Genomic DNA, 57671 nt, shown 5'->3' with positions numbered 1-57671 from the left:
CATGACGTGATAAATGGCCTACGATAGGGTCGCCATATATCGGATGACAGCAATTGGCAAAATCAAGCTCGACGCCAGCAGCATTAGCGATCAACTGTTGCGGTTGGGTCATGTCATCGCTATGTACTTTTGCCTGTAGATCGCTCAGCTCATCGCTAAACAAACGTGTCACGACTAGCTGAGGAAGTAGTGTACCTGAGCTTATTTGTTCAAATAACGCATCTTTTTCTGTCAGACCGCGCCATTCAGTCAGGTCTTTCCAGTCTGCGTCTGTCAAATCATCAAAACTTTTCTGATGCGTTCGGAGCGCACGATCCAATGCTTGCCTGCCATGGTGTTGTTTGTCAGTGACAGACAGATCTTTGAACCAACGTAAAATCTCTTCACGGGCTTTGTTAGTCACTACAAATCCCAGCCACTCTGCTTTCGGTTCTGAGTGGCTATTCACTTCTATCTCAACGGACTGTCCATTTTTTACCACGGTGCCAAGCTTTGCAGCTTTGCCATCGATATTTGCACCAACGGCAACGTTACCAATCATAGGCCCGACCGCGTAGGCAAAATCTAGCGCTGTTGCACCCTGTGGAAGCTCGTAAGCACGCCCTTGGGGACTGTAGCAAATGATTTTACTAGAGTGCAGATAATCCATCAGCTCATTAATAGTAGAGACCGCTGCTGAGAAATCAGGACTGTTTTCATTCAGATTATCTTCATCGACCAAATCTTTCATGTTGCGCAATGACGCTTGGATAACCGACTGACTCACATCAGATGCGTGCTCTGCACCGATGACACCAAGTCTTGCAGCGCTCTGCATTTGCTTGGTCAATATAGTGACTTTTACCACATCATTGTCACGCTCATAGATGAGGGTGAGGGACTGGTTACCACCTGGCAGCGGACGACGAATATTATCCGCAATATGGGTATCATCAATCTGATATTTTTTGATCAAATAATAGGCCAGCTTATCGCACGCTTCGATATTGTCGAGGACGATTTCAAACGCGTAGTGACGCAGTAGCGCATTAATCTCACCGCGATTGCGGAAAAATTGACGATATATGACCACGCGATTGTCTAAGACTTTGACCAGACCATTGAGGTCCAAGTTATTTAGCACGATACTCAAATAACGATGAATGGACTCTCTTTGAAAGTTTCGTCCAAGCCCATGCTGTAGCAGTTTATCGGACAGCTTATTGTACATATCAGAGTCTAAATTGCGATAACACAATACTTCGATATAGTCAGCAATATCATTCAGACCCATTAATCGTGCAAATGGCACATAAAAATCCAGGGTTTCTTGAGCTGTGGTGCGCTGCTTCTCAGGACGTACTGCGTCAAGCGTAGACATATTATGTAGACGGTCAGCAAGCTTGATAATGAGTACACGCGGGTCAGCGAGGGTAGCGGTCAGAATTTTATGAAAGGTGGCCGCTTTATTTTGCTGCTTGTTATGCGAAGAAGATTTTAGCTTGGTCACACCATCGACCAGTCTTGATACAATTTCACCATAACGCTGCTTGATTTGCTCATCACTAACTTCGGTGTCTTCGACCGTATCATGCAGGATTGCTGCAATGATGGTATCTCGATCTAAGCGAAAGCCCGCTAGTATCTCAGCGACAGCGATTGGATGCGTGATATAAGGTTCCCCTGATTTGCGCTTGTCTTTAATGTGCGCAATATCTCCGAACTCACAAGCATCAACAATATCACGGCGCTCAGCAGCAGTGAGATAACCTACCGAACGTAGTAAATTATATTGAGCATCATCGACGAGGTGATGACTGAGTTTGGGTAGGGTTTGACTCATAAAATGATGATCCTATTTTCCATGACCTACTTGTTGGGCCACTTACCGAAGCAAATGGAGGCTAAATAATGACCTACCATACAAAACTTAAGGATGAGTACGCCATTCTCTAATTAATCGCAAATCGCTTTCAATGTCAACTGATAAGCGTGTGGGCGATGAAAAAATTTCACTCAGTGGTCTATTTTGGGGATAAATGGTGACCAAAATAGCCAATACATTATTATTACAACCAAAAAACCACAGCCTATGCTGTGGTCTCTATAGTTGATCAAGATGTGTATTATTTTATAAAAACACGATTGGCTCTATAAAATACATCTTATCAAAACAGCTTATTAGAAGCTGTGGTCGCCTGACAATGCTAAATCTAATGAGCTAGTAGCAAAATTATGCTCTGGCTGATTTAGGATGTCGCGTGTGATTTTGCCAGCGGCAATTTCACGTAGTGCCAATACTGTAGGCTTGTCGTTATCAACGTCAACCAACGGCTCGGCAATACCTTTGGCCAATTGACGGGCGCGTTTGCTTGCGACCAAAATTAGCTCAAAGCGATTATCAACATTATCCAAACAATCTTCAATCGTCACTCGTGCCATAAATAGCTACCTCGGTTGTTTTTATTAGTAACGGACCTTGCCCGCCACTCAATAAAAATAATATCAAAAATATAAAGGGGGATAGCTAAATATTATAGCATTTTTTGCCAAGTCGCGTAGTTGCTTTTTATATCTACTTACGAGATTAGCTGCTTGTGCGTAGTTTACTCTTCTGCCTGAGTGTTTAGCAAGTTGCTAATCGTACGATGATAGCGCTGCTGCTGACGACCAAGCGTCTGTCTGTCGGCCACGATAATGGCTTTTAGCTCAGCTAAGGCTACATCAAAATTATCATTGATCACTACATAGTCAGCATTCACATATTGTGCCATTTCGGTGACCGCCCCAGCTAGACGGCGCTCTATAACTTCTACAGAATCCTGCGCGCGGGTTGAGAGACGTTGACGTAATGTCGCAATGCTAGGTGGTAGAATAAAAACCATAATGGCATCGGGAAAGATATTTCTGATTTGCGTCGCGCCTTGCCAGTCAATCTCCAAAATCACGTCAATACCCGCCGCTAGCTGGGTACGTACACTTTCTTCTGATGTGCCATAATAGTTACCAAATACTTCAGCATGCTCTAGAAATAGACCTGCATTGATACCATTGGTAAAACTATCGGTATCTGTGAAATGATAGTGCTGACCGTCAATCTCGCCTGGGCGTGGTGCGCGAGTGGTGTGAGAGACGCTGACAGTCAAGTCATTGGTGGTAGCAAGCAATTGCTTAACCAGTGAGGTCTTGCCAGTACCTGAAGCGGCAGTAACGATGAATAATGAACCTGTCATACAATTTATCCTAATAGAGGGTATCTTAGTAACTCGTAAAATGTATTGTAATAAATGCGTGTTGATAAAAAGTTAAGCAGTGCCTCAGCCAAAAACAAAGACTGGAAAAAATAAAAAACGCCATCATGTATGGCGATAGAAATTATAATAGATGCATTATTATAAACTGCTTTTATACAAGTTAAAGCTGGTTTTTCAATATGTCGTAAGCATGCTGAGATTTGCCCACAAAATATTGCTATGAGTAGACAGCTATTTTAGAGAGCGACAAAAGCAAATTATGCTAAAGTAGAGCATTGATTTCGCCCCAACTTTTGAATAAAAAATTCAAAAATACGTTTTAACTATAAATTATCCAATGATAGGCCTTTTTATGCAAATTTATCTTGCCAATCCCCGTGGATTTTGTGCTGGTGTGGACCGTGCAATTGCGATTGTTAATGAAGCATTGACACGTTTCGAGCCGCCTATTTATGTCCGTCATGAAGTTGTGCATAATAAGTTTGTGGTGTCAGACTTGGCCAATCGTGGTGCGGTATTTGTTGAAGAGCTTCATGAAGTACCAGACGGATCCATTGTTATTTTCTCCGCTCATGGGGTCTCCAAAGCAGTTGAAGATGAGGCTGAGCGTCGTGATTTGACGGTGTTTGATGCAACATGCCCGTTAGTGACTAAAGTACATATCGAAGTGGCAAAGTTTGCGCAAGATGGGATGGATGCCGTGTTGATAGGACATGCAGGACATCCGGAAGTCGAAGGTACTATGGGGCGCTTTAATCGTCGCCATGGTGGACAAATTCATCTGGTCGAAGATGAGAGTGATGTGGCCGCGTTGACCGTACAAGATGCCGAACGCTTGGCATTTGTGACTCAGACAACCTTGTCGATGGATGATACTGCGCGCGTTATCGATGCGCTGCGTGAAAAATTCCCTAGTATCCAAGGCCCTCGCAAAGACGACATTTGCTATGCTACTCAAAACCGCCAAGATGCGGTAAAAGATTTGGCCAGTCGCTGTGAAGTGGTCTTGGTAGTTGGTTCGCCAAACTCATCAAACTCCAATCGCTTGCGAGAGCTAGCTGAGCGTATGAATTGCCGAGCGTATTTAATCGATAATGCCAGTGAGATGGACAAGCGTTGGTTAGATGGTGTGCAGAGTATAGGCGTGACCGCTGGTGCATCTGCGCCCGAAGTGTTGATCCAAGAAGTATTGCAACAGCTTCAAGACTGGGGTGGTGATCTGCCTAGTGAGCTATCTGGTATTGAAGAAAATGTAACGTTTAGTCTGCCGAAAGCGCTGCGGATTCCTGTTACTCAGGTTGGTAAGTAACTAATATTCGTGTTTGTATTTATATTTGTATGAACCATCATTTATATGGATAAGGTCGCATGAAAGAACCAAAAGCCAGATTTGTATTGGCAGAGGCCACGCTCGCTGAAGTCAACAAGCAACTAAAACTCAATATGCTAGTGATGGCAGCAGTGGTTTTCGTATTGTTTATGAATATCATGAAGTTTATGGCAGAAAAAAGCTTTTTCTACGCGATGCTCGCAGTAGTTATGATCTGTTTATTATTCTTCTTACAAAAAGCTCGCCGTATTCTCACGCTAAGAAAACAAGAGCTTATCCATAAATAGAAAGTACAAGCATAAATAAAAAATACAAGTGAAAGTGCCAAATATAGGATAGCTATGACTGCTTATTACAAATTTATCAAACGAGAATTACAAGAAGACGGTGTCAGTGTTGCGTATTATCAGCCAACCAAGCATGCTCAAGGTGCTTGGAATGAGCATGAGCAGCACATGGCGCCAGCAACAGGCCTATTAACAGCCGAGATTAACAGCTTTGCGCCACAACCTAATATTCGTATCGCACGTGTGAGTCTTGATATCTTGGGGCTAATACCGCTTGACGATTTTACTATTACTACTCGCTGTATTCGACCAGGTAAGACTATTGAGCTGATTGAAGCGGTCATGAGCAGCCGTGGCCGTGACGCCATTATAGCAAGAGCATGGCGACTGATTACTCAAGATACCAGTGAGATTGCCGGACTTGAAGATCAACCAGCAGAATACAAACCTGAAGAATTGCCAGTTTGGGAAGGTATGAAAGGCTGGCCGGGCGGTTTTATTGAAAGCGTGCGTTTAGTAGCGACAGAAGACCGTCGCTCTGGTCGCGGTATGGTATGGATTACTAATGATCTCGACATGATTGAAGGCAAGCCGACTGATGACTTGGTGCATCTGTTAGGTATGGTCGATACTGCCAATGGTGTTGTACCAAGATTGGGTCTTGGTTTATCTAAGTTAGAGTGGATGTTCCCCAATACTGATTTGCAAATCCATATGCATCGCTCGCCAAAAGGTCGCTGGCTCGGTATCGAGGCTGTACAACAATATGGCGATGATGGTATCGGATTGACCAGTGCGGTACTGCACGATGTACATGGGCCTTTTGGTCGTAGTGAGCAAATCCTTACTATTCGTCCGATGCCACGTTAAACGGCTAAGAGTCAGCCAGTTTATAATTTTGAAAAATGAAACAATACGTTATAATCAATTAATTATACAAATAATAGGGAAATGGTTTTAATAGTAGCTAACAAGTCAATATTACTAAAAAGATAATATTACTAACAAGCCGATGTTAATCGACATAGAGGTTACTATGAAAAACCATACTCAATTTTCAAAAAAGCTGACGACTCTTTGGGATATATTGATAGAAGCATATTCAGAATAGTTGCTGTTGTTTGCGCTTTGATTGCTATATCAGAAAATAACTGAGCAATTAAATAACCAAGCAAACAACTGATACCAGAACACCGCCTTGGTAAACCAGCGCGGTGTTTTTTATTGAATAGGGCTTTTGAGCTTGAATTTTTTCTCAATGCCCCTATTAGTATAGACAGTTTAACGGTATTGCATACGGCAGGTTCTCTAACATTATGAGAACGGCTTTAGTAAGTGTATCGTTATCTGATCATAGGTCTTTCATAGAATTTAAAGGAGTTTTTATGAGTGAAGCAACTCAAGCTGAAGGTCTGAATCCAGAATTAAAAAAACATACGTTTGAAGCGGAAGTGGCGCAGTTACTGCATTTGGTAACGCATTCACTATATTCTAACGCTGATATTTTTGTCCGCGAATTGGTATCTAATGCGTCGGATGCTTGTGATAAGTTGCGCTTTGAAGGCACAAATGATGATAGCCTCTATGAAGATGATGGCGAATTAAAAATCCGCATCGCCGTCGATGAAGCAGCCAAAACTATTACCTTTACCGACAATGGTATTGGTATGAACGAAGCCGATGCAATCGAAAACTTAGGTACGATTGCTAAATCAGGCACCAAGGCGTTTTTAGACAAATTGTCTGAATCACAGAAACAAGACGGACAATTGATTGGTCAGTTCGGTGTTGGTTTTTACTCAGGTTTTATTGTGGCTGATACCATCAGTGTCGAATCACGTAAAGCGGGCGAGCCTGCGGATAAAGGCGTGCGCTGGGTATCAGATGGTACTGGTAGTTTTACTGTTGAACCTATTACCAAAGACACGCGCGGTACGGCGATTACTTTGCATCTAAAAGAAGAATATAGCGAGGGTGAAGATAACTACTTGGACCGCAGTAAAATCAAGCGCTTGGTTAATAAGTACTCTGACCATATCAGTTTGCCGATTCAAATGCGTAAAGAGATCTGGCAAGAAGATGTAAAAGAAGACGAAAACGACGACACACCTGCTGGTGGCCAGATGGTACTCACTGATGAGTGGGAAACAATCAATAAAGCCAGTGCACTATGGACTCGCTCAAGCTCTGAAATTGAAGATGATGAGTATGTCGATTTTTACAAGAATATCTCTTATGACATGGATGCGCCGCTTACTTGGACACATAACCGTGTAGAGGGTCGCGTACAGTATACGCAACTACTATATATTCCTAAAAAAGCGCCAGTTGATCTATACACTCGTGAGCAGCAGCATGGTCTAAAGCTGTATGTAAAGCGCGTCTTTATCATGGACGAAGCTGAGCAATTGCTACCGATGTATTTGCGTTTCGTGAAAGGTGTGATCGATTCAGCAGACTTGCCATTGAACGTGAGCCGTGAGCTACTACAAGAGTCACGTGATGTAAAATCTATTCGTGATGGTAACGCTCGCCGTATCTTGACCTTACTCGCAAGCCTTGCTAATAGCGAAGACAGTGACAAGCAAGAGAAATTTGCCCAGTTCTATGCAGAGTTTGGTGATGTCATCAAAGAAGGTCTAGGCGAAGACGCAGGCAATCAAGAACGTATTGCTAAGCTATTGCGTTATGCCACCAGCACGCAAGACGGTCTGGTAACAAGCTTTGAAGACTATAAAGGTCGTATGAAAGATGGTCAAAAAGCCATCTACTACCTCACCGCTGATAATCTAGCCGCTGCGAAAAACAGCCCGCAACTTGAGCTATTCAAGAAAAAAGGCATCGAAGTTATTTTGATGACCAGCCGTGTTGATGAATGGGCAATGAACTTCTTGACCTCATTCGATAAGACACCGCTGCAAAACATCGCGAAAGGCGCAGTAGACCTAGGCGACTTGCAAGATGAAGCAGAAAAAGCGGAAGCAGAGAAAGCTCAAGAAACACTTAAGCCTGTTGTTGATAAATTAAAGGCTGCATTGGGCGAGCGTGCTAAAGACGTCAAAGTGTCTACTCGTTTGGTCGATAGTCCAGCTTGCTTGGTTGTAGGTGAAGGTGAGCTATCACCACAAATGATTCAGATGCTACAGCAAATGGGTCAGGACGTACCAGCAAGTAAGCCAACGCTAGAAGTAAACCCTGACCATCCACTCATTAAGAAGCTTGAGAGCAGTGAGCAATTTGACGACTTGGCGCAAGTCATTTTTGATCAAGCATTATTGGCAGATGGCGGTCAGCTAGATGATCCAGCCGCTTATCTAAAACGCGTCAATGAGCTATTGATGAGATAATGTCTGGTAATTGATGTAAAAGGAGGTCTTGTCTGCAAGGCCTCCTTTTTTATTGAGGTTTATGGTCATATTTGAATGAATTTTACAAATCATCCTTATCCTCTTGACCGACAATCCGTTACAATCGCGATAGATTAGCGAGCTAAACTATTAGTCAATGCTAGTCATCTTCGATAAACATTCCATCGTGAATTCAATATAAATAGATGTCTGCAGCCGTGAAAAAATCGTAAGTCGATTACATCAAGCGGCGACGACATCATGATAGTTATCATTGGGTCATTTTATTTTTCTCGACTGGCTAGAGGTCTAAGTCTTTGTCACTTACGTCGTTAAAAACCGTATCGCTCCAGCGTTTTTCGCTTAATTTCGCTGCCAATATTATCGCAACTTTGTGGATGCTAGTGGGCTCAACACGGGCTTTTTCTTGGGTTAAACCTACTTTTGTACAGTTTGCCGTATTTGCACTATTGGCGCTTGGTAGTAATGTCTTATTTTCATGGTTAGCTGCTGAAAGTGGCAGTATATTCAATGAGCAAGGATTGGTCAGTTATTTGATCTGGCCGATGATTATTTTGCTTGGTGGTATCATTTTGGCTCGGCGAGCCAGCAACCAAGCATTGGTATTTGTACCAGTAGTATTGTGGTTGGTCGCTGATACATTATCAGCCCTATTACAGAGCTTGGTGCAGTTTTTTGGTAGCTATGGTTGGTTGCCAAATTGGAGTTATTCGTTCTTACCAGTACTGTTTTTAGTATTGTTCTTATGGCAAACGCTAGCTCTATTGTGGATTTTCTCCCGTCGTTTGCGCATACCATGGTGGGAGCGAATCATTGTATTGGTTGGTGCAGTAGCGTTGCTGACCATCTGGCAGCGTAATGTCGCAGACCAGCCAATTTTTAAGCAAATACCTGTAGAGCCTGTATTAGAAGAGGCGGCACTATATCAGCAGCCACGCCTATTACAGCAAGCATTGGATAGTATAGACCCAAGTATCGATGGCAAAACTGACTGGTACTTTATGGGAGTTGCAGGATTCTCTGATCAAAACGTCTTTCGTTCTGAGATTAATAAAGTGCGCGAGCTGTTTGACGTGCGCTTTGGTACTAGCGGCCATTCACTATCGCTGATCAATAATACTTACAGCTGGCTAGATGAACCAATCGCTACTAAGACCAGCATTTTGCGCGGTCTAAAGAAAATCGGTCAGCAGATGAATGCGGATGAAGACGTGTTGTTCCTGACGTTGTCTTCACATGGTAATCAGGATATCGTTCAATTGGCAAATCCGCCGCTTGCGATGGATAATTTAGATGCTGCATGGTTGCGTGACGCGCTAGACGCATCTGGTATCCGCTGGCGTGTGATTGTGGTGTCTGCCTGCTACTCAGGTTCGTTTATTGACGAATTGGCATCGCCAACCACGGTAGTGATTACTGCGTCAGCCGCTGACAAAGCATCGTTTGGCTGCACCAACACAGCTGAGATGACCTATTTTGGTCAAGCGTTTTTTGCTGAAAGTCTACGAGGGAATACCAGTTTTGAGTCGGCTTTTAAGGATGCCAGTATACGGGTCAATGAGCGTGAGAGCGCCATGGGCTTTGAGCCATCAGAGCCGCAAATGGTCATTGGTAGCTTAATGGAGACGGCATTGCCTGCGTTTGAGCAAGTATTGTTTGATAAGGCGCGGCCATCCGTTGCTAGTATTACAAATAATGCTACTTCTACAACGGTTAGTATTCTACCTGACAGTGCTGCTAATCAGTCGGTAGACGAAGTAGAGATAGCCGCTGAATAAATACAAAGTATAATTTGGCATTTAATAAATTCTAATATTAGATTTACTATTAGATGATGAGCATTTATTAAACATCACCATTGGTTCTATTTTGAATAAAAGGATATCACTCATGCAAAATTCCTATAGTCATAGTTTATCTAACAATAAACAGCTTACCCAAAAAAGCGTGAATCGCTGTTTCAACGGTGAGCAGCATTATTATAGTCACGAGTCGACGTCTACCAAAACCTCTATGACGTTTAGTATTTATCTACCTGACGAAGCTCTGGCTGGACGACGTTGTCCTGCGATATTGTACCTATCAGGTTTGACATGTAATGCCGATAATGTCACTCATAAAGCGCATTTTCAGCAAAAATGCAGCGAGCTTGGTATGATACTTATCGCACCTGATACTTCGCCCAGAAGTAGTGAAGACAGCGATGTACCAAATGATGAGCGCTATTTTGTCGGTCAAGGTGCAAGCTATTATGTTGACGCGACCCAAGCGCCTTGGTCAGACAACTTCAATATGCAAAGCTACATCGTTGATGAGCTATATGACTTACTACGTTCAGAGTTTCCCATCCACAGTATCGGTGTCACAGGACATTCAATGGGTGGTCATGGCGCACTGTTGCTAGGGTTTAAGTTCCCAAGTAAGTTTGTCAGCGTATCGGCTTTATCGCCAGTATGTGCGGCTAGTGAGTCTGCATGGGGGCAAGCCGCTTATACAGAGTACTTCGGCGATGATAAGGCTCTATGGACGCAAGCGGACGCCTCACAAATGATTGAAAAGGTCGGTCAGCAGTATTCGAGCATTTTGGTTGATCAAGGCGCGGCTGACAATTTCTTAGCAGAAGGTCAGCTACAGACTTCTAAACTACAAGACGCTTGTGCAAGAGCCAAACAGCCCTTAACATTACGCTACCAAGCGGGACATGACCACAGTTATTATTTTATCCAAACGGTGATTAATGATCATATCGAACATCATTGGCACATGGCTCAAATGAGCTAAGTTGTCATTCAGATGATCGTGATACATTTTTCGCTATCCCATTCATGCTTAACAGGTGGTTTTTATGGCAAGTTATCAAGATTTGACCGCTTCTAATCCAAAGAATAAGTCAGCAGATACGAGCTCTACAAAAGCGACTATGCAGGCTGATATGGATGCTGCTCTACAACACAAACAACGTAGCAATGATTGTAATGATGAAGTGTCTCAAGCTAAGTCAGACGAGCTGATTGCAAAAACTGTCAACGATGCTGGCGATAGAGTACTTGATGATGTGCAAATATCTCGCGTGATAGAGATGGCATGGGAAGATAGAACGCCATTTGGTGCTATAGAGCATAGCTATGGTCTCGATGAGACTGGGGTTATCAAACTCATGCGCCAAGAGCTAAAGCCGTCATCTTTTAGCTTATGGCGTCAGAGAGTGAGCAATCGCGCCACCAAACATGAGGCAAAGCGCTCTTTCGAAGTTGGCCGTGCTTATTGCAAAACTCAATACAAGCAGCGCTAAACCATTAAGTATTTAACATCAGTACATAAAGGGCTTGCAATATATGTGAGCCAATTAGGATTTTCTTTTTAATTTATCAATATCTTATATAAACATGAATTAGGTAGCTCAATTATGAACAGTCCTGCTAAACCTTATCTTATTGCACCATCGATACTCTCAGCTGATTTCGCGCGGTTGGGCGAAGAAGTGGAGAAGGTACTAGAGTCGGGTGCCGATGTGATTCATTTTGATGTAATGGACAACCACTACGTACCCAATTTGACGTTTGGTAGTATGATTTGTAAGGCATTGCGTGACTATGGTGTTGAAGCGCCAATTGATGTACATCTGATGGTTTCACCTGTCGATAGTATGATTGAGCAGTTCTTGGAAGCAGGGGCGAGCATCATTACCTTTCATCCAGAGGCCAGCTCGCATATTGATCGCTCACTTCAACTGATTAAAGATGGCGGCGCGGAGTGTGGCTTGGTATTAAACCCAGCGACCCCGCTGCATTATCTTGATTATGTTATGGATAAAGTAGATCAAATTTTATTAATGAGTGTGAACCCGGGTTACGGTGGACAGTCGTTTATCGATAGTACTTTAGATAAAGTCCGTCAGGTACGTCAGCGTATCATTACTAGTGGTCGAGACATTCGATTGGAAGTTGATGGTGGTGTTAAAGCCAGTAATATCCGTGCGATTGCTGAAGCAGGGGCTGACATGTTTGTCGCGGGTTCTGCGATATTTAACCAAGAAGACTATAAAGCCGCTATTGATGAGATGCGCGCAGAGTTGGCATTAGCAAACAACAGCTAGCAAGTGTTGAATGGTTAATAAACGCTATTAGCCATACAATAATAATATTAGAATGTGCTGTATAACTTATGACTATATAGTTAATCCCGTATAAAAGAGCGACAGCGTTAACCTCGCTTGAAGTATTGCATTACATCTGCACTCAGTTGCCTTGTATCTCTTTTAAATTGAATCAGCTATATATAACGGTCAGTCATGTAAAGGTGAAATATGGACACAAATAATTCTAGCCGTTCAACAGTGCCCTCTGAGCAAATAAGCTCTCATGAAGCGCTGAACCAGCAGGCTAGGCAAGCACTTGATAGTGAAACACCGCAGCGCAGTTTGGTACCTAGAGGCATTACCATTGGCTTAGCGATGTTTGCACTTGTACTTAGTTTGGCAGGTTATGGCTTTCGCCTGATGGTGGGTGATGATGTCGAAACCGTGCTGCGTCATGCAGCGGTCATTGTGCCTGCATTTATGTTAGGTATTCCGCTGTTCTTTTGGGTAGGTTCTCGCATACTTAATAAAGTTAAAGGCCTGCATATCGAGAGTTGGAATGCGATTAGTTTGGGTTATTTGACCTCTTGTATATCAATGCTATGGCTGATGGGCACTTACAGTTAAGTTGTTTCGCTGTAAATATAATGCTTTTTCGCGCCTGTATCGTTTATTCATGCTTATATTGTTTATTCGCGCTTACATAACGTCGTAATATTTTATATTTTTTAATCATTAAGCCATGTTCTACAAGCATGACTGGAATTTTATATGAGAATCGTACCAGCCAGTATTGCTAAAATTATCTATCCTAAAGACTTACCAAATGGCTTATTTACCAGCTTAATTATCGCTTGTTTATTAATGGGATTGGCGTCATTACGTCACGGAACCGATTTACAAGGTTGGCTAAATGTCATTGAAAACTGGCTGCTTATGCTGCTGATATTGCCTACTGCGACGGCCACCGTTGCACTGCCATTTAAGTATCGTGATCCTAGCCTTGAGCTAAAGCTGGTTTATTACCTTGGAATGTTTGTGGCCTTCTTATTTACATTAGGAAAGTTGCGTTATTGGCACTAATATATACAAATGACATGGCATTCAAGTTTGCTTTTATAGCGAAGACTTATGTGACAGCCCTTGAATTTCAATGTTAAAGCGTCCATTGTATGAGTAAGACAGATTTACCCGCGTTACTGTAAGACGATAGATTTGCCGAATGAGTTTATTTTTAAGAAATGACTGCTTTGCAATGACTAGTTTCTCTACCAGTACTAAACGGGATAATAAGGAACACATTAATGCCATACGATATCGATAATGATATAGAAGTAGATAACGAGAGTAGCGATCAATTTGCAGGATTTGCCAAAGAAACCACGTTAGAGTTGGTGGAAGCAGATGATGGTAGATTGTTGTTGCGTGATGCTGAACAAGACGAAGCACCGCTAATGACTATTGATTTTTCTGACAAGCTAAAAGAGCTACTTGGTAGTGACACTCAAGCCATTGGTCAACACATGATTCATGCTGCGATTCAGGTCATTATGCAAAAGCAAATGAGTAAGTGGCATGCGCATGTATATGATAAAGAACCAACACACTACAGCTAATCTTTGGTTATTTTTGAGCACCAGTTAAAGTAAATACTGGTCAAGGCGAATGACTGAAGATATAGCTTAGTAATATTAAACTAAAACCATAAAAAAAGGGTTTATCAATTGATAAACCCTTTTTTTGTTCAAATAACCTCTTTATAGAAAGTATTTATAAAAATGCCTTCTACAAATGATGGCAGTTATTTGATTTTAGCTTCTTTAAAGATCACATGCTGGCGTACTTTTGGATCAAACTTTTTGATTTCCATTTTACCAGGCATAGTGCGCTTGTTTTTAGTAGTGGTGTAGTAATACCCAGTACCAGCTGTTGATACTAATTTAATTTTATCTCTCATGATAGCTTTCCTGTAAATGAGGGGTCTTCAAACGATAGGTACGTGTCTCAAAGAATGAGTTGCCACAATTAATGTAGCAAAACAGCAGCCTAAATGATGAGAGTCATCACCCAGCTGCTATTTTTAACTTAAACTTTTTGACCTTGTGCGCGTAGATCCGCTAACACTTTATCGATACCAAGTTTGTCAATGATGCGCATACCTTTGGTAGACACACGTAGACGTACAAAGCGGTTTTCAGACTCTACCCAAAAACGATGGTTGTGAAGGTTTGGTAGAAAGCGACGACGGGTTTTGTTGTTTGCATGCGAAACATTATTACCCACCATAGGGCGCTTTCCAGTCACTTGGCAAACTCGAGACATGGCGAACTCCTAATCTATGAGGTATGAGTTTTTCTCATACCAGTCTGGGCAAGTTGCACGTTTTTGCGGCATGGACACAGCAAGCGGCAGCTTTGCACCAAACAAAACTATATGAAGGTTGAGCTGGTTTTGCTGTTATCTAAAGGCAAATAACAGGCTGACCAATTCAGAAAATTTTAAAGCCGACATTTATACCATAAAACAGATGAATACTCAAATATTTTTACAATAACTGTCGAATTAAAGGAGGGCTATTATACCCTGAAATGAGTGCTCTATGTTGTTGATTGTTTAATAGTAAAGATTAATTTTTAGTTGTAAGTTATAACAAAAGTCAGTAAAGTTGCTGTTATATATTTAATACAATCTGTTAATACGCCAGTATTACTGTAAATCTATGTATCATTACCAATCTCTTTTGATTCTGGGTAATGATTTTTTGCTTATTTGCTCAGATAAATTACTGCTCATGCGGAGTCAAAACATGTCATACAGCTCTCTACCCCTTACTTCTAAGTTGTTTCAGCTCACTTCTTTGACTTGCGCATTAGCATTAGCAGGTTGTGGTGGAGGCGGTGATGGTGACACCGTAGACTCTGTTGCACCAGCACCTGATTTGGGAGTTACGCAGCCTGGAACAGATGGTAGTGGGAGTGACGGCGGTGAACAAGTACCAGATGTTGAGGCTGATTTCTTTTTACAAAAACTTAGTACAGCGCCTACCATTATCGAGCTATCTGACGAGCAAGCAATTTTTACGGTTACTGTAAAGGCAGCTGAAGTAAGCTCAGGTGGTGCGATGGTTGGCAAAGCAGTGACATTAAAAGTAGTGAGCTCCGAAACCAACGGTATCACTATCGAAGGTCAAAGTACTCAAGTGACTGATAGTGATGGTAATGCAGTATACACGCTAAAGCTTAACCCACAGGCAGTTGTAGATAAAGATGCGTTAATCGCAAACGGCTTTACCTTAATGGCCACTGCTAACAAAGCAGATGGTACAGCTGTTGCACCGCAGGAGCTAAAAGTCTCCGTTAGTAGAGAAGGTAGTGGAGATGGGACTCAAATTGTTGAAAGTGAGCTTGATATAAGTACATCATTGACTACCAGTTCGGTCTCCAATAACGTCTTAAATGTATATGGTGATACAGCAACTCTCAGTGTGATTGCCAAAAATAGCAAGGGTGCTCGCGTCAAAGACGTAGCGGTTGGTTTGGGCATTGATAGTATCAAAGGCATTTCTATCATAGGCGGTAATAGCAAATCCACAAATATAGATGGTATTGCGGTTTTCAACGTAAAGGTAGATGAAAATCTTCCAAAAGCTGAGCGCGATGCTTTATTAATAGGAGAAGGTATTGCATATGCTATTAGCATCCAAGAGCAAAGTGGGGCGACTAAGCAAGAAACTGGTAATTTATCTATAGGACTGCCTACCTCTGATTATGTGTTGAATGTGGAAGGTAGAGATGAATTGCTCAATGCTTATGGAGATGAGCAACCTCTAACTGTTACAGCTACTGCCAAAAACTCTAAAGTACCGACGAATATCGATGGCGCGAAAGCCACTATCAAACTTAATAATTCGATAGCTGGAGTCAGGCTTAGTACAGAGGCTCTTACCTTTGATGTTACTGGTAAAGCAATGGTCAGTCTAATCATAGCTTCTACATTGACTACAGAGCAGCGTAAAGAAATTGTAGAGAAAGGTGTGAATTACACTGTGGTTTTATCAGAGCCTAATCGTGCAGTAACCGCAGACACTTATGGTAATGAAGCATATATCCCTGATTCTCAGTATCAAATAAAGTTTGCGACAAAAAATAAAAGTAGAATCTCTAGTTTTGGTAGCGAAGCTGTTATTAGCTTTCGTGTCAATGACAAAAATGGTGGAGCAATTGCCAATCAAAAAGTAAATGCCAGCCTACCTCAAGAGCTTGTAAATACTGGCCTTTTAACTTTAGACAGTGCCGCTGCCCAAGTAACTGATAGTAAGGGTATGGTTAGTTACAATGTTAGTGTGCCAGCCAATTTGAGTGCTGCACAAAGAACCAAGCTAGAAGGTATTGGTGGCTTTATCTTGACAGCTAAAGTTACTGAGACATCAGGAGCCAGTAGCAGCATCAACAGTGAGCGTATCCAAGTAACGGCTGAAAGTGAAACGATCCTAACTGTGAAAAATATTCCTAGTGCGGTCAATATATTGAAGGATCAATTCCAAATACAAGTTGCAGGTAAGCGTCCGGATGGTAGTGCTGCATCTGAGAAAGAAGTGAAATTGACGATCACCAATGTAGCAGGTGTGAGTATTCAAGGTAACCAGCAGACTACGGATGTATCAGGCAATGCAGTATTCACCATCAATGTAAGCCAAGATTTAACCACAGCCCAGCGTGAAGCGTTAGTGAAGTCTGGTATTCCTTATACGATCACATTAACAGATGAAGATGGCGTAGCCACCGAGCAATACAAAGCACCAGTTATTATTCCAGTAGCTGAATATAAGTTAAACTTTGGAAGCAGTACTAGTGAAAAACTGTTAAGCACTGGTGGTGTTACGACTTTAAGCTTCCGCGTTAATGATAAAAATGGTGGCGTCATTGCCAACCAAACTGTAACAGCGAGTCTACCTAGCAGCTTGACGCAGAAAGGTTTAATAACGCTTGAGAGTGCTGCAAGTCAAGTAACTGATGCTCAGGGTAACGTAAGTTACATGGTACGCATTCCTGCAGGGCTGTCTGCCACACAAAGAGCAGAGCTCGAAAAAGCAGGTGAGTTTGTATTAACTGCTCGTCTGGTTGAGTCCTCAGGTGCCAGTATTAATACTAGCAGTAATCGCGTCTTAGTGACTGCTGACCCTAGTAAGAGCAAGACTATTCTGACAGCAAAAACCACACCTAGCGTCGTAAACGTTTTAAAAGACCAGTTTACGATTCAGGTAACTGCCAAGCGTCCAGACGGTAGTGCGGTCGCCAGTAAAACCGTGAAGCTTGCCATTAATAATATAAAAGGCATTAGTATTGAAGGTGGTGAACAAACCACAAACAGTGCTGGTAATGCAGTCTTTACCGTGAATATAGACCAAGCATTGACCTTAGAACAGCGCAAAGCACTTGCAAAAACAGGTATTGCTTATACAGCTACATTGACTGATGACGATGGTATTGCCACTGAAAACTACAGTGTAAAAGCCTCTGTCCCGAGTTCCGAGTACCAAATCAACTTTGGCAGTAATAGTAATGCACAACTATCAAGCTCAGGTGGTAGTACTATTGTGAGCTTCCGAGTGAATGATAAGGACGGCGGTGTTATAAATAATCAAAAAGTCAGAGTCAGTCTACCAAAATCTTTAGTTGACTCTGGGTTATTGACTTTAGATAGTGCGGCTGCGCAGACAACAGATGACAAAGGTATCGTAAGTTATACTATTCGTATCCCTACTGGATTAGAGGCTACACAAAAAGCAGCTTTAGAAAAAGCCAGTGGATTTTTCCTGACAGCCAACTTAGTCGAGACTTCAGGCGCTAGTACCAGCGCTCTTAGTACGCCTATCAGCATAAGCAATAAAGTTCAGTCAAGTTTGACAGTATTAACTTCAGAGACTAACCCTAAGGTAGTGAATGTTCTAAAAGACCAGTTCACGATCAACGTATCAGGTAAGCGTAAAGATGGCAGCGCTGCAGCTGATAAAGTCGTTAAGCTAGCGCTTAATAATGTATCAGGCATGACTATTAAAGATAACGAGCAAAAAACAGATGCGTCGGGCAATGTGACATTCACTGTAGAGATAAGTCAAGATTTGACTCAAGCTCAACGTGAAGCACTAGTGAAGTCAGGTATCAATTATGCAGTAAGCTTGACGGATACTGATGGTGTAGTGACCAGTGGATACAATGCTTCTGTCATTATTCCGGCAGCACAGTATCAGATCAACTTTGGCACTAGTGATAAAGTTCAGTTGTCAAGCTCAGGTGGCAGCGCTATCATTAGCTTCCGTGTCAATGATAAAAACGGTGGTGCTATTACAGGTCAAAAAGTAATAGCAAGCTTACCTAGTGCTTTAACCGAACAAGGTCTACTAAGTATCGAAGGAAGCTCTGAGCAAGTGACTGATAGTAAAGGTATGGTGAGCTATACGGTTCGGGTTCCAGCAGGCTTGACGCAGAAACAGAAAGACGCGCTAGAAGTGATCAAAGATTTTGTACTAACTGCTAAGGCAGTCGAAGATTCAGGTGCGAGCAGCAGCATTAGCAGCTCACTTGTAAAAATTAGCTCGGTTGCAGAAAAGAGCGATATTAAATTGACTTCTATCAGCTCACCTAAGGTGGTCACTGTCACAGACAAGCAGTTTACGATTCAAGTATCTGCGAAACTGACTAACGGTAGTGTTGCAGCTGGTAAAAACGTCAAGCTTGTGATTAAGGATGTGGCAGGCGTTAGTATCCAAGGTAATGAACAAACAACCAATGAAGCTGGCAATGCTGTATTCACCGTAAATCTAAGCCAAGATCTCAATGAGGACGAGCGTGCGTCGTTGGTGGCGTCGGATATTGCTTATACCGCTACCTTGACGGATAGCGATGGTACAGAAGCAAAAATTGAAAACAAAATTGATGTCGTACAGCCGGTTACTAGCTTAGAATTTAGCGAGATCATCACGCCTTCTATTAGTGAGCTTGGTGGTCAAGGCACTATTAGCATTAAGCTATCAAATAAAGCCAATCAAACAGCAGTTAAAGGGCAAGCAGTTGCTATTCAATTGGGTAAAGCCGCACTCGATTATGGCGTTACAGTCAATCAAACGACAGCGACTACTGATTTTAGTGGTGAGACGACATTTATTGTTACTATTCCAAAAGGGCTAACCGCAGCAGAGCGTACCGAACTGAAGCGTGTAGGTATTAACTACCAGCTGTCGTATGTCGAAAAAGAGGAAACTTATACATCTACTATCACAAAAGTAGATGTACTAACGCCAGCAGTTGATCTGACAGTACTAAATTCACCAAACCTTATTAATAATCGTCCTTTTTATACATTGAATGGGGAAGGTGATACGGCTGTGGTGAACGCTGGATTAAGTACTCGGAATACCAATATAAGCATCAGTGGTCAGCCTATCCAATTAGAATTTGCGAATAAAGAGTTAGCAGCATTATTAACTGTAAACGGTAAGCCGGGTGTAAATAATAATATTGTCGAAACCAGCGCTACGGGTGCAGCGAGTTTTACGGTTATTGTGCCAAGCAACTTAACTGCAGAGCAAAAAGCGACACTCAAAAACCAAAAGTTAACGGCTACCTTAACTGAGACATTGACGGGTAAAAAACAAGATATTCAGTTCAATATACAGTCAACCAAAGCGGCTATTGATTTAATAGCTATCACACCAAATTCACTAAATCTAAATGGTGGTGAGACTCAGGTTGAGGTAATAGCCCAAGACAGCAAGGACAATGTCATTGCGGATAAGCAGGTTTATTTAGCGCTTCCTGCTGCTGTTGCAGCTCAAGGGGTTAGATTGGTAACCAGTGGTACGCAAACCACGAATGACTCAGGTAAAGCGAGCTTCACACTTGCTGTACCAGCTGGACTAACGAATGCGCAAAAATCAGCCATTGGTAGTAGCTTCAAAGTCGTATTTTCAGCTACTGATGAGAATGATAATATTGCTACAAAAATCAGTACTGTTAAGACACTAACTCCTGATCCAAGCGGTACGACTGAAAGTCTTACTATTGGTGCAAATAAAGTCGTCAATACCAAAGGTGATACGTTCAAAGTGTTTGTTCGTTTAGAAAATACAGACGGTGCTATTGCCAATCGTCAAGTTACTTTAAACGTTGATGACCCTATAAAAACGGGTGTCAGTATCTCGAACGGTACTGCTACTACCAATAGTGATGGCGTAGCTACCTTTAACTTAACTCTTGAAGATGGGGCTAACGTTAACCAAGCAACGTTAGAAGCTGGTATTCGATTAACAGCGACCACAACAACTGCCGAAAACACTTCATTAGTACAAAACTATATCGTTGCAGTAGATACCGCTACGATCGATAGCTATCAGCTAATAGCGTCTTCTGATAAGTCTACTTTGAATACTGGTGGCGATCAGACTAATGCGACCTTCCGAGTGACAGATAGTAATGGTGGTGTTTTATCAGGAGTGCCAATACAGCTGAGTATTGAAAACTTAGAAGCAAGCGGTGCTGCGTTGACTACATCTAGTACAGTTGTGAGTGATAGTAGTGGTCGGGTTGACGTAGGTGTATTGTTAGCAGCTAATAGTATCAATGCTCGCCTCAATCATAGTGTCGTGATTAATGCTAAAATCGTCACGCCGCAATATGATGCTAACGGTACTGTCAATATGGAAGTGCGGGAACAAAAGTCTCTGAGCTTATCTGCAATTGGCACAACACTTACCCTTACAGCATCTGAAAAAAATCTCAAAGATAACAGTACAACCACCCTGTCTTCTACTTTAACTGATGGAACGGGACTTGCGATTGCAAATGCCAACGTAGAGCTCATTGATACTGACGGCAACCTTATTGCTAGTGATGCAACCGCGACCACCGATTCAGAAGGTAAAGCTAGCTTTACAATCAACGAAAATGATTTGAGCTTTGATAGCAATGGTAACTTACGTGTCTTCGTGAGAGCAGCGGGTGAGCGAGAGCTGACCACTCAGCGTAGTACCAGTAGCATTGATTTGGTTAAGGTATCGCAAGCGGGTATTAGTTTCATCGATATTGAAGACGTTTACGATGTTAATGAGCAGCAAACTATCAATGTCCAAATTCGTGCTGATAGTCCAGAATTAGCACAAAGTCTGGTTGGTGAGACTATTGAAGTGCAAACGACTATTGGGCAGTTTAATAATGGCAGTGGCAACAATGATGTCATTTTTACAAGAAGAATCAGAGCTACTGATATAGCTGCAAATGGCTATACGATTACAGTTCCTGTGAAGCTAACGTCTGAGTTGGCAGGTACAGCAGTACTAGAGGCTAAAGTACTAGGTATATTCGCTACAGGTACTGCGGGTAGTCTTAAGTATCAAACAACCGTAGACACACGTTTTAGAGCTACTACGCCAGCTAAGGTACTGTTCCAAGCTGTAAGATCAGTTATCACACCAGGTAGCAGTACGGAGCTTGTCGCAACCGTCAAAGATAAAAATGATGTACCAGTCGAAGGGCAAACAGTCGTCTTTAGCCGTGCTTCCGATTCTTCAGCAGGAAGGCTATCTGCTGCAACTGCTATCACTGATAGCAAAGGTCAAGCACGTGTAGTGTATTTGGCAAACGCCAGCTCACCGATTAATGGTGTGACACTCAACGCTCGACTATTGAATGACCCTAATAATATTGGTAGCAAGTCCACTAATATTACCGTATCAAAAGATGCTGTTTATACAACATTGACGTTTGCTAATAAAATATCTTCTGACGACATCTACTATACAGTTAATGGCTCGATATCGGTTATGGATGGCTCAGGACAAGCCGTGGCCAACAAAGAGGTATCTATCAAGTCTTACGCAGTAGAGTATGCACAAGGTCGCGTGTGTCTGCTAGATAGTAGCACTTCGTATCAAGGGGCTAATACAGTAGATGGAGAAGGTAACATCAGTACGCCAGAACCTAAAACATTCTCTGAAAAATCTGCCATTTTGTTACGGTCTAACTGGATTACGAGTGAAGACAGTCCAGAGTATAATTACATCTTGGATAATGACGATGATGTAAATAACAATGGTGTACTGGATACAATTAACCCAGTTGCTATCATTGGTGGGACATTTGCTGAAGATGGTTATTCGTTTGTCACTGATGCAGAGGGACGTGCTGATTTCCAAGTTCGCTATCCCATCCGTTATTCAAACTGGGTAAAAGTAAGGTTCGACGCATCAACTTTCCTGAATGGTAGTGAAAATACCCAAAGCCTGAATTATTCGCTACCATACTTGGATGGTGACTTGGATATCTCTGGTGATACCTTATTCAGCCCTTGGATCGCAGACGCTAGCCCATTTGGTCCAGGTAACGCAACTTGTGTGAATAGCTTGAGTGTTAATATCGATGCTGAAAAAGATACTACGAAAGTGATACTTTCACCATATCAGCCAAGCTATGCAGTATCGATCAATGGTGTCAGTCCAAATGCACAATCGCAAGGTTACAACAGCTTTATTGTAGACTTTAATCAAGCGTTTGAATTGGGAGCTACGTTAGGCGTCGTGAGTAATGGAGCAGGTTTTACCAGAACTATAAAAGTCGAATAACATTGCCAAATACTGAAAAGTGATATTTTAAAACCCCTGACCACATGTCGGGGGTTTTTGCTTTATCTTTCTAAACAACCAAATCACCTTAAATAACCAAAAACAACCAACTCGCTCAGCAAAATATTGCAAAAAAGATTAAAATAACCGGTTTACTATGCTGTCAGCAATTTTTCAGCGATAAGTCATCATTTTTTATATTGGGCGAATTATGTCAGACAACACTAAAACGGTTTCATTATCGACCATAGCTTCTCAGAGCAAACAGATTCCTAGCGCTATTGATACAGCCACGCTGCTCATCAAATGCAAAGATCAAGCGGGTATCGTACAGGCAGTCTCTGAATTTATTCATCGTTATGGTGCTAATATCATTACGCTTGACCAGTATTCAACAGCGCATGAAGGTGGTCAATATTTTATGCGTTTAGAGTTTGCCTTGGCAGGATTAAGCGATATTATCGAGAATTTTGAAGCCAGCTTTGCGCATACGGTTGCCAAGCGTCACGATATGGATTGGCGTCTACATAATAATGCAACGAAGACTAAAGTTGGTATTTTGGTATCTAAATTTGATCATGCGTTGTTAGATTTATTATGGCGACATCAGCGTGGATTGCTCGATTGCGAGATTACTTGCGTGGTCAGCAACCATCCTGATTTAAAGCAAGCAGTACAAAACTTTGGCATTACTTTTCATCATGTGCCAGTGACCAAAGACAATAAGGCAGAGGCAGAAGAGCAGATTCATAAGTTGATGGCAGGTAACGACTTGTTAGTATTGGCGCGCTATATGCAGATATTGTCATCAGATTTCGTCAAACGTTGGCCGATGCAGATTATCAATATTCATCATTCATTCTTACCTGCGTTTGTGGGTGCAGATCCTTATCGTCAAGCTTACGATAAAGGCGTTAAGCTTATTGGAGCAACTGCGCATTATGTCACAGCTGAGCTTGATCAAGGGCCTATCATTGAGCAAGATGTACACCGTGTGACGCATCGCCAAGGGGTGACAGAGTTGCGTGCTATCGGCCGTGATATCGAACGCAACGTATTAGCACGTGCTGTAAACTGGCATGTGCAAAACCGTGTGATTGTGGCGGGTAATAAGACAGTCGTATTTAACTAAGAAGAATTAGTAGTGAGTCGGCTAAAAATGTAAAAAAGGCGGTCAGTAGCAACAGTTACTGACCGCCTTTTTTTGAACATATATTTTATAGGAGCATTTCTAAGACGAACTTGCTACCAACAAAGCCAATGGCTAATAGGATAAAAGCATAAATAGTGATATTAGCCGCACGTTTGCCTCGCCAGCCTGCACGCCAGTTACCGAATAGTAGCACACCAAATAATAACCACGACAGTAGACTAAAAACAGTCTTATGCACAATATGCTGCGCCATCAAGTCTTGTACATAGATAAACCCAATCCCCAGTGCGATACTTAGCAATACAAAGCCAACCAATAGCATATCGAATAATAAACTCTCCATACTTTGCAAGGAGGGTAGTTTATTGACCCAAAAGCGATGAATGGTATGATGCTTGAGCTCACGTATTTGTAGCCGTAAAAATAGCGCTTGTACCGCAGCCATCAACAGCACACAATAGGCAGCTAATGATAATATGATATGGATTTCAAGTCCGATACTGACATCCGTTAGTGGTTGATAAGGGGCGCGGCCGACATAACCGACCGTCATACCTATTAGCGCAGTGGGTGCAGCCAAAATACCAAGGCTAAGAATAGGGCGATATAAACAGAACAATAGATAAAAGAATAAGAAAAATAAACTGGTCAGACTGATGATATTAAATAAGTTGAAATTTAAACCATACAGCGTCACAACGTATGGATATAGCAGTGCCGCATGTGCCGCCATGCCGACCAGCAATAAGCCCAAACTGAGGCTTTTGTGGATAGGTTTGTCCTGAACCAGCGCCCAACCAATATGGATGCTGACTAAGATATAAGCCATGCTAGCAAGTAAGAATGCAAAGTGCACAGATAAAAAGCCTCATCTTATACTGAGCATAAACTGCCGCTCAATGTGTCGCTAAAGTGGTATTATCAGAATGATTAGAATAATCGTCCAATTTATCATAAAATGGGTGCCAATTGAGCACCATCTTGCTTATAACTTATAAATGATCAGAAGTGCTGCATAGCGCAAAACATAAAATATGTCATCTATAAAAAGTTGACTACAATTATAATCGCTGTGTCCTTTGCGAAACGACTATAAGTTTTGAGCCATGTTAATGCTATAGTATTGATAATATAATTCTTTTATCATGTCCCTTGTCATGCAATATCCTAATATCTTATAGCGTATCCTAATATTATTTACGAACCATTTTAATGGTTTGATTTAGAGTTATTTTCATTGCGTATTATTTAATTGAAAACCATTTTAATTGAGAGTTATTTATGTTTGATACCTTAACAGAACGCTTATCGTCGAGCCTACGTAACATCGTCGGTACCGGACAGTTGACCGAAGACAATATCAAAGACACGCTACGTGAAGTGCGTATGGCGTTGTTAGAAGCTGATGTGGCGTTGCCTGTCACTCGTGATTTTGTAAAACGCGTAAAAGAACAAGCGCTTGGTGCTGAGGTGCTAAAAGAGTTAGCGCCAGGTCAAGCATTTGTCAAAATCGTACACGACGAGCTGACCGAAATGATGGGCAGCGCCAATCAGCAGTTAGAGATGACAGGTAAGCCGCCTGTTGTTTATTTGCTAGCGGGTTTGCAAGGTGCGGGTAAAACGACTACAGCTGGTAAGTTGGCCAAATATTTACAAGAGCGCCAAAAGAAAAAAGTCATGCTAGTCTCTGCCGACGTTTATCGTCCAGCGGCCATCAAACAGCTTGAGCAAGTAGCCGGTCAGGTGAATGCTAAGTTTGTGAACTCAAGCACAGATGAGAATCCAATTGATATCGCAAAGCGTGCGATAGAAGAAGCCAAAATCCAATATCAAGATATCCTGATCATTGATACCGCTGGTCGTCTACATATCGACGATACCATGATGGATGAGATTAAGGCGCTAACGGCTGCGGTTAACCCATCTGAGACGCTATTCGTCGTCGATGCCATGACGGGTCAAGATGCCGCCAATACCGCAAAAGCTTTTAATGATGCGTTGCCGTTGACGGGTGTTATCTTAACCAAAACTGACGGTGATGCTCGCGGCGGTGCGGCGCTCTCTGTACGTGCTATCACCGGCAAGCCAATTAAGTTCTTGGGCCGCGGTGAAAAATTAGATGAGCTAGAGCTGTTCCACCCTGAGCGTATCGCGCAGCGTATCCTAGGTATGGGTGATGTACTGAGTCTGGTCGAAGAAGTTGAGCAGAAAATTGACCGTGATAAAGCCGAAAAAATGGCGAAAAAGATGCAAAAGGGCGGTGACTTCGACCTTGAGGATCTATTGACTCAGTTCCAGCAGATGAAGAGCATGGGCGGTATGGCAGGTTTCTTAGATAAGATGCCTGGTATGGGCGGCTCAGACATGCAAAAAGCCGTCGAAGATGCCAAACCAGAAGAAAAAGTACGTGAGATGGAAGCGTTGATCAACTCAATGACGCCATTTGAGCGCAAAAACCCCGATAAGATTAACCCAAGTCGTAAGCGCCGTATCGCTGCAGGTTCAGGCCGTGAGATTCAAGATGTTAACCGTTTGCTCAAGCAGCACAAGCAAATGGCAAAAATGATGAAAATGATCTCAAAGCCTGAAGGCATCAGTAAAATGATGAAGTCTATGCAAGGGCTCATGGGTGGCGGTAGTGCTGGCGGTGGCGGCGGTCCATTGTTTGGTGGCGGTCAGCAAGGTGGCGCTAAAGATGTGAGCCCAGAGCAAATGGCAAAACAGATGGGACTTGATCCAAATAACATGCCAAGCACTGAAGAGATGCAAAAGCAAATGCAAGACATGCAAAACCAAGCGCCAAAAAAATTCAAAACACGTTTCTAAATTAGTATTTTTTATTTTTAAGTCACTTGTTCAAAAATCCAAAGCCTCAAAGCCAATTAAGCTTTGGGGCTTTTTCATTGCTAGCCTTAAATTACGACCAACGAATAATAACCGATGAATAAAATGTGGAAAACGTAGAAAGTAATAAAATTTTTGTGACCTAAATGCTATGATAGGCGCTGTTTTACCCTGTCAGGATTTTTGCAGTACATTGATTAATAATGACCATTAATAATGATTGTAAATACTCATCAAAATCTGACATGCCCTAGACTGCCAAAAGTATAAGCCGAGGTTGTGATGTTTTTAGCAATGGATACCGTGTTCGATCAGTGTTCGATCGCGATTTTAGATTCGAGTGGGCAGGTGCTGTCGAGCCATACCGAAACAGGTAAACGCCAGCAGACTCAGCAGATTTTACCGATGATTGATGTTGCACTATCTGAGGCGCAGCTAGGTCTTGCTGATATACAGGCTTTGATATTCAATCGCGGGCCGGGTGCATTTAGCGGTATCCGTATCAATACGGCAGTTGTGCAGGCACTATCGGTCGCACATGACTTGCCTTGTGTGGGCGTCTCTAGTCTACAAGCGATTGCACAATGTGCGTATCAGAAATACGGTCTAACACATATATACAGCGCCCTTGATGCGCGTATGCAGCAGGTCTATTTTGGACAGTATGAAGTAGCTGTAGATGATCAGTCAGATCACGGTATCATGCAGCCAGTATTGGATGATAGTAGCGACAGTACAGAACAGCTATTAGATTATGATAGCCAAACAGAGCTCAACCTACCTATTGCGGGTAATGGTGCGACGCTATTAGCGCTACATGACCAGCAAGCTTGCCATGAAGATGTTTGGCCAGATGCGGTCATTATCGGACAGCTTGGTATAGCCCAGTTTGCAAAGTCTGGTGGTACTGAGGCTGCACAGGCTCTACCAAAATATCTACGTAATCAAGCTTGGAAAACACTTAAAGAGCAAGGCAAAGCATAGCTTTATAAATATGTTTTTTGCAGCCAGCTTTTTAGTGTTTAGCAAGCACATACCAATACAAAATCAACGTTAATATAGGACAGCCAATCGGTCTGTTCTTAGCTCAGCCTGTTTTTGGGCTCCTCTATTTTTAGGAAAGTCACCGTGGATATCATTTTATTAATTCAAGCTGTCATCATGGGTATCGTTGAGGGTATCACTGAGTTTTTACCCATCTCTAGCACGGGCTACTTGATTTTATCAGCAGATGTCATGGGGTTTTGGACCAAAGAAAAAGTTGATTTATTTGTCGTGGTGGTACAGCTTGGCGCTATTTTAGCAGTGATTTATGACTATTGGGGTAGGTTATGGCAAGCGCTGATGGGCTTGCTGACTGGTAAAGCAGAGGGCATGACCAATCCTAGGCAGCTGGGACTCAGTCTGATTGTCTCTACTATCCCTGTGATGATTGTTGGTTTTACTTTTGCCGATGAAATCAAAGCGTATTTATTCAATCCTATTGTCGTTGCTATTATGCTCATCATCGGCGGTCTACTGATATTTTACGTGGAAAAGCGTCCTAAAACGGTCATTGCAGAAGAAGCGGAAGATGTCAGCATAAAAACTGCGTTGATGATTGGTTTGTTCCAATGTTTAGCTCTTATACCAGGGACGTCACGCTCAGGTGCCACTATTATTGGCGCGCTGTGGTTAGGTGTATCACGTAAGGCTTCTGCTGAGTTTTCTTTCTTTTTGGGTATTCCTGTCATTGTAGGCGCGGCACTGTTGGACTTAGTCAAACATGGTGACGTACTGACCAACAGTGAAGACTGGCTGGTGCTAGGTATCGGAACCATCGTATCATTTGTAGTGGCGTTACTCTGTATCCGCTTGCTCGTGGCATGGGTAAGTCGCCGTGACTTTACTATTTTTGCTTGGTTGCGCATTATCACGGGTGTTATCGTGTTGGTCGCCGCTTGGGGCTTTGGTTATCAAATGGCTAGCTAGATTTGCATTATGATTTAACACGCCAGTAATTTATAGTGAAAAAAGCAGCAAATAGGATGATGGTTATGACCGATGTGCCCCAAACGTATGACGAGACAGGTGCTGTTGTACATTGTCAGTTATTCTACGTCAATGACAGCCAGCAAGCACAGGTCGAGAACCTACAGTCATTGATAGCTGAGCATACATTACCAATTATCTTAGATATAGAGGTCGCTACAGAGAAATTAACTCAAAAGCGCCGTCAGCAGTTGAGCCAAGCATCTACTCAGCTTATTTTATTATTAGATGATAAAGACAAGCTATCATGGTTAAGTGATGGGCTTAGTGTGGCACCTGAGTGGGACAAGTTGCAGCGCCGTGTAGTGAGTGCTGGTCGTAAGTCTGAGCTGCTATTACAAGCGGCCAAAATCACATCGGATAGTCATGTTATTGATGCAACCGCTGGCTTTGGGCATGATAGTTTAATATTGGCCAGTACTGGTGCCCAAGTCACTATGCTTGAGCAGCAGCCTTTGATGGCATTGCTGTTACTTGTAGAGCAGCAGCGTATGAGTGCGCTACCCAATTGGCAAAAGCTCATGAGCCGTCTACAGATTATTAATGCTGATGCACTCAGTTATTTTGCGAATCTAGAGGCTGGTACAGTAGCCGATAACGCTACGGCAATCGATGTCGTCTATTTGGATCCGATGTTCCCAGAGGATAGCTATCAAGATAGCAAAACAGGTAAAGGGGCAAAAGTCGGTAAGCATATGCAAGCACTGCATCAATTAGCTCGTCCACCAACGTTAGATGAAGAGCGACAGCTACTAAGTAGTGCACAGGCCGTTGTCAAACAAAGTACGCAAGGCCAAGGTCGCGTGGTCGTAAAGCGTCCACAGTTTGCACCGCTGCTCGCTGATGAGCCAGCTAGCGAAAGCTGGCATAATGAAGCCGTACGCTTTGATGGATATTTTGTCTGATAGCTGCTGTTGATAATGAATGTACGAGTGTAAATGTACGCAATTAATCAGCGTATATGTTCAAAGTTAATGGATTTAGGAGCAAGGAATGTCAACGTTAATCATTTGGGTCATGGGTGCAGTTTTACTGTTGATTAATATAATGCTGCGTACTCGCATTCTTCGGCTTGAGGCACGGTTAAAAGAGCTGAGCAATCCACAAGAGCAGCTGGTATTTTTACGTCAACAAGCAGCACAAAAAGACAAAGTCCCAGCGTTAAAAGCTTTGCGCAAGCAATATCCTGAGCTATCACTGATCGAAGCGAATAAATTATGGCAACAAATTCAGTAGCCAGACCATTAAACTTAGTAGTTAGTCCATTAAAACTTAGTAACCAACCCTCTCAAAAATTAATTTAGTGGTTCTGAGCGAAATATATAAGCGCACATAAAAAGTATTCAATTAACGATAATAAAAAGCCATGACATTTAAAGACAAGCTACAAGCCTACATCCAGCTAACCCGTTTTGACAAGCCAGTCGGCATTGAGCTGCTCTTATGGCCAACGTTATGGGGCGTACTACTTGCTGCAATGGGTCAAGCGCAGCAGCAAGGAATGACGGCAGCGTTGCCAAGTATCAAGGTATTTGCGATATTTGCCCTTGGTGCAATATTTATGCGAGCGGCTGGTTGTGCGATTAATGACTTTGCGGATCGCAAAGTAGATGGTCATGTGACTCGCACTAAAGGTCGCCCATTAGCAGATGGACGTCTATCTGGTAAAGAAGCTGTTGCTGCATTTTTAGTACTGGTACTGTTAAGTGCCAGTCTGCTATTTTTCCTACCTATAGCCGTATTCTACTGGTCGCTTGGTGCCGTTGTATTGGCGTTTATTTATCCATTTATGAAACGCTATACGCATCTGCCGCAAATATTTTTAGCAGCTGCTTTTGGATGGGCGATACCGATGTCCTATGTGGCGGTGCAAGGCGCTCCCGATATTTGGTGTTGGCTGCTATTCTTAGCCTATATGTGTTGGACAGTGGCCTATGATACCCAGTACGCCATGGCTGACCGTGAGGACGATTTAAAGATTGGCGTGAAATCAACAGCGATACTATTCGGTCGTTATGACGTGATTATCATCTCGATATTACAGATGCTCTTTTTGCTAATGATGGGCGTGGTTATGTGGCATTACTTTGCTCCGACCACATTAGGCGTAACCCCAGTATTTGGATTGGCACTAGTTGCAATGATGTTTGCCAAACAGAACAGCGCTTGTGCCAGTCGCAACCCTTTGGCTTGCTTTCAGGCGTTCTTGGCCAATATCTGGATAGGGCGCTATGTCTTTGCGCTCATCGCAGTCACTTGCGTATGGACAACGCTAAATGGATAAGTTCGATAAATTGCTGAAGTTCAAGTCAAAGAAACTGTCTGATACGAATGCGTCAGTCGTAGACTATCAAGCTAAACTTGCGGAGCATGGTCTGACGCGCGAACAAGTTATCGCAACTGAGCGTAAACTGGCAAAGTTTGCCAATACTATGGATTCGCTAGTACGAGTGCCTTTTACCAAGCAAGGAATGGGTGCGGATGCCGCGCTTTCGACCATTCCACTAGCAGGAGACTTGGCAGGATTGGCATTGACCAGTTATGCATTTATATTAGGGCGTCAGTTAGGTGTGCCCGCTCATAAAATGACGCCAGCGGTGAGATTGGCACTTATTGATATGGTCGTTGGTATCGTACCTGGCATTGGTACGCTATTAGATATTTTCATTCGTCCTAGCCGTAAGACACTGGGTATAGTGCATGAGCATTTACACCATGAGTATGGTATTACCGAAACCATGCATATGGATCGACCGTTTTTGCACCAATCATTAGAAGACAAGCAACAGCAAAGCCGCTTTGGGTTTTTTTGGCGCAATCCAATCGTTGCTTGGTTATATCTGCACATCCCTGACTTTCTTGGACTGCTGGTCATTGTATTTGTCGGCTGGGGGCTGTGGACAGTGATAAGCTGGTTGGTTGGGATGTTTGGGCAATCGACTGGGTTTGGGTAAATATAATTACTTATCAGACAGCTCAGTAGAGACAATTCAGTACATAGTAATACACAGAAACGAAAAAAGCGGCAACGATAATAACGTTTGCCGCCTTTTTTATGATTTTAAATAGGGCATTGAAACAAAGGCCGCCTCAGACTTTATTCAGTGATGACTTCTGCTTCAGCACTGACGGCATCAAAGCTAGTGACTTTATTGTTTCGGATAAGGTCGATAGTGCCGCCACCAGCATGACTGACGAGTTGGATACTACCGTCAGCTGATTGATAGGTAGGATTATTGCCTTGGCCTTCTGGTGCACTTAAGGTCATTTTTGGTTGATTGGGGCGGGTAATGATAGCGTTGAGCATACCAGCTGCCGACGTCTCAAAGACTACGGACAAATTCTCACCTGCTGCACTCTTATAACGGACATCAGTGATTTGTGCGCCTTTAATAGCTTGTTCTGGATTAGGTTTTTCAGCGCTATCATTTGCAGTGAGCGTAGTATCACTAAGATCTTTATTTAACTCTGTTAAGCTCATATCACGTTCTGAATCAGTCTGCGCTACATTTTGAGCATCATCTGCATTGCTACCTTCGGCTGCATCAACGTTAATATTAGTCGTTACGGGCGTGGTTTGCGTTGAGGTCTCAGCTGGAGTTATATCAGTTGCTTCAGGTTCTGGATCTTTTTGACAAGCAGTAAGTAGCAACAGACTGAAGAAAATAGCAGGAGCCGTACGATAAAGCAGTTTAGATTTTCGTAAGTTTAGTACTTTTGAGAGAGAAGTATTCATAATCAGCTTTATCCCTTAATAGCGCTCTACGTAAATGGGGCAATTGGCAAGGGTCAACCTGCTATTTATTGACAGTATATTATTACGTATTTACCGTAATCACCAGCTTACGCTGTCCGCCATATTCTTGCAGGTCTCTATGCTCACATAAATAAATCCCTTGCCACATGCCTAGACCTAATCCACCATCGACAAGCGGTATAGTCAAGCTTACTCCAAGCATCATGCTTTTGAGATGCGCTGGCAGGTCGTCTGAGCCTTCTAAGGTATGGCGATACTCTGGCTGATCTTCTGGTGCGATTTTATTGAGCCAATCTTCTGTATCTAGTCTGACCTCTGGATCAGCATTTTCATTGATTGCAAGACTGGCTGACGTATGCAGCAAAAACAGATGAACCAACCCTACCTTGTCAGAGTGAGGTAGCAACTGAGAAATCGCTTCTTCAACCTTTGGAGTAATGATATGAATGCCGCGCGCATAGGCGGGTAGGGTAAGGGTTGTTTGGTAATAGCTCATGGGGCATATCTCATTATTAGAGTCGACACTAAATTAAGATATCATAAGACAGAATAAACCGTAGAGAGCATTGCTGTTATTTACACAAGAGCCATTTATTCTTAAACAAGCGGCGTCTGTAGCCGTGTACGATTGGGTGATAGGCGTGCGAGCATTGCCTCTGACAGTGGTGCAAACGACCCTAGCATCATATCTGCTAATGCTTCAGCGCAAATAGGTGCCAATGCATAACCCTTTGCGCCCATCGCACTCATTGTCCATATCCGCTGACTGTTTGCCAGTTGTCCAACGATAGGGTGGTAATCAGGTGTTTGGGTGCGAACGCCAGCTCGTCCCTGCCACAGACTCGTATCCGCCGGAATAATAGATGCCATTTCAGGAATAGCATTGATGAGCTTATCACGGCTAATTTGATGCTCTTCCTCACGGATATCCGTGTCCGTATCATTACGTATAAAGCTTGCCCCTAGTAGAAACTGAGGGCTGTACTCTGTAACATCGTTTAATTGTCCGTCATCTGTTTGGGCAGTGAATGGCGTACAGTAACCACTATATTTGAGTGGTATTTTAGGCAGCTTAGCGTACTGCTCAGGGGTTGGCGTAAACCATGAAAGTTGACCACGAATTTTACGACAATCAAAAATACGCTGATCCAATTGATGACTTTCAAAAGCCGCGCAAATGACGATATTATCAGCAGTCATAGTGACAGGATTACGGTTTTCATCGATACCTTCGATACGAACTTGCTGCTCAGTCTCGTTGATTTTAGTCACTTCTAACTGCTGGAAGTGAATGAGCGGATGAGTCAGCATGATGTCTTTTAGTGCTTGTGGATTGACCAGGCCAGACTGAGGTAAGTATAAGTTCTCTGATAAGTTCTGCTCTTTTAAGCCACTAGTAATTTGTGCTTGCTCATGCGATATGGTGGTCGCCATCTCGTCAGGATAGTCGGCAATTTGTTCCGTACCGATATTGGCTTTTATGAGTAAATCAAGGGCGCCAGTCAGTTCAAGTACTGATGCTGTATTAAGCTGTGTGGCTGTTCGATTAAGGTCTCGATATAGCCTGCTGCTATGGAGGTAACCGATGGTATGCAGATGCTCATCGACATGGTGAATCGGCGTCATTTTGGGCGCAAGTAATGCTCTAGGATTGCCTGACGCACCTGCCAAGGGCGCTGATTTATCTAATAAAGTAACGGTAATACCACGATTGGCAAGCGACCAAGCTGTCAGTAAACCCGAGACACCTGCACCAATGATGGCAGTGTGATTAAAGATGCTATCTGTTGTTATATGCTTCGCATCGTGGCTTTCGTTATCACAATTTTTATTATCACTAGTAACGTCAATATGGTCTGTATCGGTCATGGTGGCGGTGAGCATTTCTCGCTTTCGACCAAAACCCCTGACTTTCTTAATGTGAAAGCCATGCTCTCTTAGTCCACGCTTGACGATACCTGCACAGCTGTAAGTAGCGGCAGTCGTATGAGGGCGTGATAGACGCTGCATTTGTCCAAAGATACTGTCAGCCCACAACGTACTGTTGCAAGAAGGCGCAAAACCATCTAAAAACCAAGCATCAATACAAGGCGTATGCTGGTTAGAATGGTCTAATACCAGTTTGCTTAGACTTTCTGCTGCATCACCAAGCCACATATCGACGGTTAAGTTATCATAAGAAAAACTTAAACGATGACAGCCTGCAATCAGGTGCGGATATGCAGCCAAAAGTGGCTTAATAAATGCCATTAGCTCAGGCGCGCGCTCACCCCATAAAGCAAGTATCTGCGTCAAATCCGCTAGCGGTATAGGGAACTTTTCAGTAGTAATAAAGTGCAGGCGAGCCGTTGCTAATTGCGGATTGGTTTCACGTAATTGTCGCCACAATTGCCACGTCGCTAGTAGATTAAGCCCAGTTCCGAAGCCTAGCTCAGCAATCGTAAAGCATTGCTTTGGTGCAAGGTGTGCTAAACGCTCTGGTAACTGATTGTGCTCTAGAAACACGTGACGGGTCTCTGCCAAACCATCCGCATGAGAAAAATACACATCCCCAAACTCACCTGATACTGGCACCATATTGCCAGTATCATCCGTTTGCCAGTCAATCTTGGCAGGTGTGATAACGTTTAAGTGTTCAGTGTTTTGATGGTTAGCGGTAGACATGAGGCACTTCTTAGAAATATCAGTAACAGTAGCTAAACGATCAGCTGTGACGGATCAATGATATCGACATTTGGTCAGACGCAGCCAAGTAGAGTAATGCAAGTCAGTGCGAGCACAGTATATGCTACCAGCGCTCACGACGGACAAATACTAACCACGAGACAAAAATACCGACTAATAGACTGATCAGAACGGTAAACGCACCGTATAGAAATAACTGTCCTTTACTCTCGTAAACCAAGACATTTACTTGGGTCTGCAAGTCGTTCACTTGCCGCTGTAATTGTGCATTACGGCTAAGCAATTCTTGATTGGCAGCTGACAATGCTTTAGTAGATGGTTGCAACTGTGCCGCCAAGGTATCATTGATATCTAGCGCTGAGTTTTTCGTTGGTAAAGCGCGCGCCGCTATTGGGCCAGTCAACGGCATCATTGCTGTCGGATCGGTTGCCTCGACAGCAGGTGTTATGGGCGCAGTGGGTGCAGCCTGCGCCGAAACGGCTGTCACTAACATGAGACCAATCAGGGCACTTTTGTAGAAGCAGGTAGGTGAAAAAGAGACTCTCTGGATCACGATGCAGCTACTTGATTGTTGCTATCAGTTGGCGCTGGCAATGCTTGAACAAATGGTTTGATATCGACATGACTATACACGCCATCACGTAAATAAGGCTCATCGTTTGCCCATGCTTGAGCCGCTTCGATAGAGTCAAAGTCTGCAATGATTAAGCTGCCTGACATATCACTTTTGCCATGCTCGATAGGCGTTGGACCTGCGATAACGAGGCGTCCCTCTTGGTGCAATGCTTTTAGGCGTTCAATATGTTCAGTACGAGTGATCAGACGTTGTGCACTGCTATTAGCCACGTCATGACCAATGATTGCAAATAAAGACATGAGACTTCCTTAGTGAATAATAAAAAAGTAATGATGAGCTTATGTGGGCTTAGTATAAACGTCATAGCGACAAAGTGATTGCTGCTATGACAAGGCAACAGAAACTATTTAGTGGCTTTGTCTGTTAGGGCAGGGTTGAGATGCTTTTTCAACACGGCAAATTGAGCCACAACAAACACCAGCATAATTGGAATCCAGCCATAGGTCTTAAAGTTGATCCATGCTTCATCTGACATTGTGAACGCTGTGATATAATGTAGTACAGCCATTAGGGCAAAAAACAATGCCCAAGCAACGGTTAGCTTTTTCCAGCCGCTAAGCGTCAGGGTAAATACCTCTTTCATAGCAAGCTGCATCAATGGCTTATTAATAGCGGCACTGACGAATAGCGTCAATGCAAAAATACCATTGATAATGGGCGACTTCCAGCGCAAATAAATATCATCACGCAACAGTAATGTGCCGCCGCAGAATAAAATCGTTAATAATAAGACAACCCATTGCTGCTTATCAAACTTACCTTTTTGACGGATAAAATGAATGGCGTACACGATAATAGTGGCGACGAGCAAAGCCCCTGCCGCTGCTAAAATACCGTTATAACGCGCCGCGATAAAAAAGGCAATTAAGGGAATAAAGTCTAATAATGCTTTCATAGCAAAGGGTATGTCCAACAAAAACGTATGGGGTAGTTTACACGTCTACCGCACCAAAAAAAAGCAATCAACACGATAATCATGCGATATACGCGACCTACAGAGTAATACTTTTTTATTGCGACTGATGACCATGCCACTGGCCAAATATAAACACGAATACAGTAACGATAACTGCTAAATCTACAGAATCATTAAGACAAACTACAACGCACATAATCGTAACAATGACTGTCTGCTCACTAGCTTTTATTCTACTCTTATTTTATTTAACACTTTAAGGCTCAGCTTATGAAAATTGACTTACATTGCCACAGTACTTGTTCAGATGGTACCTATGCACCGACCGAGGTCATACAACGTGCCCATGCAGCGGGCATCAATGTGTTGGCATTGACTGATCATGATACGTTGGCAGGGATTGATGAGGCAAGAGACGCTGCCAGTGCCTGCGATATGCAAATTATTAATGGTGTTGAGATCAGCTGTGAACATACGTTAAGCGGTGGTTACGGAAAGAATAAGTCTACCAATAAAATTATTCACGTACTTGGACTGGACTTTACTGATCGCGAAAAAATGCATGCAACGCTGCAGCAACTGCAAGACAGTCGAGCCACTCGTGGTCAGCGTATCGCTGAAAAATTGAGTGAGCTATTAGATATCAATTATGATGAGCTATGGCAAGCAGTACTCGATAAAGCAGGCGGTAACCCACAAGCAGTCGGGCGCGCCCATATTGGACAGGTATTGTTTGAGCGCGGTGAAGTCAAAACCGTTCAAAAAGCCTTTGACAAGTACCTAGCAGATAACAAACCTGCTTATGTAGCAATTGAGGCGCTGACGATGCAGCATGGTATCGAGCTGATTCATGCTTGCGGCGGCAAAGCGGTGCTCGCACATCCTACGCGATATCAACTATCAGCGACACGCGTGCGTAAACTGATCGAAGAGTTTGCGCAGCTTGGCGGAGATGCTTGTGAACTGCCAGCCACTAGTGAGCCAATTAGTACCCGCAGAATGGTCGACCGTAGCATTGCTGAGCATGGTCTTGCGGCATCTATTGGTAGTGATTTTCATGGTAGTAACATGCCTTGGCGACGTTTGGGCGATGTCCCTATTTTAAATGATGATCAGCAAGGGGTTTGGGAATCTTTTGCAACGCTTGCTTAGTGAGTAGGATTTGCCTTGTTACAGTTACTTTTAATAAGGTTACTTTTAGCAAGGTTATTTTCAGTAGCGATAGGGCCTTATTTATCATGATGAATAAGGCTAAAAATGGGTAAGTAAACAAAATTGCATTCATAGAGAAATTATTGGGAAATAAATGCGTAAAATAGATTGATAATAGGGCCAGAACTTGCAACACTTGATATAAAAATTTCAGAGCGAATAGTATGCTTTGGCTTTGATTTTAGCGCTTATATATTCAACGCATTTATACCTTTTAATGTATTTACACTCTCTGCGGTAGCCCTTCTATGGCTGTATCGATATCCCATCTAGGTTACAACAAAATCTCTCAAATGATTTTTGAGTGGCAGGCTGCTGACCGAACATCGCTGATGGCCTTATTTATCGTGTTAGAAGTGTCATTGCATTGGTTTTGGTGCTTGTATGTCTGGTGGCAGCAAGATGCATTAAACACCTATGTAAATATACATTATCTATATCCATTATGGCTTGGGATTAGCTTTGTTGGACTGTTTTTTTTGTGCATGGTAAAAGGCTTATTTCATTCAAGCAATGACAACGACATTGTCTTAAGCCGATGGCAGATAGCTTTGGTTTTGGTTTACACCGCCTACATTTCTACTGTTATTGTGATGATAGGGTATAGCAGTCTGTTTGCAGGCGTATCGCTCGTCGGCGGCGCTATGCTTGGCATGATGCTGATTAAGCGCCGCTATGCTTGGCGTATGTTTTGGCTGCATATTATCTTGATGCTATTAGCGATTATGTCACCTTACTTTGGTATCAGTCTGCCTAATTTACGCCAGTTGACCGTCATTCACCCCATGCTTGAGAGTCATAACTATCTAACTTACAACGAGATCATGGCTGCTGAAAATGCGGTGGCTGCGTTAGCTTTTGAAAACAACGTCTTAAATTGGGATAGTATCAGCGAGCTACAGCGATCATCCGCATTTTTTTGGCGCTCGACGCACTTATATTTAGCGCTGCCGAAAGCGATTTTTATCGTCTATATGTTCCGTGCCTTACTGTTGGTATTAGATGATAGTCGGTTTGAGACCTTACGACATGCCAATCAGGACGAGCTTACTCAGCTTAAAAATCGTCGCTACGGTCTGAAAAAGATGAAGTATGCCTTGGCTACTGTGCGAGAATATCAAGACTTAAGCGTCATGCTGTTAGATTTGGACTGGTTCAAACAGATTAACGATAACTATGGTCACGATGTAGGTGATCAGGTTCTGATTGAAATCTCACAGACACTATCGCAGTCGTTAACAGATGAGTCAATCATCAGTCGTTACGGCGGCGAAGAGTTTTTGGTTGTAATGCCAGATACGAAGCATGATAGTGCTATGGTGATAGCTGAGCAATTACGGCTAAATATTGCTGAACATGTCATGAAGATTGAAGGTCTGGCTGATTTTAATGTGACAGCAAGTTTTGGATTGTATACCTTAACTCATGAAGAGCGAGATTGTATCGCGCAAGGCTACAAAACGATCACACAACAAAAGACCGTTGCTCGAACGTCACCTCTTATCAAGCCAATTGCTACTCAGCGCGCGGAAAGCAAAATCGCCTCAATGCAAAAGCTGCCTAGTGATATCTGCCAACGACTTATTAGCATAGCGGATAAAGCCTTATATGAAGCCAAGCACCGTGGTCGCAATCAAGTTGTCAGTGCAAATGAGATGTGGGCCGAAAAAGAAGGCGGTAAGCAATCGCTTTACAAAAGCCGCTAGCCATTAATTTATTAACGATCAGCCATGCCACTAAGACTGTGTAAGTACTATCGGTATGGCTGATATTCTATTGATTGATCCAATTGAGGCTTCGATTTAATCCAATCAAGACGCTAATTCCTGCACTAAGCTTGCGAGCACACTTGTGGCAAAGCTACCCGTCTTCAAAGTAAAGTTTAATACCAGCGTCTGATCATCCGACCACTCCCAACTTAACACCTCAATCGGTAGGCGTAGCGCTCGTCTTTGTGCCTTAATATCACGCTGCTCTAATCCAGTTGCTAGTCGCATGAGTAGGGGGCTGTGTTGCACTACCTCGGTTTCTAAATCTGCAGCGCTACCGGTAACTTTATCGTTACCCGTACCCCATAGCACGGCAGTTGGATGAATATCACCACTATCAATACGAGCATGCAACGTATCATCTAGTGTTTCACTAGTGAATATCGATCCTGAACCATCTAAATTAAATACTTCACCTGCTAGGCCAGTGTTCCAGCTACCATCACGTACTCGCGCTGCCAATATCTCATTAAATATCAAGCTACGTGCAGCAGACAATTCCATCGTATTTTGCTCGCGCGGGGCACGTTTGCGTTTGCTCTTTTTTGGTTGCGGGCGAGGCTCTCGCGGTGGACGAGCAAACAGTGATAAAGCTTCTCTGACGTTGTTACCCTGACGGCCAAAACGCTGTGGACCAAAATAATTGGGTACACCGTTTTTGCCAATGCGCGTTAGATGCTGCTCGACGGCCTCTTTTGCAGATAGTAGTTGCTCGGGTAATGCGTCATTTTCGCCATTTTCGTCACTAGCGCTCGCAAACTGGATATCACGTAAAGTAATAACAAACTGATTGGCACGGTGCGTACCGCGATTGAGTTTTTTATTGTGCCAATGCTGCGCAAGGATAGTGACAGTCTCATTTTCACCGATATCTACTGGTGCAAACTCAGTAGGCGGTAATTGTTTTTTTGGTATACGCAAACTGAACCATTGGGTCGTCAACGCATGACGATCCTTTAACCCTGAGTAGCCGACGTCACGCAATGGAATGTCTGCCCACTCTGACAGTAGTTTCGCCAGATAAGCAGTATTCATGCCTGATTTTTCAATATGTAGCCATAAATGCTCACCTTCACCAGTGAAGTCTAACGGCAATAGCTCATTAACGATAAAATCAGTCGCATTGGCTTTATAAGTCGCTTGCTGTATCGGCTGCAAACTTGGCTGTGGCAAATTTGCAGTATCTGTAATAGTGGTAATATCAATATGAGCTAGGTCAATTTGCTCACTAGCTGTTCGTTCATTAGCGTTTTGAGCAACAGCTATTGGATCAAGAGTAGCAGCTTGGCTATCTAAACTATCTTGAGAAGTAATAGTTATTTCGTTTTGGTTGTCTTGAGAAGTCATAAGGTCGTCTTTTATTTTGTTTATTAATAATGATTAGAAGTAAAAAGAGTGCGGAAAGCAAAGTCGCATAATTACGTTTTGCAACGCAGCAAACATACAAAAAAACATCGTGTGCGCGGCGCTCTTGCTACTATCAATGCATAGCATATTAAAAATAATAGGATAAGTTGAATTTGTCTGGTTGGTTACGGTCATTTTCAACCTGCTGTCATTAGACATCATTATAACTGTTAAGGAAGCATTATGACCGACGCAACGATCAACACAGTCACCATCAGTAAAGCGGATATTCCAAGCGGTGGCATGAAATCATATAAGCAAGAAGACGATAGTATCATTTTAATCACTCGCGATGACGATGAGTTCCGTGCATTCGATGGTAAGTGCCCACATGCGGGCGCAGATTTGGGTAATGGATTACGCTGTGGCAATCGGGTAGTTTGTCCTTGGCATCATGCAACTTTTGATAGTCGCGATGGCACCCTATTAGAGCCGATAGCGACTAAAGGCTTGACCCAGTACGAACTGACTCATGATGGTGATAATCTGACAATTGATACCTCAACTCAGGTAACGGGGCAGGTCGAAAGTGATAAATTGACTGATACCCATACTATTATCGTTGGTGGGGGCGGTGCAGGATTTATGACAGCCGACCAGTTGCGTCAGGGTGGTTATGGCGGCAAGATTACGTTGATTAGTAAGGATGATAAAGCTCCTTACAACCGACCTTTATTATCCAAAGCGTTTTTGGCAGGCAAGATGGACGAGGACAAGCTGCTATTAGGCGGTGCTGATTGGGCAAGTAACAATAATATTGAGTTACGCCTCAACCAAACGGTTAGCGAAGTGCTACCCGATGAAGCGACCGTCGTCATAGAGGATAATGATGGCAACAGCGAACGACAAACTGCAGACTTCTTGGTCATCGCCACTGGTGCTAAACCAAACTTACCACCTATTAAAGGTGCTGAGATGGATGGCGTATATACGCTACGTAGCATGAGTGATGCCAAATTAATTAAAGCGGCCAGTCATGATCAGCGCGTGGTGATCATCGGTACAGGTTTTATCGGTATGGAGACCGCGTCGGCATTAGCACAAGCAGGTACGACAGCTTCTATTACAGTGATTGGGCAAGGTAGCCGTGTGATGGGCAATATTGTCTCTGAAACGGTGAGTAATGCCTTAATTAAATTACATAAAGAGAAGGGCATCAATTTTGTGTTTGATGCAACCGTCGATGAAATTACTAAGGTTGATCGTCAAGTGGGCAAGGATGGAGATAATAATAATCAGGCTTTCTCAAATGTAGGCGGTGTCACACTGTCGAGTGGTGAACACATCGATGCTGATATCGTGATACTGGGTACTGGCGTATCTCCACGTACAGAGATATTGCGTGAAGTTAATGATCCAGATGGTGTACAAGTCGACGCTCATCTACAGCTGCGCGATGGCGTCTACGCGCTAGGTGATATTGCAAAAGCTAGCAATCAAATGGGTCGCATGCGTATCGAGCATTGGCGCGTGGCGCTGCAGCATGGCATGGTTACGGCTGCTGCGATATTGAACGATGACAGTGTTGACTCATTAGAGGCGCGTATCCCTTTCTTTTGGACCATGCAATATGGCAAGAGCCTACGCTATAGTGGTCATGCCGAGACACCAGATCACAATATCCTATTTGGTACGCTAGATACGCACGATTATATAGAATACTACTTCGATGATGACGGCGAAGACACACGAGCTAGTGCGGCAAGTACGCTTGGACGTGATAAAGAGTTGGTTGCCTTCTCCGAGCTATTACGCCGTGGTCATGCACCGACGCGCGCGCAGCTCAATGCAGGTCTTGATATTATTGAGCAAGCGCATGTATTATCGCGCTAGTACTATTAAGCAATAAGTATTAGTATTTAAGCTGGCTTAGTGACCTAAGTCAGTTTTTTTATATGAGTGAAAAAGGAAAAATTATAATATGAGCAGCAATATAAACACAGACCATTTTAATAAAGAGTCCGTATTTCTACGTGAAGCGACATTGGAGGATATTGGCGCACTTGAACAATTATTGAACTGCTGCTATCGCGAGACAGCGGGCTGGACCAATGAGGCCGATTTGATCGGTGGTATTCGAACCACACCAGCGGAGCTCGCCGCCGTAATCAATGAACCTAATCACTATTACTTCGTTTATCCGAAAACCACAACGGGCGATCGTGATGGAGACGAAACGGGTGAAATACTTGGCTGTATCGCTGTCGATATTAAAACTGACGCTGCCTCGAACAAAAAAGCCTATATCGGCATGTTTGCGGTACATCCTGTGCTACAAGGGAAGGGTGTTGGTAATGTAATACTACAAGCGGCTGAGACCTTTGCAGATCGCCACTTACAGTCACTGAATCAGCCAAGTCGTCTGACTATGTCTATACTAAGTCATCGTCCTGAGCTTTTGGCTTACTATCAGCGTCGTGGTTATCAGTTCAATGGTAATAAAATGCCATTTCCCAATGATGGCAACAATGGCGAGCCAAAGCGTGATGATTTAGAGCTATTAGAACTAGAAAAAGTCGTTAGCTAATCAACTTGGCCTAGTAAAAAGCATTAAAAAATATTCTACCTAAATTAACCCCAAAAATGACCAAAGGTCATAAACAGACCAATACTCAGCAGCATAAATGCCACAATGATTAAGCGCTTGAACCAGTTAAATGCTGGCAAGCGCGTGGCATTATCATCCGACATGAGATAAGCGAATAAGAACAACAAACTCGCTGCTAATGTCATGATGCCAAGCCCAATCGGTAATATAAATAAGTACACCTGCCACACAGTCATCTCTCAACGGTCAGTATTAAGGGCATCATAGCAGCAACAGGATTGCGCTGTCAGTATGCCTTGCTTTAAATTTCTTAATGCAAATAATAATTAGAAAAATACAGTAGTCATCAGTGCGATATAAAAGTAATGAGTCAGTTTTAGACCTACGAAGCTATATGCTTACGTCATGACTGAAAATAAAAAAGGACGCTCAAATGGCATCCTTTTTTATAATAGCTAAGAATAAGAGAAACGTTAAACAGTGAGCTTAACGCATCGTCACAAACTCTTCCGAGCCAGTTGGATGAATGGCAACGGTATTATCAAAGTCAGCCTTAGTCGCGCCCATTTTGATAGCGACTGCGAAGCCTTGAATCATCTCATCGACGCCAAAACCAATACCATGCAAACCAATGACTTTTTCGTCATTGCCCAAGCATACTAGCTTCATGGTGCATTTTTGACGATGTTGAGTGACCGCGCTATACATATCGGTAAAGCTTGAGGTATAACACTTGATGTTTTCTTTGCCATAGTGTTCTACCGCGTCGATTTCAGATAGCCCAATCGTACCGATAGCCGGATGAGTAAAAATCACGGTCGGTATCAACGAGTAGTTCAAATGCTCATTGGGCTTATTGTTAAACAAACGCTCGGATAAACGACGACCTGCGGCAATCGCTACGGGCGTTAAATCTACGCTGTTCTCGATAATATCGCCAACCGCATAAATACCATCGACGTTGGTGTTTTGGAATTTATCGACTTTAATTTTACCCGTCTCGGTTGTCTCGACCCCTGTCACTTGCAGATTGATTCCATCAGTCGATGGTGCACGACCAATCGCCCAAATCAAGCAGTCAACAGTATCGATACAGTCTTCACCGCCATCGTGGGTGGTTAAATCGAGGCTGTCATCGTCATTTTTATTGACTTCACTGATCACCGTATTGGTGTGTAACTTGATGCCAGCTTGCTCCATTTCTATCAGCAAAGTCTCTACGATAGTATGGTCAAACGTACGTAGTGGCGAGTGTTTACGTACATACAAATGCACTTCGGCACCCAGACTGTTTAACACGCCTGCGATTTCGACAGCGATATAGCCTGCACCCACAATCGCCACGCGTTTTGGCAAATGATTCAACGCAAAGAATCCATCAGAATCGATGCCGTATTCTGCACCTTTGATATCTGGTTGAATCGGATGACCGCCCGTAGCAATCAAAATATGGTCAGCGGTAATCAGCTCGCCATTTACTTCGACGGTATTGGTATCGACGAACTTAGCAAAACCTTTGATCACTTCGACGCCGTTTTTGGCCAAGTTGTTATCATAAGCGCGGTGAATGTTTTCGATATATTGTTGGCGGCTCTGTACCAGCTTTTGGAAGTCAAAACCTTTTAACTCAACATCAAAACCATAATCTGGCGCATATTTATGGATGGCTTCAGCTACTTGCGCGCCATACCACATGACCTTTTTGGGAACGCAGCCCAAATTCACACACGTGCCGCCCAATTGGTTGGCTTCGATAATAGCGCACTTTTTGCCATAGTTTGCTGCACGGTTGAGTGAGGCGATGCCGCCGCTACCGCCGCCAATGGCGATATAGTCATAATGTTTGGTCATAATACGGTCTCTTTATTAAGTTGCTATTGGTGCTGTTTCCGACTCTACTGTAATGGGTCTTATCATTCATCTTACAAGTTTTTTATGGTTAGCGTATGTTGAATCGCTTGACTACAAACGGTGCTTGGTTAAGAAAAGCCTAGCATCTAGATATTTAAATCTACTTAAACCCATTTATACAATAGGACGACGTCTATAAAATAACAGCCCTGGAATAGACAAGCCAAGTACCAATCCCGAGGTGACAAATAAAGCTTCAAACAAGTACACCATCATTTGGCTAAATAACTCATCTGAAAAGCCAAAATAGCCGATCTGTACCATACTGACCATCGCCTTATAGGCGGCGATACCAGGCATCATGCAGATGACACTGGGCGAGATGAGCGCTTTGGGAGGTAGAGTATATTTCTTAGAAAAATACACGCCCAAAAAGCTAGCAAGCATCGCGCCAAAAAAGCTAGCAACCACGATATGAATGTGTTGATAAACGAGCGCTGTCTTTAACCCAAAGCCAAATGCGGTCATCAGTAAACACGGCAAGATATAGCGTTTGGGTACGCTAAACATTAGCGTCCAACCAAGGGTAATGATACAAGACAGTACGACGGTTTTAATAAACCACATCTTAAAACCCCCAGTGCTGTATGCGAAGTAAAACCAGTGCCATTACGATACCGACACACGCGGATAAGGTGAGCATATAGGTAAAGACCGCACGCCCAACGCCAATATTGACATAGCCTTTTAAGATATCGGATAAGGAGTTAATCAACGGAAAGCTGGGCACCAGTAGCAATACGCTGGAGGCAACAGCGATATCGGCGTTATTACCAATATCAAAATAATAGGTCGTCGCCCCGATCAAGGAGGCGATGAAAGCGGTAGCAATGACGGTGATAAAGGGATTGAAGTGGTGCTTTGCTAAGTAGATGCGGGTGAACATTGCCACCATACCCGCGATAAATGTCACCGCCGTAATCGACCAGCTGCCATCATTTAAATAGGCAAACGCCGCACAAGAAGCGCCGACAAATATACTGACTAGCCATGTCGGATACACGGTTTTATCCAACTCATCAAACGCAAGGGTTGTGCGGTCAATCAAATCATTATTATTGATCGTGGCTTCGGTTTTATTGACGATTTGCTGGATTTGTACGAGTAAATTGACATTGATACTTTGGTTGATGGTGTCTCGGGTGGTGGTGATACAGCGCTCATCACAGATAGTCGTCAAAGTGATCGCATTAAAATTTAGCGAACACTCGACGCTACTCATTCCCAATGCAAATCCCAAGCGCTTCGATAAGTCCACTACCACGGCAGACTCAGCGCCATACTGCATAAGGAGTAAGCCGCAGCGCACGCAGAGTCGAGTGATGCGCTGTTGCTGTACGTAGCTGATAGAAGTCATTGGAGGAATATGCATATTGGCTGCGATATCGATATGGATAGAGGTAAAGATAGCATAACTTGCCTTGCTTATTTGCTACTATTATAAAGCGTAAACCACTGTCACAAGGAGAATAAAATGCATATCGCTATCTTAACGCTGACTTTTGCGCTACCTGGCTGTAGCTCACTCAAAGAAAAGCGCCAACGTATGGGCGGCCTGCACGCACGTTTTGGCAATACGCCAAGTGTCGCGGTGTGCGAAAGCGGCGCGCGCGATCGGCATGACGCCAGCGAATGGACATTCGTTATAGTCGGACTCTCTAAACGGGACATCGAGTCGCAATGCAGTCAGATCGAAGAAAAAATAGAACGCACGGTGGATGCAAGGGTGATGAATGTTGAAAGAGAATTTATTTAGTTGAGGGCGCTTTTATAGGGAGCTAATCCTACCTTGTGCTCATATCTTAGTCGTCAATTAGAGTGGTGACGAATAGCTAGTAGTATTCTTATTATCTCGATACTGCTCCTAGCTAAGTCACCTAAATCAAGTGGTCAATCAAGGATAACCGCTACAATCGTGGCGAAAACGCGTTTCAAGGCGACTTTTATAACTTAATCACAAAATTATTAGTAAGTTGGTGTTGAGGAACGAGACCCAACAAGACGATTTTGCGTAATATAAGTTGTTAGTTTTGCTTAGTCAACTTAACCTAATAGCTTGAACTTGTTTTCCATTTGAAGAAGTATTATAAATTAAGTTATTTACATTACGATGAGGATTTTATGATGGCTAGAGATGCTATAAAAGAAATAATGGAATTAAAATCAAGAAATGAGTTTGCGGACAGTCATCAGTTTTATTTGAGACTTTACTCATTACAAGAGTTACTGAAAAATAATTCTAATAAAGGTCATTTAAGTGAAGAAGTTTTCAAATATATACCTATAGCTCTGGTTGCCTGTATGGAAGGGCTTTTTCGCTCTCTATATGCAGAGATTATAGATTATGGAGAACCTTACTCGATTAATGTCGAAAAATTTAACAACTCAAATAAAAAATTTGACTATAATATAGTTAATGCTATCCAGAGTAAAAAATTAACAATTGGTGAGTTCATTTCACACACACTATCTTGCAATAATATAAGTGATATTGATAATAATATCTCAATATTGTTAGGAATAAAATTCTTACATGAACTAAATAATTTTGAAACTCAAAGCGTTTTTGATGAACAGAGACTAATTAATAGTAGTTTTAAAAATAATGCTAATAAAATTCTAAAGAGTGTTGCTACTGTATTTGAACTAAGACATATATTTTGTCATGAGTTTGGGATAAAGGTAGAAATTAATGAAGATTTCATTCAGGAGGTATTTTCAGATACTAAAATATTTTTGGAAAACACTACTGATTTCATTCAGTCTAAATTATATCCAGATGCCCCAGAAACACAAACTGACATGAACATTCATGCTCACAACGAGTTCGATAAAATTGATATAAAGCTTGAAGGTTATATCAATAAATTAATAAATAAAGATTTTACTGATATGCTAGATTTTGATAAAGACTTATTTAAGGAATCTATACTGAAATGGAAAAAATATCGCGAAAGCGAGGCAGAATATAAGTCTAGCGTAGTTGAAGGTGGTTCTATGCAACCTATGATTTATTCTATGAGTATGCATACTACTACACTACGGAAAATTAAAGAGTTAGAAGAAGATTATCCAGATTTATTCTAGCAAGTCTATAATATCCTGATTTTTAATTCCATGTAACAAGAGGAAAATATATGATCGAAAATATTATTGCAGCAATTCTAGGAGGTCTATTTGTTTTAGTTGTGAGCAGAGTCTTAGCATACAGAGATTTAAAAAAAGTAGAGGCTAATAATAATACTTTAAAAAACCCTAATGAAGATAAAATATTGACAAGTGACCTGCTTTACTCGTTGATGCCAGGTAGGAGTTATGAGAAGGTTAGAGAAATTCTAGGTGCTCCAGATAAGTCTTTTAAAGATGAATCTATTTTTGTAGATTTTGATGAGTCTATAAGAGATAGGTTTAATAGCGATTTGTATTTATTTAAGAATGGTCATATGAAAATAACAACTGAGAAGGAGAATGAGAAAAATATCTACGCTTTAACGGTTTTAAATTGCTATGGAATTGATATACCTGACTTATATTATATAGCGGATGAGGGTTTAGATTATTCTAAAATAGGCGAGATAAGAGTAAGCGACGAAATATTAAGATTTATAAATCAGTCTGAATCTATAAGAACGAGAATAGACAATTCATTTGCTATTCAACAATATCTTGGTAATCCGCACTATAAATACTTTACAGTTTTTTGTGGTTATTTAGATGAAGATAATGATATTAGCAAGTATAAGGGTGAATTAATTGATGGATTTTGTATATCTGAAGGTGAGGATGCTTTTTTTATTTACCATTACGATTTATCTTGAAAGACAAAATATAGTGAGATAGCCTTAGATTGATAAGACATAAGTGTTGACTTACCTCAAATAACATCACCCAACAAAAAAGGCCACTCCCAAAAGAGCAGCCTTTAAATTAAAACCAAACAATTAACTAAACTAACCTGCCTCAGAAACCACCTGCGTAAGCATCGGCTTCAAAAACTCACCCGTGTGTGAGCCTTCGACCTCTGCGACCTCTTCTGGCGTACCCTCCGCGATAATCATGCCGCCGCCTTTACCGCCTTCAGGGCCAAGATCAATCACCCAATCCGCGGTTTTGATAACATCCAAATTATGCTCGATGACCACGATGGTGTTACCTTTATCGCGTAGCGCATGCAAGATGTTGAGCAGCTTATCAATATCATGGAAATGCAAACCTGTGGTTGGCTCATCCAAGATATATAGCGTCTGTCCCGTGTCGCGTTTGGCAAGCTCGCGTGCCAGTTTCACCCGCTGCGCTTCACCGCCAGATAGTGTCGGTGCAGACTGACCCAAGCGAATGTAGCTAAGCCCCACATCCATCAACGCTTGCAGGCGACGATAGATCGCTGGAATCGCCGAGAAGAACTCAGTGGCGTCCTCTACCGTCATCTCGAGCACGTCAGCGATGGTTTTGCCTTTATAGTGAATCTCTAAGGTCTCGCGGTTATAACGCTTGCCTTCACAGGTGTCACACGGCACATACATATCCGGTAAAAAATGCATCTCAACTTTGATGAGACCGTCGCCTTGGCACATCTCACAGCGTCCGCCTTTGACGTTGAAGCTAAAGCGCCCAGCTTTATAACCACGTGCGCGGGCTTCAGGGGTTTGCGCGAACATCTCACGCACGGGAGTGAAGACGCCAGTATAAGTCGCAGGATTGGAGCGCGGGGTACGACCAATTGGGCTTTGATCGATATCGACCATTTTATCCAAATGCTCAAGACCGCTAATGCTGTCATGCTTATCCGCGATTAGCGTTGAGGCATTGTTTAATTGTGTGGCGGCGATAGGCATAAGCGTACGGTTAATCAGCGTTGATTTACCAGAACCCGATACACCCGTGACACACGTCATCACCCCAACGGGCAGGCTCAGATCGACGTCTTTTAGGTTGTTGCCTGAGGCGCCTTTGAGCTCGATAGTCATCGGTACCTTTTTAGTTTTGGCTTTCGCTTTACCTTTAACCTCGACCTCTACGGTTTTGGCTTTATGCCGCACTTTTGGTATCTCAATGCGTTTTTCGCCCGACATATATTGTCCGGTGAGCGAGTCTGGCGTTGCCATCACTTCATCGACCGTGCCCTCGGCGATGATATGACCACCGTGTACGCCAGCCCCAATACCGATATCGATGACGTGATCCGCTTGACGAATCGCATCTTCATCGTGCTCAACGACCAGTACGGTATTACCTAAATCACGCAGGCGTGTTAAAGTTTTAAGCAAGCGGTCGTTATCACGCTGATGCAAGCCAATGGACGGCTCATCAAGGACATACATCACGCCCATCAGACCCGCACCAATTTGACTGGCCAAACGAATACGCTGCGCTTCACCGCCGGATAGGGTTTCGGCAGAGCGCGCTAGGGTTAGATAATCGAGGCCAACGCTGACCAAGAAGTTTAAGCGCTCGTTAATCTCTTTAAAGATCTTCTCTGCCACCTCACCTTTATGACCGTCAATCTTTAAGGTCTTATAATAGTCCGCCGCGTCGCCAATGGAGAGCTTGACGATTTCAGCGATGGTTTGTTCATCGACACGCACATTGCGCGAAATCTCGTTCAGACGCGCGCCATCGCAAACGTTACACGTGGTGTCAGCCAGATACTTTGCCAGCTCGTCACGCACTAAGTTGCTTTGCGTTTTGGCATAACGGCGCTCAAGATAGGGTAGTACGCCTTCAAAAGGAACGGTTTTATTGGTTTTACGTCCGCGCTCATCGGTAAAGTTAAAGGTGAGCTTCTCTTTACCTGAGCCGTGCATGATCAGCTCTTGCTGCTTTTTGGGCAGCTCCGTCCACGGCGTATCCATATCGATATTAAAATGGTTACAAACGGTGGTTAGCAGCCCAAAATAGTACGAGTGGCGCTTATCCCAACCGTTAATCGCGCCTTGATTGAGCGTCTTATCAACATGAGTAATGAGCTTTTCAGCAGCGAAATACTGACGCTTACCGAGTCCATCACAAGTTGGGCAAGCACCGTAGGGGTTGTTAAAACTAAACATGCGCGGCTCAAGCTCAGGTACAGCGCGATCACAAATCGGACAGCTGTGCTTGGCAGACATCACTTGATTATCAGAGCCGCCCTCAGTAGGATTACCATCCATAAAGTGCAGCGTCACTAGACCTTGTCCCAAACGTAGCGCGGTCTCCAAGCTCTCAGCGACGCGGTTACCTAAGTCATCACGTACTTTAAAGCGGTCAACCACCACTTCGATGGTGTGCTTTTTCTTCTTATCGAGCGTCGGTAGCTCATCAGTATCATAGACATGACCATCGACGCGTACGCGTACAAACCCTTGACCGATCAATTGCTCAAGCAGCACCGTATGCTCTCCTTTACGCTCACGCACTACTGGCGCAAGGATCATAAGCTTGGTCTCATCGGGGAGTGCCATAACCTGATCGACCATTTCGGTCACCGACTGCGCCACCATAGGTTCGCCATGCTCTGGGCAATAAGGCGTACCGATACGCGCGTATAATAGACGCAGGTAATCATAAATCTCAGTGATCGTACCGACCGTTGAGCGTGGATTATGGTTGGTTGATTTTTGCTCGATAGCAATCGCAGGGGATAGACCTTCGATACTATCGACGTCAGGTTTCTCCATTTGCGAGAGGAACTGACGCGCGTATGCCGATAAACTCTCGACATAACGACGTTGCCCTTCGGCATATAGCGTGTCAAATGCCAATGAAGATTTACCAGAGCCAGATAGGCCAGTGATTACCACAAATTTATCTCGTGGAATGTCTAAATCGATGTTTTTTAAATTATGAGTACGTGCGCCGCGTATTGCGATATGGTCATGTGCCATCGGTTATAGGTTTCCTATTTGCTAAAAGGGGATTGGGAAATATCTCAAGCTAAAAAGTAAATACAGATCAGTAAAGTGGTTGGTTAAAAGGTGAATAATTCTAAATTTATAGTGTTGTTATAAGTAGTGTCGTTATAAAAGGTACATATATTGATAAGGTAAAAGTTATGCCAACCTAGTTATTAACTTTCTATTGTTGTTTGGCTTTACGTTGCTTGTCGCTCCTATGACTATTTTTATAGGACTCAGCAAATCTAAATCAAATCAGTGTTAAGTAACAGGCATCGTTTGTTATGGTTTTGACCAAAATGTCATTTTATAGAAGCGTTCGTCGTTACGTAGATGGGGTGAGTGAGCCATTAATTGTGCTGACAACGTTTTACTTTATTGTCATGGTGACAGCATTATTCAAGGCATGACTGTGCATCTGATGCACTTGGTAACAAAATAATCTCGTAATATGAATGGCTTGGGTTGAGGGCGCATACGTTACTGCACCAGTAAGACAAAAGTCTCGGCAACCAAACGGCGAATGTCTTATACTAGGGGGCTTGATTTATAGGCCAATGCCTTGATAAACCAGTAGTGATAAATCATGGTATGGCGCAAGTGTTAGTCGTGAAAGATAGCAATGAGCAACCAGCAATGATCAACCAGTGAGGCAAGTATGAATAGCGTAGAGAAACGGGCAATCCTCGGAGTCGGTGGCATCTTTGCCTTACGTATGATTGGCTTGTTTATGATTGTGCCGGTATTTTCTGTCTACGGTGACAATTATGCACACGCGACGCCGTTTTTGATTGGTTTGGCCGTTGGTATTTATGGCTTAGGGCAGGCTATTTTTCAGATACCGATGAGTTTGGCTGCTGATAAATTTCCGCGTAAGCCTATTATCTTTCTAGGATTGATACTGTTCGCCGTCGGCGGCATGATTGCAGCAAATGCGACAGATATTTACGAAGTGATCATTGGTCGAGCGCTGGCGGGTAGTGGTGCGGTCTCTGCTGTGCTGATGGCGTTACTGGCTGATGTGACTCGTGAGGAAATGCGTACCAAAGCGATGGCCACGATGGGTCTGACGATTGCGACCTCTATTATGCTGGCCTTTGCCTTTGGTCCATTATTAGTCGGCTCGCTCGGTATCTCTGGGCTGTTTTGGCTAACTTCAGGATTTGCTATATTAGCGATGCTGCTATTGGTGGTAGTACCGACGCCTATGCGCGTGCTCAAGCACAATCTGGATAATAAGACCATCGGTCAACAGTTGGCCACTGTCCTTAAGATTGGCGATCTTAACCGCTTACATATCGGCATCTTTGCGCTACATCTGACGATGACGGCGATATTTGTGATATTGCCGCACCAGCTCAGTGACGTACTTGGCTTGTCAGTACGTCAGCAAGGCATGGTGTATTTGCCACTATTGTTTATTGGCTTCGCCATCGCAATACCGTTTATTATCATCGCTGAAAAGAAACGCAAAATGCGTCAGGTTTTTTTGGGTGCGATTGCATTGATGACCGCCGCTTTAGCAATACTTGCGCTTGGCAGTCAGGTCGGTGTTGGTATCATATTGGGTTTGCTGCTTTATTTTATGGGCTTTAACCTGCTTGAGGCGACGATTCCTTCATGGATATCTAAGCGCGCACCAGTCGCCAATAAAGCGACCGCAATGGGGCTTAATTCTTCCAGTCAGTTCTTTGGAGCATTTGTAGGCGGGGCAATGGGTGGTCTGTTATTAAGCCAGCCTAATTTGTTGGCGTGGGGCATACTGGCTATTATTATGGGTGCCGCATTGCTTATTATTATTCCCATTTCTCAGCCACCTTATCTATCGAGCACAACGGTTACTATTCCCAAAGACATCAATATCCAAGACTGGTCACGACAGATGCTGGCAGTAGATGGCGTTGACGAGCTGGTCGTAATGGCAAAAGAGCAAGTCGCCTATTTAAAGTTAGATAAGACACAGTTGACGGATGATTCACGTCAGCAGCTATCGAGTTTGGCGCAAAGTCCGCTAGATATTTAATACGACATATATAGTCACTGCACTACAAAAGAGTTATGTTCTGGATGAATATCATAAAACAATTTAGATAAGTCATTTTCCATCCAACCTTGGCGTAAAAACTTCACTTGAGCCCACTTTTTCTCGATGGGATTTAAGTCAGGGCTGTAGGGTGGCAGCCATAGAATACGATGGCCATGTCTATTCAGTATTTTTGAATGCGTTTATTTTTATGAAAGGCTGCATTATCCATAACGATTACACATTTTCTCTTAAGCTTTGGTATCAGCGTGAACTTGCACCAGTGATAGAAAATCTTTTTATTAATGTTGGTCTTTAAGCAATTGAGTGCAAACAGCGTTTTGCCATATAGTGCACCAATGACGTTGGTTCGATCTTTGGCTTGCCAATTGTAACTGCCAATGCAGGGGCTACCAATGGGTGCATAACCACAAGGACGCATCGTTTCACTCTCAAAGCCACTCTCGTCCATATAGACAATAGCAAAGCCTTGAGCAATGTAGTGGTTAAGCTTGGCTAGATAAGTCGCTCTTTTCACAGGACAAGCTTTGGGGTGCTCAAGTGTCTTTTTTTTTGCTAACACCAATACGCTTTAAGGCTTTACTGATGCCTGTTGGGCTACAATCAAAACGCTGTGCTCGCTCATAGTGATAATCGTCAGGGTGGTCTTTGACATCTTGAGCTAAGGCTTCATCCTCTATTTTGTAGGGCTTAATATATCGAGTGGTTTTACTATGAAGACGCTTTTTCCACTTCTGGATAGTCGTTGGACTGATATCATAGAAAACAGCAGCTTCAGCAAAGGTCATGCCCTCATCTAAGCTTTTTAAAACTTGTTTGCGATAATCTAGGGAGTAAGTCATAGGTATTCATAGTAACAATCGTTTAGTTGATTTATCTTATAACATTTTTGAAGTCAAGTGACTATAACAGCTTTAGGCTTATGTTTTTATATAGAAACAAAGCCAAATAGCAAAAATTGCACAGACAGCAATCTCATAAACGACCAATATCAATCAGTGGAAACTAACTATTTATCTCTATTTAAAAGGAATTAATATGAGTAAATTTAAGATGTTGTATGGTAGTGTCATAGAGGGTAAAAAGAAGGCGCATCGCTCAATAGCTAAGTTAACAGTAGGTCTTGGTTTATCAGCCATGCTATTGACTTCTGGTTGTGCTACGCAAAATATTCAGGCCTATCAGAGCACCACCCCAACACTCGACATGCACGAGTTTTTTTCGGGTCAAATCGATGGTTGGGGTATGTTCCAAGGTCGAAATGGTGAGGTCAAAAAGCGCTTTTATGTCGATATTGATGCAACCCATGAGGGAGATGATGTCATTGTCCTAAACGAGAAGTTCTCGTGGGCAGATGGCACAAAATCGCAGCGCATATGGCGTCTGACTGAGCAGACAGATGGCAGCTGGAAAGGTGTGGCAGGTGATGTCATTGGCGAGGCAACAGGGAAAGTGGTTGGCAATACGTTGCACTGGAATTACTTATTAGAGTTACTTGTCGAGGACAAAACCTATAAAGTAACGTTCGATGATTGGATGTATCTTATCAATGAGGATGTCATGCTCAATCGCTCAGTGATGAAAAAATTTGGCGTAGAGTTGGGTAGCGTGACATTGAGCATGCATCGCAAGCCTTCTGATGCTAACTAGAAATCTCTAAATCATTTGATAATAAGTAAGGTGCTATGCAATATCGATAAAGGTGAAAGGTGTTCTTCGGAGTCTTAAAATGGCAAAATAGCAGCATATTTATCTATTACCTGTTATTTATTGGACTCTACAATATCGACTAGTATATCAAGATAGAGTATCTAAGCGACATAGACTGACGTGCACCATAAGTAGCCTATAGATATTTCGATAAAAATTGGTTAAAGTAAAATTATACAATTGATAGTATCAAATGATGCTATCAGATAACGATTAAAACAGTTTATTAAATTATTCATAAGTAAAAGGACGGTATCATGCGCGGAGTCAATAAAGTTATCATCATCGGTAACCTCGGAGCAGATCCTGAGGCACGCCAATTCAGCAATGGCGGTAGCGTAACCAATATCTCGGTTGCGACATCAGAGCAGTGGACAGACAAACAAAGCGGCGAAAAAAGAGAAGCGACAGAGTGGCATCGTATCGCACTTTTTAACCGTCTAGGTGAAATCGCAGCGCAATACCTGCGTAAAGGCAGCAAAGTCTATATCGAAGGTAGTTTGCGCACACGTAAATACCAAGACCAAAGTGGTCAAGACCGTTATATTACTGAGATTCGTGCTGAACAAATGCAGATGCTCGATGGTCAAACTGGCGGCGGTCAGGGTGGAGATAGCTTTGGTGGTCAGAACCAAGGTCAGAGTGGCGGCTATAATAATCAAGGTGGCCAAAACAACCAGAATAACTTTGGTCAGCAAGCAAATAACCAGATGGCACATCAAGGCGGCTATAACCAACCAGCGGCTCAAGGTGGTCAGAACAGTTTTAACAATCAAGCGCCTGCTCAGCAAAACCAGTTCAATCAGCCAGCACAGAAACCTGCACAATCTAAGCCTACAGCAATGCCAGACGGCCCTGTAGATGATGATATTCCGTTCTAGGATATACCTTAGACTTTAATGTAAAAAAGCCCTGCAACTGCAGGGCTTTTTTAATGCTTGCTATAGTTGATTCAGTTTAAAAGAGATATAAGGCAACTGAGTGCAGATGTAACTGTGATACTTCAAGCGAGGTTAACGCTGTAGCTCTTTTATAGAGGATTAACTAAATCCAAAAATATAATTCAGTTGATACTTTTTAACGTAGCTAAACTAATTTTTTATTGAATAATTTTTAATTTATTTAATATGCTCTTAATACCTAAACGATTAAACTTAAGTTTATTTGGCATTGGTTTAATACTATTGGTTTTCACATTAGCTAGTAGACCTCTTGCAAAAGTCATAAGCTAAGCTCGAAATTAACAAGACCGGCGAACAGCTTC

49 protein-coding genes and 1 pseudogene (1 of these 50 running past the window's edge) are annotated in these 57671 nt (G+C 42.9%); 30 read left to right on the top strand and 20 right to left on the bottom strand.

The features are described 5' to 3' along the window. The 3 genes from FQV37_RS08395 to gmk form a co-directional block, all read right to left on the bottom strand. A protein-coding gene (locus tag FQV37_RS08395; protein WP_160022295.1) for a RelA/SpoT family protein crosses the window boundary here: on the bottom strand, positions 1 to 1822 show its 5' portion. 377 nt of this gene lie to the left of the window's left edge; the window shows 1822 of its 2199 coding nt (coding positions 1-1822); its start codon is at positions 1820 to 1822; its stop codon lies beyond the left edge, outside the window. Positions 1823 to 2160: 338 nt separating this feature from the next. Further along, entirely contained in the window at positions 2161 to 2421 is a 261-nt protein-coding gene (rpoZ, locus tag FQV37_RS08390) for a DNA-directed RNA polymerase subunit omega (RefSeq protein ID WP_057761396.1), read from the bottom strand. Between the two features lie 164 nt (positions 2422 to 2585). Beyond that, positions 2586 to 3212 (bottom strand): guanylate kinase, encoded by a 627-nt coding sequence (gene gmk, locus FQV37_RS08385; protein ID WP_160022293.1) that lies wholly within the window; start codon positions 3210 to 3212, stop codon positions 2586 to 2588. A gap of 373 nt (positions 3213 to 3585) precedes the next feature. Here gmk and ispH point away from each other — a divergent pair, with 373 nt between their 5' ends. The 11 genes from ispH (at position 3586) to FQV37_RS08330 (ending at position 13912) form a co-directional block, all read left to right on the top strand. Continuing rightward, entirely contained in the window at positions 3586 to 4542 is a 957-nt protein-coding gene (gene ispH / locus FQV37_RS08380; RefSeq protein WP_160022292.1) for a 4-hydroxy-3-methylbut-2-enyl diphosphate reductase, read from the top strand. A 59-nt stretch (positions 4543 to 4601) separates the two neighbouring features. After that, positions 4602 to 4850 (top strand): hypothetical protein, encoded by a 249-nt coding sequence (locus tag FQV37_RS08375; protein WP_102092783.1) that lies wholly within the window; start codon positions 4602 to 4604, stop codon positions 4848 to 4850. A gap of 54 nt (positions 4851 to 4904) precedes the next feature. Next, entirely contained in the window at positions 4905 to 5720 is an 816-nt protein-coding gene (locus FQV37_RS08370; protein WP_160022291.1) for a thioesterase family protein, read from the top strand. A 515-nt stretch (positions 5721 to 6235) separates the two neighbouring features. Next, positions 6236 to 8197 (top strand): molecular chaperone HtpG, encoded by a 1962-nt coding sequence (htpG, locus tag FQV37_RS08365; protein WP_160022290.1) that lies wholly within the window; start codon positions 6236 to 6238, stop codon positions 8195 to 8197. A gap of 317 nt (positions 8198 to 8514) precedes the next feature. Next, the gene (locus FQV37_RS08360; RefSeq protein WP_160022289.1) at positions 8515 to 9996 is read left to right on the top strand and encodes a C13 family peptidase; all 1482 of its coding nucleotides are present in this window, start codon (positions 8515 to 8517) and stop codon (positions 9994 to 9996) included. 112 nt (positions 9997 to 10108) lie between these two features. Further along, a complete protein-coding gene (fghA, locus tag FQV37_RS08355) occupies positions 10109 to 10999 on the top strand; it encodes an S-formylglutathione hydrolase (RefSeq protein WP_160022288.1) in 891 nt (296 codons plus the stop codon). 229 nt (positions 11000 to 11228) lie between these two features. Next, positions 11229 to 11510: a TIGR03643 family protein gene (locus FQV37_RS14340; protein ID WP_420877001.1), complete on the top strand. Its 282-nt coding sequence runs from the start codon at positions 11229 to 11231 to the stop codon at positions 11508 to 11510. Positions 11511 to 11624: 114 nt separating this feature from the next. Further along, a complete protein-coding gene (rpe, locus tag FQV37_RS08345; RefSeq protein ID WP_160022287.1) occupies positions 11625 to 12314 on the top strand; it encodes a ribulose-phosphate 3-epimerase in 690 nt (229 codons plus the stop codon). A gap of 210 nt (positions 12315 to 12524) precedes the next feature. After that, on the top strand, positions 12525 to 12923 hold the full coding sequence (locus FQV37_RS08340) for a hypothetical protein (protein WP_160022286.1): 399 nt from the start codon (positions 12525 to 12527) through the stop codon (positions 12921 to 12923). A 144-nt stretch (positions 12924 to 13067) separates the two neighbouring features. Next, complete coding sequence (locus FQV37_RS08335; RefSeq protein WP_057761376.1) at positions 13068 to 13379, top strand: hypothetical protein; 312 nt, start codon at positions 13068 to 13070, stop codon at positions 13377 to 13379. Between the two features lie 221 nt (positions 13380 to 13600). Then, positions 13601 to 13912, top strand: coding sequence for a hypothetical protein (locus FQV37_RS08330; protein ID WP_101205798.1), 312 nt, complete (start codon positions 13601 to 13603; stop codon positions 13910 to 13912). 185 nt (positions 13913 to 14097) lie between these two features. On the opposite strand, the gene rpmG is transcribed toward FQV37_RS08330, so the two are convergent. Next, positions 14098 to 14253: a 50S ribosomal protein L33 gene (gene rpmG / locus FQV37_RS08325; protein ID WP_010201403.1), complete on the bottom strand. Its 156-nt coding sequence runs from the start codon at positions 14251 to 14253 to the stop codon at positions 14098 to 14100. A gap of 128 nt (positions 14254 to 14381) precedes the next feature. Continuing rightward, the gene (rpmB, locus tag FQV37_RS08320) at positions 14382 to 14618 is read right to left on the bottom strand and encodes a 50S ribosomal protein L28 (protein ID WP_057761372.1); all 237 of its coding nucleotides are present in this window, start codon (positions 14616 to 14618) and stop codon (positions 14382 to 14384) included. A gap of 484 nt (positions 14619 to 15102) precedes the next feature. Between rpmB and FQV37_RS08315 the strand changes: the two genes are divergently transcribed. Both FQV37_RS08315 and purU read left to right on the top strand, forming a co-directional pair. Then, a complete protein-coding gene (locus FQV37_RS08315) occupies positions 15103 to 22911 on the top strand; it encodes a beta strand repeat-containing protein (protein ID WP_160022285.1) in 7809 nt (2602 codons plus the stop codon). A gap of 211 nt (positions 22912 to 23122) precedes the next feature. Next, positions 23123 to 24043, top strand: a complete 921-nt coding sequence (gene purU, locus FQV37_RS08310; RefSeq protein ID WP_160022284.1) for a formyltetrahydrofolate deformylase — start codon at positions 23123 to 23125, stop codon at positions 24041 to 24043. Between the two features lie 85 nt (positions 24044 to 24128). On the opposite strand, the gene FQV37_RS08305 is transcribed toward purU, so the two are convergent. Further along, complete coding sequence (locus tag FQV37_RS08305) at positions 24129 to 24893, bottom strand: cytochrome C assembly family protein (RefSeq protein ID WP_102091933.1); 765 nt, start codon at positions 24891 to 24893, stop codon at positions 24129 to 24131. 452 nt (positions 24894 to 25345) lie between these two features. Here FQV37_RS08305 and ffh point away from each other — a divergent pair, with 452 nt between their 5' ends. The 7 genes from ffh to FQV37_RS08270 all read left to right on the top strand — a co-directional run bounded on the left by ffh (position 25346) and on the right by FQV37_RS08270 (position 31893). Further along, positions 25346 to 26890: a signal recognition particle protein gene (ffh, locus tag FQV37_RS08300; RefSeq protein ID WP_160022283.1), complete on the top strand. Its 1545-nt coding sequence runs from the start codon at positions 25346 to 25348 to the stop codon at positions 26888 to 26890. A gap of 300 nt (positions 26891 to 27190) precedes the next feature. Continuing rightward, positions 27191 to 27892: a tRNA (adenosine(37)-N6)-threonylcarbamoyltransferase complex dimerization subunit type 1 TsaB gene (tsaB, locus tag FQV37_RS08295; RefSeq protein WP_160022444.1), complete on the top strand. Its 702-nt coding sequence runs from the start codon at positions 27191 to 27193 to the stop codon at positions 27890 to 27892. A gap of 144 nt (positions 27893 to 28036) precedes the next feature. Continuing rightward, the gene (locus FQV37_RS08290; protein ID WP_160022282.1) at positions 28037 to 28879 is read left to right on the top strand and encodes an undecaprenyl-diphosphate phosphatase; all 843 of its coding nucleotides are present in this window, start codon (positions 28037 to 28039) and stop codon (positions 28877 to 28879) included. Between the two features lie 65 nt (positions 28880 to 28944). Then, complete coding sequence (locus FQV37_RS08285; RefSeq protein WP_160022281.1) at positions 28945 to 29844, top strand: class I SAM-dependent methyltransferase; 900 nt, start codon at positions 28945 to 28947, stop codon at positions 29842 to 29844. A gap of 88 nt (positions 29845 to 29932) precedes the next feature. Further along, entirely contained in the window at positions 29933 to 30175 is a 243-nt protein-coding gene (locus tag FQV37_RS08280; RefSeq protein WP_160022280.1) for a hypothetical protein, read from the top strand. Between the two features lie 130 nt (positions 30176 to 30305). Further along, complete coding sequence (gene ubiA / locus FQV37_RS08275) at positions 30306 to 31223, top strand: 4-hydroxybenzoate octaprenyltransferase (protein ID WP_160022279.1); 918 nt, start codon at positions 30306 to 30308, stop codon at positions 31221 to 31223. Then, a complete protein-coding gene (locus FQV37_RS08270; RefSeq protein WP_160022278.1) occupies positions 31216 to 31893 on the top strand; it encodes a DUF4112 domain-containing protein in 678 nt (225 codons plus the stop codon). The genes ubiA and FQV37_RS08270 overlap by 8 nt, the downstream gene beginning before the upstream one ends. 143 nt (positions 31894 to 32036) lie before the next feature. On the opposite strand, the gene FQV37_RS08265 is transcribed toward FQV37_RS08270, so the two are convergent. The 6 genes from FQV37_RS08265 to ispZ form a co-directional block, all read right to left on the bottom strand. Continuing rightward, positions 32037 to 32675 (bottom strand): hypothetical protein, encoded by a 639-nt coding sequence (locus FQV37_RS08265; RefSeq protein ID WP_160022277.1) that lies wholly within the window; start codon positions 32673 to 32675, stop codon positions 32037 to 32039. 82 nt (positions 32676 to 32757) lie between these two features. Then, positions 32758 to 33192 (bottom strand): secondary thiamine-phosphate synthase enzyme YjbQ, encoded by a 435-nt coding sequence (locus FQV37_RS08260; protein WP_160022276.1) that lies wholly within the window; start codon positions 33190 to 33192, stop codon positions 32758 to 32760. 101 nt (positions 33193 to 33293) lie between these two features. After that, positions 33294 to 35360, bottom strand: coding sequence for an FAD-dependent 5-carboxymethylaminomethyl-2-thiouridine(34) oxidoreductase MnmC1 (mnmC1, locus tag FQV37_RS08255; protein WP_160022275.1), 2067 nt, complete (start codon positions 35358 to 35360; stop codon positions 33294 to 33296). 124 nt (positions 35361 to 35484) lie between these two features. Beyond that, positions 35485 to 35874, bottom strand: coding sequence for an SH3 domain-containing protein (locus tag FQV37_RS08250; protein WP_160022274.1), 390 nt, complete (start codon positions 35872 to 35874; stop codon positions 35485 to 35487). 56 nt (positions 35875 to 35930) lie between these two features. Next, positions 35931 to 36257: a YciI family protein gene (locus FQV37_RS08245; RefSeq protein ID WP_057761353.1), complete on the bottom strand. Its 327-nt coding sequence runs from the start codon at positions 36255 to 36257 to the stop codon at positions 35931 to 35933. Positions 36258 to 36361: 104 nt separating this feature from the next. Next, the gene (gene ispZ, locus FQV37_RS08240; protein WP_101205812.1) at positions 36362 to 36913 is read right to left on the bottom strand and encodes a septation protein IspZ; all 552 of its coding nucleotides are present in this window, start codon (positions 36911 to 36913) and stop codon (positions 36362 to 36364) included. A gap of 291 nt (positions 36914 to 37204) precedes the next feature. Here ispZ and FQV37_RS08235 point away from each other — a divergent pair, with 291 nt between their 5' ends. Further along, positions 37205 to 38086: a PHP domain-containing protein gene (locus FQV37_RS08235; RefSeq protein ID WP_102091918.1), complete on the top strand. Its 882-nt coding sequence runs from the start codon at positions 37205 to 37207 to the stop codon at positions 38084 to 38086. 308 nt (positions 38087 to 38394) lie between these two features. Next, a complete protein-coding gene (locus FQV37_RS08230; RefSeq protein ID WP_160022273.1) occupies positions 38395 to 39852 on the top strand; it encodes a GGDEF domain-containing protein in 1458 nt (485 codons plus the stop codon). 105 nt (positions 39853 to 39957) lie between these two features. Here the strand turns inward: FQV37_RS08230 and truD are convergent, their stop codons facing one another. Continuing rightward, positions 39958 to 41262: a tRNA pseudouridine(13) synthase TruD gene (gene truD, locus FQV37_RS08225; protein ID WP_160022272.1), complete on the bottom strand. Its 1305-nt coding sequence runs from the start codon at positions 41260 to 41262 to the stop codon at positions 39958 to 39960. Positions 41263 to 41505: 243 nt separating this feature from the next. On the opposite strand from truD, the gene FQV37_RS08220 reads away from it, so the two are divergent. Together FQV37_RS08220 and FQV37_RS08215 are read left to right on the top strand one after the other, a co-directional pair. Next, complete coding sequence (locus tag FQV37_RS08220) at positions 41506 to 43155, top strand: FAD-dependent oxidoreductase (protein ID WP_240990987.1); 1650 nt, start codon at positions 41506 to 41508, stop codon at positions 43153 to 43155. Positions 43156 to 43243: 88 nt separating this feature from the next. Beyond that, positions 43244 to 43849, top strand: coding sequence for a GNAT family N-acetyltransferase (locus FQV37_RS08215; protein WP_160022271.1), 606 nt, complete (start codon positions 43244 to 43246; stop codon positions 43847 to 43849). 44 nt (positions 43850 to 43893) lie between these two features. Here the strand turns inward: FQV37_RS08215 and FQV37_RS08210 are convergent, their stop codons facing one another. The 4 genes from FQV37_RS08210 to FQV37_RS08195 form a co-directional block, all read right to left on the bottom strand. Next, entirely contained in the window at positions 43894 to 44091 is a 198-nt protein-coding gene (locus tag FQV37_RS08210) for a hypothetical protein (protein WP_240990986.1), read from the bottom strand. Between the two features lie 265 nt (positions 44092 to 44356). Further along, a complete protein-coding gene (gene gorA / locus FQV37_RS08205; protein WP_160022270.1) occupies positions 44357 to 45721 on the bottom strand; it encodes a glutathione-disulfide reductase in 1365 nt (454 codons plus the stop codon). A 174-nt stretch (positions 45722 to 45895) separates the two neighbouring features. Continuing rightward, on the bottom strand, positions 45896 to 46348 hold the full coding sequence (locus tag FQV37_RS08200; protein WP_160022269.1) for a threonine/serine exporter family protein: 453 nt from the start codon (positions 46346 to 46348) through the stop codon (positions 45896 to 45898). Between the two features lies 1 nt (position 46349). Then, positions 46350 to 47138, bottom strand: coding sequence for a threonine/serine exporter family protein (locus tag FQV37_RS08195; RefSeq protein WP_160022440.1), 789 nt, complete (start codon positions 47136 to 47138; stop codon positions 46350 to 46352). A 117-nt stretch (positions 47139 to 47255) separates the two neighbouring features. Here FQV37_RS08195 and FQV37_RS08190 point away from each other — a divergent pair, with 117 nt between their 5' ends. The 3 genes from FQV37_RS08190 to FQV37_RS08180 all read left to right on the top strand — a co-directional run bounded on the left by FQV37_RS08190 (position 47256) and on the right by FQV37_RS08180 (position 49599). After that, entirely contained in the window at positions 47256 to 47537 is a 282-nt protein-coding gene (locus FQV37_RS08190) for a DUF503 domain-containing protein (RefSeq protein WP_160022268.1), read from the top strand. A 368-nt stretch (positions 47538 to 47905) separates the two neighbouring features. Then, positions 47906 to 48868, top strand: coding sequence for a lysozyme inhibitor LprI family protein (locus FQV37_RS08185; RefSeq protein ID WP_160022267.1), 963 nt, complete (start codon positions 47906 to 47908; stop codon positions 48866 to 48868). Positions 48869 to 48918: 50 nt separating this feature from the next. Further along, positions 48919 to 49599: a hypothetical protein gene (locus FQV37_RS08180; protein ID WP_160022266.1), complete on the top strand. Its 681-nt coding sequence runs from the start codon at positions 48919 to 48921 to the stop codon at positions 49597 to 49599. A gap of 132 nt (positions 49600 to 49731) precedes the next feature. Here the strand turns inward: FQV37_RS08180 and uvrA are convergent, their stop codons facing one another. Continuing rightward, positions 49732 to 52644, bottom strand: coding sequence for an excinuclease ABC subunit UvrA (gene uvrA / locus FQV37_RS08175; protein WP_160022264.1), 2913 nt, complete (start codon positions 52642 to 52644; stop codon positions 49732 to 49734). A 667-nt stretch (positions 52645 to 53311) separates the two neighbouring features. On the opposite strand from uvrA, the gene FQV37_RS08170 reads away from it, so the two are divergent. Next, positions 53312 to 54676: an MFS transporter gene (locus FQV37_RS08170; protein WP_160022262.1), complete on the top strand. Its 1365-nt coding sequence runs from the start codon at positions 53312 to 53314 to the stop codon at positions 54674 to 54676. A gap of 14 nt (positions 54677 to 54690) precedes the next feature. Here the strand turns inward: FQV37_RS08170 and FQV37_RS14335 are convergent. Both FQV37_RS14335 and FQV37_RS08160 read right to left on the bottom strand, forming a co-directional pair. Beyond that, a pseudogene (locus FQV37_RS14335) lies at positions 54691 to 55118 on the bottom strand (transposase). Positions 55119 to 55233: 115 nt separating this feature from the next. After that, on the bottom strand, positions 55234 to 55539 hold the full coding sequence (locus FQV37_RS08160) for an IS630 transposase-related protein (protein ID WP_075103765.1): 306 nt from the start codon (positions 55537 to 55539) through the stop codon (positions 55234 to 55236). A 196-nt stretch (positions 55540 to 55735) separates the two neighbouring features. On the opposite strand from FQV37_RS08160, the gene FQV37_RS08155 reads away from it, so the two are divergent. Together FQV37_RS08155 and ssb are read left to right on the top strand one after the other, a co-directional pair. Beyond that, the gene (locus tag FQV37_RS08155; protein ID WP_160022260.1) at positions 55736 to 56347 is read left to right on the top strand and encodes a DUF3833 domain-containing protein; all 612 of its coding nucleotides are present in this window, start codon (positions 55736 to 55738) and stop codon (positions 56345 to 56347) included. 317 nt (positions 56348 to 56664) lie between these two features. Continuing rightward, positions 56665 to 57288: a single-stranded DNA-binding protein gene (gene ssb / locus FQV37_RS08150; protein ID WP_101204383.1), complete on the top strand. Its 624-nt coding sequence runs from the start codon at positions 56665 to 56667 to the stop codon at positions 57286 to 57288. The last annotated feature ends 383 nt before the right edge of the window (positions 57289 to 57671 follow it).

The organism is Psychrobacter nivimaris, assembly GCF_009812035.1.
GTDB lineage: Bacteria > Pseudomonadota > Gammaproteobacteria > Pseudomonadales > Moraxellaceae > Psychrobacter > Psychrobacter nivimaris.
Note: the sequence above shows the minus strand (reverse complement) of the source record. Positions and strands in the feature narration are given on the sequence as shown.

Bases quoted from the DNA above. Each gene is read 5' to 3' on its own strand.
- htpG (WP_160022290.1), top strand. From the start codon at position 6,236: ATGAGTGAAGCAACTCAAGCTGAAGGTCTGAATCCAGAATTAAAAAAA.
- FQV37_RS08190 (WP_160022268.1), top strand. From the start codon at position 47,256: ATGCATATCGCTATCTTAACGCTGACTTTTGCGCTACCTGGCTGTAGC.
- tsaB (WP_160022444.1), top strand. From the start codon at position 27,191: ATGTTTTTAGCAATGGATACCGTGTTCGATCAGTGTTCGATCGCGATT.
- FQV37_RS08340 (WP_160022286.1), top strand. From the start codon at position 12,525: ATGGACACAAATAATTCTAGCCGTTCAACAGTGCCCTCTGAGCAAATA.
- rpe (WP_160022287.1), top strand. From the start codon at position 11,625: ATGAACAGTCCTGCTAAACCTTATCTTATTGCACCATCGATACTCTCA.
- FQV37_RS08305 (WP_102091933.1), bottom strand. From the start codon at position 24,893: ATGGCTTATATCTTAGTCAGCATCCATATTGGTTGGGCGCTGGTTCAG.
- ubiA (WP_160022279.1), top strand. From the start codon at position 30,306: ATGACATTTAAAGACAAGCTACAAGCCTACATCCAGCTAACCCGTTTT.
- FQV37_RS08160 (WP_075103765.1), bottom strand. From the start codon at position 55,539: ATGACTTACTCCCTAGATTATCGCAAACAAGTTTTAAAAAGCTTAGAT.
- rpmG (WP_010201403.1), bottom strand. From the start codon at position 14,253: ATGAGAGATAAAATTAAATTAGTATCAACAGCTGGTACTGGGTATTAC.
- FQV37_RS08195 (WP_160022440.1), bottom strand. From the start codon at position 47,138: ATGACTTCTATCAGCTACGTACAGCAACAGCGCATCACTCGACTCTGC.
- FQV37_RS08330 (WP_101205798.1), top strand. From the start codon at position 13,601: ATGCCATACGATATCGATAATGATATAGAAGTAGATAACGAGAGTAGC.
- FQV37_RS08215 (WP_160022271.1), top strand. From the start codon at position 43,244: ATGAGCAGCAATATAAACACAGACCATTTTAATAAAGAGTCCGTATTT.
- FQV37_RS08260 (WP_160022276.1), bottom strand. From the start codon at position 33,192: ATGAGCTATTACCAAACAACCCTTACCCTACCCGCCTATGCGCGCGGC.
- FQV37_RS08285 (WP_160022281.1), top strand. From the start codon at position 28,945: ATGACCGATGTGCCCCAAACGTATGACGAGACAGGTGCTGTTGTACAT.
- gmk (WP_160022293.1), bottom strand. From the start codon at position 3,212: ATGACAGGTTCATTATTCATCGTTACTGCCGCTTCAGGTACTGGCAAG.
- FQV37_RS08265 (WP_160022277.1), bottom strand. From the start codon at position 32,675: ATGAATACTTCTCTCTCAAAAGTACTAAACTTACGAAAATCTAAACTG.
- ispZ (WP_101205812.1), bottom strand. From the start codon at position 36,913: ATGAAAGCATTATTAGACTTTATTCCCTTAATTGCCTTTTTTATCGCG.
- FQV37_RS08170 (WP_160022262.1), top strand. From the start codon at position 53,312: ATGAATAGCGTAGAGAAACGGGCAATCCTCGGAGTCGGTGGCATCTTT.
- FQV37_RS08335 (WP_057761376.1), top strand. From the start codon at position 13,068: ATGAGAATCGTACCAGCCAGTATTGCTAAAATTATCTATCCTAAAGAC.
- FQV37_RS08230 (WP_160022273.1), top strand. From the start codon at position 38,395: ATGGCTGTATCGATATCCCATCTAGGTTACAACAAAATCTCTCAAATG.
- FQV37_RS08370 (WP_160022291.1), top strand. From the start codon at position 4,905: ATGACTGCTTATTACAAATTTATCAAACGAGAATTACAAGAAGACGGT.
- purU (WP_160022284.1), top strand. From the start codon at position 23,123: ATGTCAGACAACACTAAAACGGTTTCATTATCGACCATAGCTTCTCAG.
- FQV37_RS08245 (WP_057761353.1), bottom strand. From the start codon at position 36,257: ATGTCTTTATTTGCAATCATTGGTCATGACGTGGCTAATAGCAGTGCA.
- FQV37_RS08270 (WP_160022278.1), top strand. From the start codon at position 31,216: ATGGATAAGTTCGATAAATTGCTGAAGTTCAAGTCAAAGAAACTGTCT.
- ffh (WP_160022283.1), top strand. From the start codon at position 25,346: ATGTTTGATACCTTAACAGAACGCTTATCGTCGAGCCTACGTAACATC.
- ssb (WP_101204383.1), top strand. From the start codon at position 56,665: ATGCGCGGAGTCAATAAAGTTATCATCATCGGTAACCTCGGAGCAGAT.
- uvrA (WP_160022264.1), bottom strand. From the start codon at position 52,644: ATGGCACATGACCATATCGCAATACGCGGCGCACGTACTCATAATTTA.
- truD (WP_160022272.1), bottom strand. From the start codon at position 41,262: ATGACTTCTCAAGACAACCAAAACGAAATAACTATTACTTCTCAAGAT.
- FQV37_RS08315 (WP_160022285.1), top strand. From the start codon at position 15,103: ATGTCATACAGCTCTCTACCCCTTACTTCTAAGTTGTTTCAGCTCACT.
- FQV37_RS08235 (WP_102091918.1), top strand. From the start codon at position 37,205: ATGAAAATTGACTTACATTGCCACAGTACTTGTTCAGATGGTACCTAT.
- FQV37_RS08250 (WP_160022274.1), bottom strand. From the start codon at position 35,874: ATGTTAGTGACAGCCGTTTCGGCGCAGGCTGCACCCACTGCGCCCATA.
- rpoZ (WP_057761396.1), bottom strand. From the start codon at position 2,421: ATGGCACGAGTGACGATTGAAGATTGTTTGGATAATGTTGATAATCGC.
- ispH (WP_160022292.1), top strand. From the start codon at position 3,586: ATGCAAATTTATCTTGCCAATCCCCGTGGATTTTGTGCTGGTGTGGAC.
- FQV37_RS08220 (WP_240990987.1), top strand. From the start codon at position 41,506: ATGACCGACGCAACGATCAACACAGTCACCATCAGTAAAGCGGATATT.
- FQV37_RS08375 (WP_102092783.1), top strand. From the start codon at position 4,602: ATGAAAGAACCAAAAGCCAGATTTGTATTGGCAGAGGCCACGCTCGCT.
- mnmC1 (WP_160022275.1), bottom strand. From the start codon at position 35,360: ATGTCTACCGCTAACCATCAAAACACTGAACACTTAAACGTTATCACA.
- rpmB (WP_057761372.1), bottom strand. From the start codon at position 14,618: ATGTCTCGAGTTTGCCAAGTGACTGGAAAGCGCCCTATGGTGGGTAAT.
- FQV37_RS08155 (WP_160022260.1), top strand. From the start codon at position 55,736: ATGAGTAAATTTAAGATGTTGTATGGTAGTGTCATAGAGGGTAAAAAG.
- FQV37_RS08200 (WP_160022269.1), bottom strand. From the start codon at position 46,348: ATGTGGTTTATTAAAACCGTCGTACTGTCTTGTATCATTACCCTTGGT.
- FQV37_RS08185 (WP_160022267.1), top strand. From the start codon at position 47,906: ATGGCTAGAGATGCTATAAAAGAAATAATGGAATTAAAATCAAGAAAT.
- FQV37_RS08280 (WP_160022280.1), top strand. From the start codon at position 29,933: ATGTCAACGTTAATCATTTGGGTCATGGGTGCAGTTTTACTGTTGATT.
- fghA (WP_160022288.1), top strand. From the start codon at position 10,109: ATGCAAAATTCCTATAGTCATAGTTTATCTAACAATAAACAGCTTACC.
- gorA (WP_160022270.1), bottom strand. From the start codon at position 45,721: ATGACCAAACATTATGACTATATCGCCATTGGCGGCGGTAGCGGCGGC.
- FQV37_RS08180 (WP_160022266.1), top strand. From the start codon at position 48,919: ATGATCGAAAATATTATTGCAGCAATTCTAGGAGGTCTATTTGTTTTA.